45 protein-coding genes (2 of these 45 cut by a window edge) are annotated in these 57,671 nt (G+C 63.6%); 24 read left to right on the top strand and 21 right to left on the bottom strand.

The window, feature by feature from the left end:
• Positions 1-1,308: the 3' portion of an RNB domain-containing ribonuclease gene (locus OYT95_RS39665; protein ID WP_442972600.1), read on the top strand. It extends 531 nt beyond the left edge of the window; 1,308 of the gene's 1,839 nt are visible here — the last part of the coding sequence; the start codon falls outside the window, past its left edge; its stop codon occupies positions 1,306-1,308.
• A 166-nt stretch (positions 1,309-1,474) separates the two neighbouring features.
• Here OYT95_RS39665 and OYT95_RS39670 read toward each other — a convergent pair whose 3' ends face one another.
• From OYT95_RS39670 to OYT95_RS39680, 3 genes are read right to left on the bottom strand one after another with little or no spacing between them, the layout of a single operon-like run.
• Positions 1,475-2,272 (bottom strand): hypothetical protein, encoded by a 798-nt coding sequence (locus OYT95_RS39670; RefSeq protein ID WP_268793040.1) that lies wholly within the window; start codon positions 2,270-2,272, stop codon positions 1,475-1,477.
• Positions 2,272-4,086 (bottom strand): hypothetical protein, encoded by a 1,815-nt coding sequence (locus OYT95_RS39675; RefSeq protein WP_268793041.1) that lies wholly within the window; start codon positions 4,084-4,086, stop codon positions 2,272-2,274. Before OYT95_RS39675 ends, OYT95_RS39670 begins: the two co-directional genes overlap by 1 nt.
• A 4-nt stretch (positions 4,087-4,090) precedes the next feature.
• Positions 4,091-4,423, bottom strand: coding sequence for a hypothetical protein (locus tag OYT95_RS39680; RefSeq protein WP_328286587.1), 333 nt, complete (start codon positions 4,421-4,423; stop codon positions 4,091-4,093).
• Between the two features lie 3,944 nt (positions 4,424-8,367).
• Between OYT95_RS39680 and OYT95_RS39685 the strand changes: the two genes are divergently transcribed.
• From OYT95_RS39685 to OYT95_RS39695, 3 genes are all read left to right on the top strand, one after another.
• On the top strand, positions 8,368-8,595 hold the full coding sequence (locus tag OYT95_RS39685) for a hypothetical protein (RefSeq protein ID WP_005262432.1): 228 nt from the start codon (positions 8,368-8,370) through the stop codon (positions 8,593-8,595).
• Between the two features lie 4,873 nt (positions 8,596-13,468).
• Positions 13,469-15,181, top strand: coding sequence for a ParB/RepB/Spo0J family partition protein (locus OYT95_RS39690; RefSeq protein WP_268793043.1), 1,713 nt, complete (start codon positions 13,469-13,471; stop codon positions 15,179-15,181).
• A 116-nt stretch (positions 15,182-15,297) separates the two neighbouring features.
• Positions 15,298-16,155 (top strand): ParA family protein, encoded by an 858-nt coding sequence (locus tag OYT95_RS39695; RefSeq protein ID WP_268793044.1) that lies wholly within the window; start codon positions 15,298-15,300, stop codon positions 16,153-16,155.
• A gap of 501 nt (positions 16,156-16,656) precedes the next feature.
• On the opposite strand, the gene OYT95_RS39700 is transcribed toward OYT95_RS39695, so the two are convergent.
• From OYT95_RS39700 to OYT95_RS39710, 3 genes are all read right to left on the bottom strand, one after another.
• Complete coding sequence (locus OYT95_RS39700) at positions 16,657-16,839, bottom strand: hypothetical protein (RefSeq protein ID WP_268793045.1); 183 nt, start codon at positions 16,837-16,839, stop codon at positions 16,657-16,659.
• A 274-nt stretch (positions 16,840-17,113) separates the two neighbouring features.
• Positions 17,114-17,443: a hypothetical protein gene (locus OYT95_RS39705; protein ID WP_268793046.1), complete on the bottom strand. Its 330-nt coding sequence runs from the start codon at positions 17,441-17,443 to the stop codon at positions 17,114-17,116.
• Between the two features lie 411 nt (positions 17,444-17,854).
• Positions 17,855-18,775: a ParA family protein gene (locus OYT95_RS39710; RefSeq protein ID WP_268793047.1), complete on the bottom strand. Its 921-nt coding sequence runs from the start codon at positions 18,773-18,775 to the stop codon at positions 17,855-17,857.
• Positions 18,776-20,797: 2,022 nt separating this feature from the next.
• Between OYT95_RS39710 and OYT95_RS39715 the strand changes: the two genes are divergently transcribed.
• Together OYT95_RS39715 and OYT95_RS39720 are read left to right on the top strand one after the other, a co-directional pair.
• Entirely contained in the window at positions 20,798-21,571 is a 774-nt protein-coding gene (locus OYT95_RS39715; protein ID WP_268793048.1) for an integrase, read from the top strand.
• A 240-nt stretch (positions 21,572-21,811) separates the two neighbouring features.
• The gene (locus OYT95_RS39720) at positions 21,812-22,921 is read left to right on the top strand and encodes a hypothetical protein (RefSeq protein WP_268793275.1); all 1,110 of its coding nucleotides are present in this window, start codon (positions 21,812-21,814) and stop codon (positions 22,919-22,921) included.
• Between the two features lie 282 nt (positions 22,922-23,203).
• Here the strand turns inward: OYT95_RS39720 and OYT95_RS39725 are convergent, their stop codons facing one another.
• Entirely contained in the window at positions 23,204-23,710 is a 507-nt protein-coding gene (locus OYT95_RS39725; protein ID WP_081792449.1) for a helicase associated domain-containing protein, read from the bottom strand.
• 689 nt (positions 23,711-24,399) lie between these two features.
• Between OYT95_RS39725 and OYT95_RS39730 the strand changes: the two genes are divergently transcribed.
• Positions 24,400-24,741 carry a histone-like nucleoid-structuring protein Lsr2 gene (locus OYT95_RS39730; RefSeq protein ID WP_268793049.1) on the top strand — a complete coding sequence of 114 codons (342 nt, stop codon included), beginning with the start codon at positions 24,400-24,402 and terminating at the stop codon, positions 24,739-24,741.
• Positions 24,742-24,821: 80 nt separating this feature from the next.
• On the opposite strand, the gene mihF is transcribed toward OYT95_RS39730, so the two are convergent.
• Positions 24,822-25,139, bottom strand: coding sequence for an integration host factor, actinobacterial type (gene mihF, locus OYT95_RS39735; RefSeq protein WP_005564740.1), 318 nt, complete (start codon positions 25,137-25,139; stop codon positions 24,822-24,824).
• A gap of 548 nt (positions 25,140-25,687) precedes the next feature.
• Between mihF and OYT95_RS44890 the strand changes: the two genes are divergently transcribed.
• Together OYT95_RS44890 and OYT95_RS39740 are read left to right on the top strand one after the other, a co-directional pair.
• Complete coding sequence (locus OYT95_RS44890) at positions 25,688-25,900, top strand: zinc finger domain-containing protein (RefSeq protein ID WP_442972601.1); 213 nt, start codon at positions 25,688-25,690, stop codon at positions 25,898-25,900.
• A gap of 1,515 nt (positions 25,901-27,415) precedes the next feature.
• Positions 27,416-28,063: a ScbR family autoregulator-binding transcription factor gene (locus OYT95_RS39740; RefSeq protein ID WP_268793050.1), complete on the top strand. Its 648-nt coding sequence runs from the start codon at positions 27,416-27,418 to the stop codon at positions 28,061-28,063.
• A gap of 31 nt (positions 28,064-28,094) precedes the next feature.
• Here the strand turns inward: OYT95_RS39740 and OYT95_RS39745 are convergent, their stop codons facing one another.
• The gene (locus OYT95_RS39745; RefSeq protein WP_268793051.1) at positions 28,095-29,021 is read right to left on the bottom strand and encodes a ScbA/BarX family gamma-butyrolactone biosynthesis protein; all 927 of its coding nucleotides are present in this window, start codon (positions 29,019-29,021) and stop codon (positions 28,095-28,097) included.
• Between the two features lie 672 nt (positions 29,022-29,693).
• Entirely contained in the window at positions 29,694-30,338 is a 645-nt protein-coding gene (locus tag OYT95_RS39750) for a ScbR family autoregulator-binding transcription factor (protein ID WP_268793052.1), read from the bottom strand.
• Between the two features lie 2,270 nt (positions 30,339-32,608).
• Between OYT95_RS39750 and OYT95_RS39755 the strand changes: the two genes are divergently transcribed.
• On the top strand, positions 32,609-34,456 hold the full coding sequence (locus OYT95_RS39755) for an RNB domain-containing ribonuclease (RefSeq protein WP_268793276.1): 1,848 nt from the start codon (positions 32,609-32,611) through the stop codon (positions 34,454-34,456).
• Between the two features lie 460 nt (positions 34,457-34,916).
• On the opposite strand, the gene tnpA is transcribed toward OYT95_RS39755, so the two are convergent.
• Positions 34,917-35,363, bottom strand: a complete 447-nt coding sequence (tnpA, locus tag OYT95_RS39760; protein ID WP_268793053.1) for an IS200/IS605 family transposase — start codon at positions 35,361-35,363, stop codon at positions 34,917-34,919.
• 22 nt (positions 35,364-35,385) lie between these two features.
• Between tnpA and OYT95_RS39765 the strand changes: the two genes are divergently transcribed.
• Both OYT95_RS39765 and OYT95_RS39770 read left to right on the top strand, forming a co-directional pair.
• The gene (locus OYT95_RS39765) at positions 35,386-36,534 is read left to right on the top strand and encodes an RNA-guided endonuclease InsQ/TnpB family protein (protein ID WP_268793054.1); all 1,149 of its coding nucleotides are present in this window, start codon (positions 35,386-35,388) and stop codon (positions 36,532-36,534) included.
• A gap of 131 nt (positions 36,535-36,665) precedes the next feature.
• Positions 36,666-36,878, top strand: a complete 213-nt coding sequence (locus tag OYT95_RS39770) for a hypothetical protein (RefSeq protein WP_268793055.1) — start codon at positions 36,666-36,668, stop codon at positions 36,876-36,878.
• Between the two features lie 244 nt (positions 36,879-37,122).
• On the opposite strand, the gene OYT95_RS39775 is transcribed toward OYT95_RS39770, so the two are convergent.
• From OYT95_RS39775 to OYT95_RS39790, 4 genes are all read right to left on the bottom strand, one after another.
• Complete coding sequence (locus tag OYT95_RS39775; RefSeq protein WP_206016702.1) at positions 37,123-37,770, bottom strand: NUDIX hydrolase; 648 nt, start codon at positions 37,768-37,770, stop codon at positions 37,123-37,125.
• A gap of 7 nt (positions 37,771-37,777) precedes the next feature.
• Positions 37,778-39,070: an adenylosuccinate synthetase gene (locus tag OYT95_RS39780; protein WP_268793056.1), complete on the bottom strand. Its 1,293-nt coding sequence runs from the start codon at positions 39,068-39,070 to the stop codon at positions 37,778-37,780.
• Between the two features lie 85 nt (positions 39,071-39,155).
• Positions 39,156-40,142, bottom strand: a complete 987-nt coding sequence (locus tag OYT95_RS39785) for a hypothetical protein (RefSeq protein ID WP_268793057.1) — start codon at positions 40,140-40,142, stop codon at positions 39,156-39,158.
• 6 nt (positions 40,143-40,148) lie between these two features.
• Complete coding sequence (locus tag OYT95_RS39790) at positions 40,149-41,213, bottom strand: hypothetical protein (protein WP_268793277.1); 1,065 nt, start codon at positions 41,211-41,213, stop codon at positions 40,149-40,151.
• 357 nt (positions 41,214-41,570) lie between these two features.
• Between OYT95_RS39790 and OYT95_RS39795 the strand changes: the two genes are divergently transcribed.
• Positions 41,571-41,774, top strand: a complete 204-nt coding sequence (locus OYT95_RS39795) for a cold-shock protein (RefSeq protein ID WP_037227806.1) — start codon at positions 41,571-41,573, stop codon at positions 41,772-41,774.
• A 288-nt stretch (positions 41,775-42,062) separates the two neighbouring features.
• On the opposite strand, the gene OYT95_RS39800 is transcribed toward OYT95_RS39795, so the two are convergent.
• A complete protein-coding gene (locus OYT95_RS39800) occupies positions 42,063-43,379 on the bottom strand; it encodes an aspartate aminotransferase family protein (RefSeq protein ID WP_268793058.1) in 1,317 nt (438 codons plus the stop codon).
• 331 nt (positions 43,380-43,710) lie between these two features.
• Between OYT95_RS39800 and OYT95_RS39805 the strand changes: the two genes are divergently transcribed.
• From OYT95_RS39805 to OYT95_RS39855, 11 genes are all read left to right on the top strand, one after another.
• Entirely contained in the window at positions 43,711-44,985 is a 1,275-nt protein-coding gene (locus OYT95_RS39805) for a M20 family metallopeptidase (protein ID WP_268793059.1), read from the top strand.
• Complete coding sequence (locus OYT95_RS39810) at positions 44,982-45,800, top strand: IclR family transcriptional regulator (RefSeq protein ID WP_268793060.1); 819 nt, start codon at positions 44,982-44,984, stop codon at positions 45,798-45,800. Before OYT95_RS39805 ends, OYT95_RS39810 begins: the two co-directional genes overlap by 4 nt.
• Before the next feature lie 80 nt (positions 45,801-45,880).
• Entirely contained in the window at positions 45,881-46,834 is a 954-nt protein-coding gene (locus OYT95_RS39815; RefSeq protein WP_268793061.1) for a thiamine pyrophosphate-dependent dehydrogenase E1 component subunit alpha, read from the top strand.
• Positions 46,827-47,831: an alpha-ketoacid dehydrogenase subunit beta gene (locus tag OYT95_RS39820; protein ID WP_268793062.1), complete on the top strand. Its 1,005-nt coding sequence runs from the start codon at positions 46,827-46,829 to the stop codon at positions 47,829-47,831. Before OYT95_RS39815 ends, OYT95_RS39820 begins: the two co-directional genes overlap by 8 nt.
• Positions 47,828-48,640, top strand: coding sequence for an acetoacetate decarboxylase family protein (locus OYT95_RS39825; protein WP_268793063.1), 813 nt, complete (start codon positions 47,828-47,830; stop codon positions 48,638-48,640). Before OYT95_RS39820 ends, OYT95_RS39825 begins: the two co-directional genes overlap by 4 nt.
• A gap of 28 nt (positions 48,641-48,668) precedes the next feature.
• Complete coding sequence (locus OYT95_RS39830) at positions 48,669-50,018, top strand: MFS transporter (RefSeq protein ID WP_128642737.1); 1,350 nt, start codon at positions 48,669-48,671, stop codon at positions 50,016-50,018.
• Entirely contained in the window at positions 50,015-51,022 is a 1,008-nt protein-coding gene (locus tag OYT95_RS39835) for a quinone oxidoreductase family protein (RefSeq protein ID WP_268793064.1), read from the top strand. Before OYT95_RS39830 ends, OYT95_RS39835 begins: the two co-directional genes overlap by 4 nt.
• Complete coding sequence (locus tag OYT95_RS39840; RefSeq protein ID WP_268793065.1) at positions 51,019-51,423, top strand: RidA family protein; 405 nt, start codon at positions 51,019-51,021, stop codon at positions 51,421-51,423. The genes OYT95_RS39835 and OYT95_RS39840 overlap by 4 nt, the downstream gene beginning before the upstream one ends.
• On the top strand, positions 51,420-52,544 hold the full coding sequence (locus OYT95_RS39845; RefSeq protein WP_268793066.1) for an aminotransferase class V-fold PLP-dependent enzyme: 1,125 nt from the start codon (positions 51,420-51,422) through the stop codon (positions 52,542-52,544). Before OYT95_RS39840 ends, OYT95_RS39845 begins: the two co-directional genes overlap by 4 nt.
• Before the next feature lie 29 nt (positions 52,545-52,573).
• The gene (locus OYT95_RS39850) at positions 52,574-53,278 is read left to right on the top strand and encodes an SDR family NAD(P)-dependent oxidoreductase (protein WP_268793067.1); all 705 of its coding nucleotides are present in this window, start codon (positions 52,574-52,576) and stop codon (positions 53,276-53,278) included.
• On the top strand, positions 53,275-54,051 hold the full coding sequence (locus tag OYT95_RS39855) for an SDR family NAD(P)-dependent oxidoreductase (protein WP_268793068.1): 777 nt from the start codon (positions 53,275-53,277) through the stop codon (positions 54,049-54,051). Before OYT95_RS39850 ends, OYT95_RS39855 begins: the two co-directional genes overlap by 4 nt.
• Positions 54,052-54,481: 430 nt before the next feature.
• On the opposite strand, the gene OYT95_RS39860 is transcribed toward OYT95_RS39855, so the two are convergent.
• From OYT95_RS39860 to OYT95_RS39880, 5 genes are all read right to left on the bottom strand, one after another.
• Positions 54,482-55,324: a mycofactocin-coupled SDR family oxidoreductase gene (locus tag OYT95_RS39860; protein ID WP_268793069.1), complete on the bottom strand. Its 843-nt coding sequence runs from the start codon at positions 55,322-55,324 to the stop codon at positions 54,482-54,484.
• A 10-nt stretch (positions 55,325-55,334) separates the two neighbouring features.
• Positions 55,335-55,715 carry a putative quinol monooxygenase gene (locus tag OYT95_RS39865; RefSeq protein ID WP_268793070.1) on the bottom strand — a complete coding sequence of 127 codons (381 nt, stop codon included), beginning with the start codon at positions 55,713-55,715 and terminating at the stop codon, positions 55,335-55,337.
• A gap of 84 nt (positions 55,716-55,799) precedes the next feature.
• Positions 55,800-56,312, bottom strand: a complete 513-nt coding sequence (locus tag OYT95_RS39870; protein WP_235214835.1) for an Lrp/AsnC family transcriptional regulator — start codon at positions 56,310-56,312, stop codon at positions 55,800-55,802.
• Between the two features lie 59 nt (positions 56,313-56,371).
• Entirely contained in the window at positions 56,372-57,427 is a 1,056-nt protein-coding gene (locus OYT95_RS39875; protein ID WP_268793071.1) for an NAD(P)-dependent alcohol dehydrogenase, read from the bottom strand.
• Between the two features lie 38 nt (positions 57,428-57,465).
• A protein-coding gene (locus OYT95_RS39880) for an APC family permease (protein ID WP_235214834.1) crosses the window boundary here: on the bottom strand, positions 57,466-57,671 show its 3' portion. The gene runs 1,327 nt beyond the window's last position; the window shows 206 of its 1,533 coding nt (coding positions 1,328-1,533); its start codon lies off the right edge, out of view; its stop codon occupies positions 57,466-57,468.

A 57,671-nucleotide genomic window follows, 5' to 3' on the forward strand; every position in this document is an offset into this window, starting at 1 on the left:
CTGCGGACCGTCGCGTACGTCATCGTGCAGGAGTTGATGATCGCGACCAATGAGGCGGTGGCGTTGTGGTGTGTGGAGCGGGGGTTGCCGATCCTGTTCCGCAATCACCGGCCCAACCCTGTGGCCGGCAGCACTGAGGAGCTGATGCATGAGATCGCCGCCGCGGCCGGGGACCCGGATCTGTTCGCGAAACTGCGCGGGCGGCTGCTGTCGACGCTGCGGGTCGCGACCTACGACCGAACCGTGCACGGCCACTACGGATTACGGTTGAGCGCCTACTCCCATGTCACCTCACCGCTGCGGCGGGTGGCCGACCTGATCAACCAGCGGATCATCTTCGCCCACCTCGGCCACTCCCCCGCCCCCTACACACCAGACCAACTCGCCGCCCTCGGCGCCGATCTGAACCGGCGCACCCGCGCCGCCCGGGAGGCGAAGAAGAATCACTTCAAGCACGCCGACCAACGCATCGTCGCCGAACAGGCCACCGCCGATCTCGCCGCCCTGGACAGTCGTCGATTCCATAAGGTCCTCAAAGCCGAAGCCTGCGGACCGCTTCGGGCCGAACTCGCCTCTGAGCTCGCGCGCCGTGTCGACGCCGACCTGATGACCGCCCCGGACGTCGCGGTCCTGATCGACGCCGCCGACCCCAGCTGGCTTCCGATCCAACTCCGCGTCCTGGACACCCTCGCCGACACCCATCCGGAGATGGGACCCAGCGTGGTGTCGGTGTGGCGGCAAGCCCATCCCGATCAACCGCCCACCGATCTCGAGATCCGGCGCAACGGTGCCGACCACCACCCACTGTTCGCTGCCCGCGCCACCCATCTGGGCATTCGCGGGCCGTGGGCCACCGTGGCCGCGAAGAAGCCGGCCGAACAGGCCGCCCTCTGGGCGGCAGTGCGCGCGCAGCTGACCGGCACCGACCATCCCGACACGGAACCGGACTGGCCGACCACCGAGCCATCCCCGGAGCCGGCGACTCCCCCACCGGCGCCGCATCATCCCGGTTCCGCCATATCCGGCGAACCGCACTGCATGACCGTTCCAGCCGCACTGAACCTGGACGGGGCCAAGAAGTCCAAGGCACTCTCCAACCCCACTGCCTGGCTGATGAGTCTCGCTCAGAACAACAATCAGGCCCCGCCCGAGTGGGAGTTCCACACCGACGGGCCTGCGCACGCACGCCGATTCACCGCCACCGTGCACCTCGCCGGCCACACTGCCACCGCCGACGCGACCACGAAAACGGCGGCGAAGACCGCATCCGCGGCCGCGCTCATCGAGACACTCTTCGGACAGCGCTGAAGTCGACAGATGTCTGAGGGGAGGGGTTCCTGCTATCCGATCCCACCGAGTACTTCCGCATTGCGAGGAGCGCTAGACGAGATAGAAGCACTCTGTAATGGCACCGATTCCGCGATGCTGACTTGTGGAAACGACTTGTCCGCTCGTGGTTCGGTCCGTCCGGTGATCAGATCCAGTCGATGTGGACGGAGTCGATGTGGTCGAAGTGGAATCCGAACTGGTCGCTGTACTTGTCGAAGCCCTTGTTCTCGGGGTAGTCGAGGGTGGCGTGCCGCTCGAGTAAGGCGACGACTCGGGCGTGATCGTCATTCGCCAGCGCGGCGGCCAGCTCGCGGGACTCATCGTTGCTGAACGGGGTGTCGGAGTTCGCGAAATCCAGGGTCCGGACCCGGTAGTCGTAGCCCTCGTCGGCGCCGTTGCGGACCATGACACCACCCTTGACCCGGATGACCGCTCTTTTCGGGGTTCCGTCCGGCCGCAACACCCCGGCGCGTTTCATGATGTCCTGCGCCTTCACGGTTTTGAGTTTCTTGCTGGCGTCGGCACGCAACTCGTTCGTTTCCCCGGACCGGTACCGGGAGACGGCGGAGCGGGACCGCCCGATCTTCGCGGCCACCGCGTCGATACCGCCGAGGCGTTCGATCGCCGCACGCCGTTGCGCACGCTCGAGAACATCCGAGTGCGGGATGCGGCCCTGTTGGGCCCACCGGCGCAGTGTGCGAGCCGACGGCGGTGTGCGGCCGGCATCGATCGCCGCCTGACGCAGACCCTCGTTGCCGAGTTCCTTGCGCAGCTGTTTGACCGAGACCTTGCTGGTCAGCCCTGCCAGCCCCCCGCTCTTGACCTGCTTCGACTTTTCGACACCACTGGTCGCGGCATTGGCGACCGAGACCTTGAGGCCGTCGAGACCGACCGCCTGCTGCGCCGGCTTCGTGGTACGGGGTTTGGGAAGATGCAGGGCCATCAGAGTGCCCCCTCCCCTTCGTCGTCGGCGGCGAACTCGTCGTCGGCGAAGGCCGCCCTGATCGCCAGATTCACCTCGTGCACATCCTCCGCCGACGCCAACGCGGATAGCAGCGGGCCGGTGAGGAGAGTGTCCTTCTCCACCGACATCTTCCCCAACGCCTCACTCGGGTCGGCAATGTCCTCGCTGTCAGCGAGCAGGTACACCCAGGAGTCGGTGACGGTGCGGACCGGCCAGCGGCCGTGTTCACGGGCAATCCGCATCGCCACCCGGCGGCCGCGCCACCGGCAGTGCGCAATGATCGCCGCCCGCCAGAGCGGCTGGTGGTGATGGTGCATCTGCTTGGCAGTCCACATGTCCGGGTTCACCATTCGCCCGATGTAGCCCTTGTAGCAGGACCCGATGAACCGTTTCGTCGCCACGTCCTCGGTGTCCACCGAGACCTTGCGGGCCTCGCGCAGGATCTTCGCCCACTTGTCCAGCACGCGGCCCTGCTGCGGGTAGACCCAGGCCTCGGTGATGTCCAGGTCGTCGAGGTCGGCGCCGATCCCCCCATCCGCGACCGGTGAGCACAACCCGTCGAGACTCACGGAGGTGACCCAGGTCTGCACCGGCTGGTCGGCGAGCATGTGCGGGTGCGGCAACGGGAGCTTCTCGGGCAGCGACAAAGTTTGCCCCGCGGGGAGGGTGATCCGCCACAGCCCGAACGGGGCACCCTTGTCCCCCACCGCCGCAGCGGCCGCGGCGTCTCCGGTCAGATGTGTGGGTTGTCCGTATCCGAATTCGAGCATCCCGGCCGAGGCCAGGTAGGCGGCGCGTTGGTCGATTGATACCAACCGGCTCGTGCTCTCGAGGTCCTGTTCGTCGGGCATCCGGGTCCAGCCGACCGCGGGTTCGAGGTCCCCGCGTGGGGCGCCGTCGAGCGGTGGTACCGGGCCGGCGGTCGCCACCACAATGCCCTTGCCTGATCGGGTGCGTTCGCGCTTGATCTTGTCGACGATCGCGGCGCCGGTGCGGGCGGGTGTCGGTCCGGGGAGTACGCCGAGGTGTTTCGCGGACCACGCCAGCCGGCGACCCAACTCGCGAGCGGCCGGCAGGTCGTCGTCGGGGAGATACGTTCCGGCGGTGGGTGAGCCAAGGATGCCCATCTCGCCGACCCGGTTGTTCCAGCCGAAGTCCTTGTTCCAGTACGTCCACACGTACGGCTCGATCACCACATCGACCATGGAGGTGAACTTGCCGATGCTGCGGGACAGGTGCACTACGTGCCCTGGATCGCCGCGCAGCTCCCACCCCGCGCTCAGCATTGGCGTCAGCGTGGCCTGCAGGACCGCGGTCAGCTCGGCGGCGGCGCGGGTGCGCAGCGCCTCCATGTCGTCGAAGTCGTCTTCGCTGCCCGGGTCGATCACCCACCCCAGCAGTTCGCACGCGTCCTGGCCCACGATCCACACCTGCGGAGGTGCCCCCAGCGGCTTCAAGGCGGCCCAGCGAACCAGTTTGTCGAGCTTCTCCACCGAATCGACCGGACCGGTCAACTCCCGCCCGGACGGGGTGTACGTTCCGTCGGCGGTCACGATCAGCGCGTGCTCATCCGCCTCGGCACCGACCGGTAGCGACTCCCACACCGGTCGGCTCGGTGTTGTTGTCGGTTCGGTTGCCGGTGCAGTCGGTGGTTCCGTGGCGGTGGTGAGCGTCGGCGGTTCCACCTCGGCGCTCTCCTCCGCGCCGATCTCGGTGGCATCGTCGATGCCAGGATCCGAGGCGGAGGACTCGTGCAGGTCGAACAGCGCAATCTGCTCCCACGGACGGCTCATCGGTCTACTGCTCCCTGATCCGACCATCTGAATCTGCCGGTGGTACGTCGTAGCGGTCGAGCAACTCCTGCAGGGCAACGTCAACGACGCTGGTGACCGTGAACTGTCGGTTCGCCACCAGCCACTTCAACCGGGCCTCCGTCGAGGCCAGCACCCACGTATTCAGCTGCACCTTCACCGGACCCTTGCGGGATTCAAGCTTCGACGTAAACCCCTCGGTGGACGCCGCGGCGACGGGACCGCCTCCCGACACGGGGGCATCGGTGCGCGGCCGCGAGGTTCGACTTCCCTCGCTCGGCCGCGAAGAGTGGCCTCCACGCCTTCCGACCTGTGCCATAGCCACTCCTCTGCCCGCTCCCCTTGGCCGCCGTGCATGTTCCCGCAGCCGCTGCAGCTCATACTAATCGATACGCGCAACATCACGCGTTAAGCTACGCGTGATGTTGCACGTAAATTTGCGAGCTTCCACCGTGCGCCCACATAGGGACCGACGGGCACTACAGCTTTCACCTTCCTGACCTCGGCGGCAGCCACCGCCGGCTAAGCGACGCCGATGCCGGCGGTGGGTACCGCGGCAACACCCGGTGGGTCATGCTGATCTTCGTGGCGCGACCGAGGGGCATCCTGGGCCGAAGAACGTGAGGATGCCGTTGCTGCAACCACCGCGCGTTCCTTCTGCATGTAGCGGAGAGCGATCGAGGTTGCGTATGCACGAAAGTTATTGTTCTGTAGAAATATTCGTGGCTGCTGCCTTGAACTGCAGAAGCCACTCGGCCTACAGCGGTCAGCTGTCGGCTGGTTCACCATGCTGGGCTGGGTTCCCGATACGCGACGAACCGTCTGTGAGCGCCCAAGAAATCGTGTGTGGTGTACGACACACTCTTGGGATCGGCGGTTTCGGCATCATACGATCTGGATTGCACCGGCTGACCCGATGTGCAGGCCGCTGGTGTCGCAACACCGTGAGTTGAATCCTGTTCAGCCAGTACGGTTCGCGCTGCTTGACCGATCCTCGACTGCCGGTGTCGCGGCCCCGCCGTCCGCCAGCTCCGGCGGGGTTCCGCGTGGTTCGACCTCGAAGCGGCTCGATTCGGCCACGATGCGACGCGGTGACGCCAACGAGCCCACCCGCATCCGATGCGCGAACTCTGGCAACCTCCACCGACTTGCGAAACTACAGCCTCACGGTGATCGGCGAGTGCGGGTCATGGGTTCTCCATCGTCGAATTTCATTGCAATAGAAGTGTTTTAAATCGTCCTCAACGCGACTAACTCAGCGCACACTTGGTCGATCATATATGATCGGCGACCAGGTGGACACGTGAATCTTCATTCGCGCGACCCCTGACCTGCCCGACCTCCGTCTGCAAGGGCTAGGGTCGTCGCCCCGGCTGCAATTTGCTCACGAAGACCCGGCAATTGCCTCAGTCCCCGACAGTCTCTTGCTTTGGTCGCACACGTGGTCCATCCATTTGCACGGTTCATGACGAAACGGGAAGTGTCGGATCCGTATTGAACATCTCTCAACCAGATTGGCATACTCACGACGTTGCGCTCCACCCGCACCTTCGGGTGATGCACGGTGCATCACCCGAAGGCAGTTCTGAGGAAGTCGCGAAATTCCCCGTGCAGTAGGCGTAGACCTCTGCATCGAGCCGTTCCCCGTACAGCGCCGAGAAACTCGAAACGTTCGTGGAATACATGCCGACGCTACGTGCCTCCACAAGATCGTTTGGCGTTCGCTCGACACCCGGTCAATCCTGCGATCTGGCGAGGAAGGCGGGGCTGCCTTTCCTGCCCGACACCATTCTCCAAAACCTCGGTTGCTTACCCGGATCCGGTTCACCTCACACCGAAGCTGTTCTGCACCCAGCATCGAGTGTCCCGGATGGCGCAGGCCGGTCGGGCACCGCCCCCGACCGCCCCAATTTCCGATGGCGGCGGGCCGCACAGATAGTGGATCACTGACGGCCGCTCAACAGGACTCGGGCATTTCCCCACTAATTCCACACCTGCAGCCAACTTCCGCACCCGGCCGGCTCGCTCGGAGCACCATAACGATGACACGGGCCGCCTCCGGTTCTGGGGACGTCGGTGAGTATCCTTCGCCGCCCATTACGGCGAGGCATGAGCGACGTTGACTGAAACTAATCCAGCTGCCGAGCATCCGGCCTCGCAGTCCTGATTGAGCCGAAAGTCGATCACCCCGTGGATCAATGGAATGTCCGGGCTTGGAACACAAGGAAGGCGAGACAGCACGCTGAGTCGTATCCAACCGACTACGTGTGTTCAGTGACCTCATGGCCCCTGCTCCGTCAAATCGGTCGTCACCCCCTCGCGAAATTGACGGCAACTCACCAATCCATCGCATCGGACTCACAACACCACGACGCCCTGAGGATGGACTCACCTTAGGTGATGCACCGTGCATCACCTAAGGTGTGCACCACCCCGGCCCGGGCCACGTTGATCTCGCCCGATCGACGCGAGGCCCACACCCACCCGTGATGCACGGTGCATCATCGCAGCGGAGTCGCGATCAGGCCAGCTCATCGTCCGCTTGACCGACACCCGCGTCAGTTTGTTATCGATGCCCTCAGTGATGCGCGGTGCATCACCAGGAGTGACACAACCGGTTCCAAGCCTCAAATGACCATGACGGCGAAAGGTCTCGGCACCGGGCGCGGTGGACACGGCACCCCACCGATGATGCACGGTGCATCACCGCGGCGGAGTCGCGGTCACGCTGGCTCGCCGCTTACCCGACCGACGCGCGCCGATCCGTTCGTTGTCGGGGCTTCGGTGATGCACGGTGCATCACCTGACCTCCGGGTGATGCACCGTGCATCATCATCTTTTCCGACTGAGGCCAAGACCGGTGCACCAACATTCGCTGCGGCGCGCAATACGTCTCCGAGAAGGGGTCAACGTCACTATCTTCGGCCTCCAGCAAGCGGAAATGCTGAATTGACCAAAAGATGCAACCCTTCGAGATCTGGATGTTGACGAAGTTTCGGGGGTAGTGGCGCGGGGAACGAATCCAGGACTACCCAACCGGCTTTGACGACGCGATCACGTCTTCGTATCGCCTCTAACCGCACCGCCCCAGCCACTGTTGCGCATCGTTCCGTCAGGTAGCGGCGCTCCTGCTTGCAGCGACAGTCGGCCGGTCACCGACAATCACGACAACTTCCTGTGCCGCCAGATTTGCCGTCGGTCGGGGGGTGAATGCATTCTTGTCCGCGTAAGCTCCCAGCTCTTGACTGGACAATTCGACGGACGACTGAACCGTGAGGTATCGAACTCGTGTCGTGCACATATGACTGGGTCGCCGCCACTGATCATTTCGCAAATACTCGTCGGCCGACCCAGGCCAACAAGGACCTGACGGGCCCAACCACCTTGACGACATTGCTTGCTCTGCGTAAGTGCAATCCGTGTCTCTGGCGTTGGGGGCTCAATAGTATCGGGCACGAGATCGCGCATTGTTCGCTCGTCCAACTAGTAGCCGTCCCGGTACAAGCCACGATTGCGTAGACCTGAAGGTCGGGATGGTCGAGAAACGAACCCGCGCCGATCATGATGACCATGAGATGGCCGCCGCTGACATGGTTGGAAAGGCCGGCGAAGATTCTCCGTGAGTTGCGGCGTTCATCGTGCGCATTTCCACTACTTCGTCCCAAGTGGGTCTATGTAGCGCGTCGGCAGAAGGCCAATTGGGATGTCAGTGTCACCCACCTAATTGAAGATCGTCGAGGAGAGGTGACTCTTTTCGATGGCGCCACAGATTTCAAGTCGTGCGAAGAACCCTTGGCAGTCGGGCTGTGATACGTGTCGGCGATTCCACGTCTCGCTCAAATTGCTTTGTCCCTATTTCGCTGGCACGCCGATACCGGTGGGCCGGGAGTCCTGCAAAGAGGTCGGATCTGCGGATATGGCGAGGTCAGAGATTCGTCTATGGGGAGGGTCGGTGACATCCGTGGTGGGAAGTGTTGTGAGCGGCTCTCGATCTCTTGTTGTCGCGAAGCGGTGTAATTGTACGTAAATCTCTGTATCACACAGATTTTGATTCATCACGTGACGTTTCTTGGGTGGTGTGATTACCTACGGCCGCATCGCAAGATTTGATCAGATATTTCTTGAGTAGGCAGGGTGGCGATCGCATACGATTCGGAGCCAGATTCACGCCTGGAGGAGGGTCCGACGCGTCATTTTCGAGTTTTATTTAACTCGGCGTGTCGCTGCGCGGTTTAGTTAAACCCAAAGAGCAGGATTTAAGGCATGACAACTCGGAAAAGTCGGGGCGGGCGCCCAGCCCGCGACGTCGCCGTTCGCCATATCGGGGTTGAGTTCCCCGCGGAGATCGCCGACCGGATTCTCGCACCGGTTGACGATGGTCGTGTGAAGACGATCACCGATCGAATGATCGCGCTTGTTCAGCTGGCACTCGAGAACGAGCCAGCGATTCCGGCGCAAGCCAGACAGGAAGAGTTGCCAATGACGGGCTGATCAGAGCCCAGAAAAGGCGAAACCCCCCTTCGCTCGCCAGCTCCGGGGGTTCCGCTCGTCGTACAAACCGCCACGCAAGGGAGGAGGTCTGCCTTCTATGAGTATAGGACGCGCGATTCGTCGTGCGCACGCGACACGACGTGATATCGGTGTCCGCAACGTCTCATCTCAGCGCCAACGTGACAATTCCGTGAGCGCAGACCTAATGTCGCCGGCTCTTCCGGCGTTTACGCATGCCGTGAGGGGGTGTCGATTCCACTAGCGAAAACGTCGGTGGGTCCCACCGTTTCCGGATGAGACCCACCGCCCATATTTGGCCGTTCCAACACGACCGCTCCTGTGATTGGCAGTCCCGCGAGCAGTCGTGTCGATACCGTGCGCTCTTGTCAGGGTAAGCCATGTCCTGCTGGTGATGCCAGCGACTCACGGCAACAACCTGGTTAAGGGCGCGTGAAAGGCGCGTCATGCACCCCAATTCTGCGGCTCATGCGGCCGCATTTTCCGTCGACCCTGCTCAGATCACCCCCGTCGGCGAGATTTCTACGACCAACGACACCGAATGGGACGCTCTCGTCTCGGCCGCTGTCGAACGGGTCACTCAAGTCGAGCAACTCAACGCGGAGAGCGAGCAGCGGGGCCGGTCCTGGTCGTTACCCGTCGATCCCGGCCGACAAGCCTCAACACCAGCATGGACCGGGCGTACTGCCTGGCAACTCCAGGTCCGCAATGTGTTGAACTCCCCTACCGGGCGTGACGTTTGCCGACGATGCAAGGTCAGCACAGAGTTCGTCTTCGCCGTGGCCGTGACTATGGCCTCGTTCGCAGAACGGTCAACGGGCCGGCGTGTATGCGCCGCGCGGGATACGATCGCCCACCGCAGCGGGGTCAGCGTGTCAGTTGTGAAACGCGCCAGAAGGGCACTTCAGTCACTTTCTGTCGCCCGAGAGATGGTACGAGGGAGGTACCTGAGAGCTGACGAGTCGTTTGCTGCTGAATCTCATCACGGGCGGATTCAACGTCGTGCGGCGTCAGTTTGGGCGCTGACGTCGCCGAAATCCCTGGTCATCGCCGCTGGGCGCGCCGTGAAAAAGCTCTCCAAGAAAGTCCGCCGTTCCAAGAAGGCGACTCACTCGAGTTATCCCCAGCTGCGCGCTCGTGGCCCCCTATCCCCTTCTAGGGGATTTAAGTTGTTATCTCTTGTTAGAGATCTATCACCAAAACGCGCGCGAGCGCGCGCGGGCGAGCAATCGAAGAGTCCACAGACCTCGACACGACAACCTCGGCCGATCGACCTGCAGCGCACCGCCGCTGAGCTGCTCGTTCATGCCCCGGTATTCGAATCGGCTGGGCACATTGGAGCAGTGTGCGAGGTCCTTGCAAGTGCCGGCGTTGACGTGAATCGCTGGTGCGGGCGCGACATTGCCGCTGAGCTCACGCGCGACACCCAACAGCGGGGTTGGGTTTGGCCGCAACACATCGAACGGCCTCGGGGATACCTCCGGTGGCGGTTGACTCAGATCGATTGGACCCGCCCCTCGCCGTCTGAGATGGCCCAAAAAGCGGCCCAGGAAGCCCGTCAGCGCATTGCGGACCGCGACGCGCGTCTCAGTCGCCGCGATGGGAGCGTGGCGGCTCCTGGACACCGTGAGCGGTGCAAGAATACCTTTGCGTCGAAGCTGCTTGAGCGTCGGAAAGCAGTTGCACATATCTGAACACTGACAATGGACTTTGGCGGAGGGCCATAGCCTGCTCCAGAGCAGCACATTCACGTGGCGATCAAGTACGCAGGACAACGCGGGTCGAAGTGGACTTAGGGGTCAGGGCACTCCTCGAATAGCTATAGCTATCGCCGAGCCTTGACCTGCATTGCAGGTGCAGTGGCGCATGCTTCTGCACTGCGCGTTTGGGCATGACGCGAAGGAGTCACCAGTCGCCGAGTCGGCGGCCGTTCTCTACCGTGTTTGTCGCGTCCTCAGTCCAGCGTTTCGTCTCACAGGTCCGCGTGGTGCCCACTCCGCGACGGGGAAGACGTTGAGTGTTTCTTCTCTTCGCCGCCTCCCTTCGTGTTCCTCCCTCGCCCGGCCCGACTAGGTCGCGGGCAAGAATGAAAGTGGGCGATCGCGACGAGTCACTCGCTGATTACACCCACTCCCCGGGAGCGAGAAACGTTGTCGCCATGTGATCGGTTGTGGGACTAGTGGTCTGTGCGATCCGGCAAGAGCAACACGCATAGGTCCCTCGAATTCGTTTCGGAGATAAGGGAAAGCGGACCATTCGCATCGAGGACGAACTGGAATGAGTTGAAGCAGCAACTTGAGTAGGAATCGAACGCCGCTGCTGCGCACTGACTTGTCAGGCGGTCTGCTGGTATGGCTGTGGAGGGTTGGCTTGCGAGCCACCAGTTTGGGGCTGGGGTGCAGCGAGCGATCAGTGAGGGATCTCTATGGCAATGACATCAGGCAGTCAGAACTCACGCAATCGTTCGAGCGCGTTGGTGAGATGAGACGGTCTCCTCCCCGCAAAGATGCTGGACGGCTTATGGCGATTTCATCGGTCGCTGGATTCAGACCGTATTCGGCCGCGACGACCTGCTACATCACGCCCCGGGACGTGACCACCAGGACCCGGCCGAATCACTACGAAAGACAGCTGCCTCAGTCAGGTTCGATTGTCACCCGGCGAGCCTGGACTAGCGGTTGACGGCGCTGGATGTGCTGCGATTGGGCGTGTCGACGGGACCTCGCGTAAGCAGTCGGATTTGTGTTCTCAAGTTGAGGAGCAGCCCGCATCGGGGTGATGCACGGTGCATCACCCCGATGGATTAACGAGACGAGGCCGGGGTGATCAAGTCGGAGATGGACGGAACATCGGCGGAACGGATCATCCAACTTCCCGTCGGGTTGGTCTGGCGGGAAGCTGGCCCGTGCGCCAGAGTGCTCACCGCTCGACAGATCACGGGACGTTTGCATGCAGTGTTAGTGATTCTGCCTCGCCTGTTGGATTTCGACAGGAAGGTTGAGTCGCTGCGTCACGACGGTGGGCGCCTAGTCCGAGCATTCGGGCAGACCGCGATCCGTAACCTGATCGCCGAGATCTTGCCCAGGACCGGTAGGGGCGGCGCACCGAGCACTCCAGAAGGCCCCGGTGAGATTTGGCTAGTCTGCGACATATTTGACAAGGGCAGTCGTGGGTGATGCACGGTGCATCACCCACGACTTGATCGAGCGACGCTCCCGTGGGCGCTCGCTGGTCAACATCGAGTTCCATCTCTCCTGTTTCCTTAGGTAAGTCGCCACCCGCTCACTCCCCCGGCGCCGTCCAGGCCCGGTTGCGCTGCCTCTGTAAGAACGGCTTCACCCAAGAGAGCCAAGGCAGTGGGCTCGGAGGAACGTCAATACGCCAGAGCAACCGATGCAGCGCGGCGCGGAATGACCGGGGAATGACCGTTGATCGCAAGAGTGAACTTACATACGCGTGGAGCCACCCCACTCTCAGGCAGGACCCAGTCAGCCAGCCACTGATGCTTTTCAACTCTTCAATGGCCCCAGGCCTCAGCGGAAGTGCCGCGCGGCTCACCGAAGTGCAATGGCCCCGATGCTGACACCGGCGCCGACAAGCAAGAGTGCGAGCGTTCACCACCTCGACGTGACTTGCAACCCTTCAGAGCGAGATCCTGGAGCGGTCGGCAACGGAACGCCTTGCCTGAGCGGCTGACTCCTCGTTGTCACTGCCTCCCGCGGCCTGCAACCTCATCCGGACTGCCTGTGTGGTGATGCACGGTGCATCACCGACGAATTGCACCCGCCTTGCTCCTGCCTCTTTGGTTTGGCCAGATTTGGATGGGTTATGCCGCCGTGATGCACGGTGCATCACTTTCGGATCCGTGAGGTGGCGTACGAAATGTCGCGCAACTCCTCTGGGCACACGTCTGCGCTGCGGGCGTCGCTTGTGTCAAGTCCTGCAGTGACGGTGCTGACTTTGATCCGGTTCGGGGTGGTGTCTTCGATGATGCACGGTGCATCACCGAAGACGTCCACACTGAACCGGATCGGCGCGCTTATCTGCCAAGCAGAGGAGGACCACTCCGTCGACGATCTGGGTTCGCTAGGGACCATCGCGCCTCTATGGCCACACGCCACCTGAACGCGATACCCCTCCGGTGATGCACGGTGCATCACCGGTCGGCAGCGGAACGCCCACACGGGCACCGAGACTCTTCGCTGCCGAAGCCGCCCGCGCTTCTAACCCCACCAAATGCACTGGGGTGATGCACCGTGCATCACCGAAGGCGAGCGGCGCTGAGCGATCCCCTCCGGTGATGCAGGGTGCATCACCGGTCGGCAGCGGAACGCCCACACGGGCACCGAGGGCTTTCGCTGACATAGCCGTCCGTAGCTTCCAACCTTTGCGCCATCTCTGTGGTGATGCACCGTGCATCACGTAGAGGTCAGATGGCGATGCACGGTGCATCACGGTCAGATTCCGAGGTGGTGTACGAAATATGGCGTGACACCTCGGGGGTGCACGCTCCGCGCCTCACGGGTCTCCCCCGTTCGGGTTGTGCGGTGGCAGCGTTGCCGCAAAAAGGGGGCAGGCAAGAACGTCGAGGCCCATCACTGGCGCGGGCGGGCGTTCCACAGTCCGTGGTCCCGCCCCGTCGGCGGCGCCGTCGCACGGTGTTGACTTGGCCCGGTTCGGAAGGGGGTAAACCTTCGGTGATGCACCGTGCATCACCGAAGACGTCGGCAGCGAAGTTACTCGGCCGCGCTTCCGGTCAAGTAGACGACGAGTCAGGCTGATCGCGAGTTCTCTTCGGTGATGCACGGTGCATCACCCGGTGTTTAGGTCGCGGTGATGCACGGTGCATCACCGCATGGGCGACACGCCGCCGGAGATCACAAAGGAGGTAGATCGATCCCAGTACGCTCCATCTAAATACATGCAAAGCATGCGCAGAGAGTGGAGGATGATGAACGCCGGAGTGACATCCGAAATGGTGGCCGCCAGTCCATCGACCGGTCCGGCCGCGACCAATCGAAAGCCGGTCGCTCGCAAACCGGCAGGCAGGAAGACTGCGAGTCGGTTCCGAAAGTTCGCTGGCGGCGAAGAGAGTGAGGAAGTCGCGGCCGCCGCCTCCGGTGATGTATCGCCTACACAGGCGAACGGTGATGCAAACTCGGGCGGCATCACCGCCGCGCTAGCCGGCCTGGCCGCGGCCGACGGTCAGACCGTTGTGCAGGTTCCAGTTCTCCAGACCGCCCCTCACCCGTTCAATGACCCGGACAGGTCTAAGCCTCAGACTGGCGACCCGAAGTGGGATGAGCTGGTTAATGGGGCCAGGGCAAATGGCATCAAGGTTCCTGCGCTCCTGGTAACGCGCGAGGGATTCCTCGCGCAGCGGCCTGATCTCGCTCACGCTATAGGCGACGATGCCGAGTACGTGGTCATTTATGGGCACCGTCGTCGTGCGGCCGCCATCGCAGCCGGTTTGGCAACGATTCCTGCAGTAATTGATGACGCCGTGATGGATGATCACGGCGACCTCGATGCCATGACGCTGGAGAATCTAGGGCGTCAAGACCTTTCGGAGCTCGCTGAGGCTCAGATGTTCGCTCGGTATTCCGAGTTGGGGTTGTCTCAGCGTGCGATCGCAGAGAAGCTCGGTGTCGACCAGGCAACGGTGTCAAGGCGGCTGTCATTGCTACTTCTTGCCCCCGAGGTTCAGGCCGCGATTGCGGAGGACGCGATTCGTGGCGCCGAGGGTGCGGCGTTGGCTGGAGCGCTCCCCTACGGTCCCGCTCGAAGCTGGCAGAAGAAGGCGGACCCGACTCAGGGCACGGATGCTCGTCGTGCTGAGCAGCTCGCGGCGTTCGCGCTGATTTCTGATCGTGGAATGAGCCCGACGCGTGCCGCTGAACGTGTATTGACCGAGCGAAAGTCGCGGGAGCAGGCGCTGGCTGCGGGTCTTGAGATTGTGGATCCCCGCGAGCGGTTCGGCGATAGTTTCCACGAGCATCGACTGTTCGAGGTCTCCGATGTCGATCTTGCGAGTGCAAACGTTGTCGGCGCGATCGATTCCGGTCAGGGGACGCTTGTCTTCTATGCGGTCGACAAGCCGGCAGACGAAAACGAGGATGCCGGCGAATCGACCGCGAGATTGGAGGCGGAAGCGCGGACGGCGGCTCAGAAGGCTCGTCGTGAGGCGGGCAAGAAGCTTGTGGCCTCCGTTCCTCCGAGGGAGAAGTTGGTGAGCTACTTCATCGACCAGTACGCCTACGGTGTTTCCGCGTTGGCGACGAGCGCGGAAGGGTGGCGCCTGGCGCAGGAGTATATGCGGCTGGAAGGCCTGGACGTGACCGAGTTCAGGATGAGCGCAGAGAACGGCGACGAGAAGCGCCGAAGTGAGATTGCCTGGGCCTGTGCGGTGGCTGGTTACGAGCTTGCGGCAGCGAATGACTCTCGGGAGTGGGGGGCCTCGGACCTCACGTACTTGGGCTTGCTGTCCGAGCGTGCTGAGTACCGGCCGACCGCGTGGGAGGAAGCTCGCATCGATGCTGCGCGCCGCGAGTTGCGTGACGTCGGTTGATCGGTGATGCACGGTGCATCACCGACTTCATATCTCGCTCCGCCGGGTGATGCACGGTGCATCACCCAAAAGTAGGCATCAATCCAATTCATGACATTCAACCGCAAGGAGTTCCCGTGGCTACCTACGCAGTAGCAACCCTGTCCGGCAGTGCCGGCAAAACCACAACGGTCACCTCGACTGCCACATTGCTCGCTCAGGACGGATACCGCGTCCGGGTGCTCGACATGGACAGTCAGGCAAACGCGAGCACGTGGCTCGGGTATCCGGAAGCGTCCGGTAAAACCGCCGCCGACGTGCTGCGGCGCAACGCATCTATCAAAGAAGTCGAGCGTCCTGCACGGGTGTTGCGGGGATACGACGAAGGCGACCAGCCCGTATATGAGGAGATCCCCAACCTGACAATCGTGCCCGCCGCACGCGACACACTCGACAAGTTGATCGTGGAGTTGCCTGCGGTGACGGGTGGTGTACTTCACCTGCGTGACGCCCTGGAGGAGGCGGATCCGGTCGACGTTACCTTGATCGATTCCCCCGGCTCCCTGAATGTTCTGGTTATCGCCGGCATTCTCGCGACAACCGTCGATGAGGAGGGGCCTTACGGTTCGTGGGGTTTGATCACGTGCACGAAGCCCTCCGGCAAGGAGAACGAAGGCATCCCGGCGTTGGAGCAGGAATTGCGGAAGATCAAGCGGACTTACCGCGTCGACGTTCCGCTGCTGTCTATCGTCCCCTGCGCGGTGCCGCCGATCGGTGACGTCTACCGTGAGCAGATGGATGATCTGCTGAGTGAGTATGCGGACAGGGTTACGCCGCCGATCCGTCGTGCGAGCATCGTGGATGAGGCTTACACGAATTATGTTCCGGTGCCGATTTACGGTTATAGGGCAAAGACGGTCACCAGCGACTACCGGGCTGCGCTGACTCATATGCAGAAGCTGGGGCTGTTCGGACAACGGGCAGTGGTCGCGTAGGGGCTGGAGGCCACCTGTGGTGAACGATGTTGGGCGGCATATGCGGCCTTCGCGTGGGACGAGCACAGTCAATGTGCCTCATGATCTGCACGCGCTCGCCCGGGCCGCCGTACGCCTGGTGCGTCGCAAGACCGGGCGGCCGTACTCGCTTATGCAGTTCACACAGGAGGCGTTCGCTGCGCAGCTGAGAGTGATTGCGGAGACCTACAACGATGGTCGCGCGATCGAGCCGGACGCTGAGCCGCTGGAGCCAGGTAAGGCGGTGTGACGCGGGGCGGCGGCATGTAGAGCTCGAGGGCAGGCTGAAGGGTGTTTCAGGGGTCGGTGTAATTGCCGCGGAGGTGAGTTCTCTGCTGGATCGTTATGGGCCATGGGGGCTAGCGGGCGAGTCGCGCGGTGGGTAGGGAGCCAGGTCGGTGTGGTCGGCGTGCGGTTCCGTCGTCACGTCGATGCAGCTGGGCTGTCCGTTTCGGGTTGATCGAGTCGTCGCAGACGGTGCGATCAATTGTGTGATGGACGACGGAAGCGGTTCCACAGTCCACGGCAGGCGTAGGTGGTTGCAGCACTGCCGCCGAACATCAGAATGATCAGAGAAGAGATCGCCGTAGCCGTCGTGGTGCCGTGGCCGGTGACCCAATTCCAGCCCATCGAGAGGCCGGGCACCAGCGCTGCGAGTCCGAACATGAGTAGCACAACGAGTCCTACGATCGTGTCTCGGGAGTACCTTGTTTCGGCCACTGCGTCACCATATCGGGGCAGGGGTGCGCAGCGCCGACCTTCTCACGGGGAGTCCTGTCGGCTGTGTGGTCCGATGGGCTTGGGATACCACCGCCGCTACGTTGAGAGCGAGGCTCAGGGGCGCCGTGCACAGGTCCGCTCTCCATGGTCTTCACGACTGGACTCCTCCTCCCCTCCCCCGGTTCCCCTCGCCCCGTTCCGGTCATCGACTCGCGCGTGTTCAGGCGCTGTTGTCGGTCTCAGTCTGGTCTGACATCCAGATACAGGCGGAGCGCGTGTTCGACCAGCGCGCTTCGGCTGCCCGCGGACCACTCTTCAACGAGAGCGTCGAGTGTTGCCGTATCGGAGGCGATGATCCCGGCAAGAGGAACGCGAGCCTGAATCTCGCTGTGTCGTCGGCGGCGCGGTTGCGCACCGGCTTCACGCCGCTTGAATAGTCCAGCGCTTGAGTGAGGTTCTGAGGTGCTCCAGTGGTGTTGAAGTTCGCCTGCATGCGTCTCAACGGCATCGAGAACCACTTGCCCGTATGGACGCGCCGTTGCGCGGTCACGTTGTCTTTCCTCGAGCGTGAGTTGGCGTAGTGCTGTGTACACCGCCGGGGGAAGATAGACCTCAGGAGGGGCGGTCCGGGCCGGCGCAAGGCTGCTGTCGCTGCGTGGTTTGGGCTTCCGGCGGGGCGCGACGACCGCCTTCGAAGCCTCAGACTGCGGTTGGGGGGCTTCAGGTTCAGCGTTCCCCAATTCCGGTGACGCGTCGTCCGACTCGGGAGGATCGGGCGACGCTACGGGTGACGGTTCCGGTACCGTCTGAACTGCCTCATCTTCTGGGTCGTCCGGTGAGGGCGCGGATTGCGGGGCAGGCGTCTCGTCGACCGTTTCGGCGACAATGCTCAGGGTGGGGAGCAAGTCGTCGAGATCGCCAAGAGCTCCGGGATCGAATGCGGCCTTCCGGCGTCGTGCACTCACGCCACTCCCCCGGAAACTTCGTTCTTCTCCGCCGACGCCAACCGGCTGAGAACTTCTCGGGTAAGCGATTGGTAGTCACTCGCAAGACCGGATGGGTCTCGGGACCACAATCGCTCACCGAGGCGCTTCTTGTCGCGCAGCCGCTGGATCCGATTCTTCAGCTGATCCTCCGCGGCGGTGACCAGTTCTGCGGGGGTCAGGTGACGGATCCGGAGATCAACGGCGGCTGCACGATCGGACCGAATAAAGGTCTCGAACGGCGCAGCGCCGCTACCTTCGAGCAGGTCCTCAACCTGCTCGAACACCTCACGGTTCCGCGCTGTCGCGCGTGGGTTCGCATCAAAGAGAACGACGCCGAGAAGTTGGATGAGGGAACCGTTCTCACGTGCTCGAAGGTAGCGGGCTGCGAGGAGCTCCACTCCCGACAGGCTTGCGTCGTCGTCCTTTGTCGGTACGAGGAGGTACCGCGCTGTACCCAGCAGCGCATCAAGTAGCGGGGCGTCTCCGGGGCCCGAGTCGATCAGAATCAGGTCGTAGTGTTCGACTGACTGCAATTCGGTGAGGGTGGATACGAGATTGCCGCGCAGATCCATACCTGATTGGGCTGCGGTGGCCGCGATCGCGCCGATGACCGCGAGTGCTGGTCCCCCGGGGATGAGATCGAGGTTGGGTCGGACCTCTCGGGTGGGTTCGAGGGGATGCGCGTACTGAAGGGCCATGCTGAGGCCCTTCCCGCGGTCTCCCTCGACTCCAAGATCCGAGGATGTGACATTTGCCTGCTGGTCAGCGTCTACGACGAGTACCCGGCGTCCGGCCGCTGAGACCATGCCGGCCACAGCTGCGACGATCGAGCTCTTGCCGACACCGCCCTTTTGATTGGCGATGAGCACACTGCGCGGGGGCTGCGTTGGTGACATGCCTAGCAGGGTACGGCTGGCTGGTCAGCTAGATGGCCAACGACACGCCCTTGCCTATGGGCGTGCAAGAAGTCATGGGTGTCGCCGTTAATAGGGCCTTTAACCAGGTCTGATTAGGAGTCGTGGGAAAGGTTGTGCAACAGGTCTTGTTCATGGCCGTATGCACTGTTGTTTTAACGGGTCTTAGAGACCGTCGTGTAAGAGACCGGCACGATGATCGTGCACAAGGCCTGTTCGAAGGTGGTTTGTCAGGGCGTGGCCAAGGTGGTTGAGATGGTGATTACACAGGTCGTTAACTAGGGCACTGAGATGATCCGGTTACCGGTGATGTTTACGGTGATGGATAAGGACGTAGCTAAGGCCATATTTACTGCCGTAGACATACAAGCAGGTCAGACCGCAATTTGGACATCCAACGTGGCGCCGTGAACGTAGCAGGTGTTCCAGTTCTGCGTCCTCTACTGGGTGAGTCTGCGCGGTGGGGGAGTGGACTCTGCCCGCTCTGCAGAGTGTGTTCTTGTTTACGTTGAGTCGCTCGGTGTCATGTAGTGGCGTAGTGGGTATCTGGTCTTCCGGACGGCAGGCAATGGTGGCCTGACGCGTCTGGACAGTGTGGAGCCGTCAAACTCCCTGTTCAGATGGGTGAAATTGCGTGCGTCTGCTGCAGACTCGGGTCTGGGGGAGGGGTTGTGTGCCGGCCGGGACGTTTCTCGGTGCGCCACCGTGCGCGCGAGCGGCGCGCGATTGGCATCCATACTCGACTCCTGGAATAGCTTCCACGATCACCTTGCGTAAGGCCATATCTAAGGCCATATGCCTGGTCGTATTGATGACCTATTCTGTTCTGCTGTTGATGGACGACGGACGATGCATGCCGACCAGAGAAAAGGGGATGGAATCCGCTCTCATGTTTGGAGTGACGCTTAGAACCGACCAGCATCATGTCCGCCTACACCGCCCCCTTCCCGTGTTCCGTCACTTGACGTAACACGGGAAGGGGGCGGTTCTGCAGCATTCGAGAACACTGACCTTCCAGTCGAGGCCGAACGGGCGACTTCTAGCGGTCTCGATGCACCGAGCCAAAAGATCGTCTCAGGGAACTCGCCACGTCATAATCGACGTGGGCAAGGCATCGGTGCAGTAGCGCATCCAGCCGGTGACCACGTGATGCCGGCAAATCGGGAACCCTCGCACAAGTCGTGCTGACCGCAGCCACTACCTCTGATGGCAACAAACCGCCTGGTCAAAACGTTTCGGTGTGTGGTGTGCTGCAGCGGGTTCTACGCCCGTCAGGCCCTCAGTGAGCGACAAGTACCGTGCGAGAACGGCGGAGAAAAGGAACCACCGCGAGTCACTTCCGCAATCTGTTATTCGACCCACGCTAAAAGACGCTCAGATCTTCAGGTGAGGAAGAGTCGGCAGGTCAGGGCCCATCATCAGAGTATAGGCACCACGGCAGCAATGGAAGTTGCGATCGACTCCTTGCGAGGAGTGACCCACGGTTGTCTCCATTGTCGGAGTGAGAATCGGGGGCGGTCGGGTGTCGGTGGGGGAGCGGTGTCCGACTCAGTCACGATCGCGGTGATGCACCGTGCATCACCGCGCATCTGGCAACGGCGATCTCCGTGACCGCGGCAGTGCCATCGCGACGCAGGATAGCGGATCCACGAAATCGACGCATACGCCTGGAATGATGTGCACGTGAGCAATCACGAAGTGTGGTGCCCTACAATCCCGAGGTCCGTGGGGGCAATGCCTACCGCTCCGTCGGGCGGCGACGCGACGGGTTCGTTGCCGGGTGTTGACGGTCTACTCGGCGCCGAACTCGACCGACTGCAATCTGCCAGCACCGCGCGAAACTACCGGCAGGACTGGGTTAGGTTCGCGAGTTGGTGTGCGCCCCGTGAAGTTTCATTGATGCCCGCCGATCCTCGTGCTGTCGCTGACTATGTGCGTGAGAGCGCGGAGACGCGGTCAGAGGTCGGCGATCGGATGTACTCCATTGCGACATTGAGTCGGTGGGTGGCGTCCATCAACTATTGGCACCGCGCATCTGGATTGCCCCTGCCCGGTCGGTCGGCGTGTGTCAAAGATGCGCTCGCGAACGCGCGAAGAGCGTACAAGCAGAACGGTGACCGCCCGACAAAGCGGGCACACCCGCTCCGTATCGGCGAGCTCGAAGGAATTGTCGGCGCGAGTCGTCGCGACGCGACGACGTGGGCCAAGCGTGCGCGGGAGCGCCGCGACAGCGCACTATTGTTAGTGGGGTTCGCCGGGGCACTTCGGCGCTGCGAGCTGTCAGTGCTCACCATTGCCGATGTGGCCCAGTGCCGCGACGGCGATCTACTCCTCCAGCGTCCAGGGCCGCATGAGGGTCCGGTCGAGGGCTCGATCGCGCATGTCCAGTCATCGCGGGATCACACGATGTGCGCTCCATGCGCCTACCGGCGCTGGCTCGAGGTGGTTTCGGCTGTCGACGGCTTCGGTCGTCCCGGTGTGATTCGGCTGCTCCACCAGCACGAGGAGTTCGAAGGCCACGTCTGCCTTTCCGAAGCACCGGCCTTCGATGACCCGGCGTTGCCGGTATTCCGTGCCATCCGCGCGAACGGCAACATCAACTCGGTCGCGCTCTCGGGCGCCGCAATCCACGCCGCGATTCGGCGGCGCGCAGCCCTTGCAGGCCATACCCACGAGTTTGTCGAACGGGTCGGGGGAGAGTCGTTGCGCGCCGGTGCCGCTGCAGACCGCCTGGACAACGACTCGCAGCGTGACCGATGTTTGCGCGGTACGGGCTAGTGTCGCGAGAGTGTAAGAACAGTTGGGCGCCGGGCCCGATCACGCTATTGGGAGTGACGGTGACAGAGGGCGGGGCTTTGGTGAACTCCGGTTGCAGTTAGTCGTTCGTTGCGCGGCTGGCCCGGGGACGATGCCGAACGTGCGGAGGGGGCGCTTCGCCGGCTCGGAAGAGAACTCTCTGGGCGACACATGGCGCGGGTACGTGATCGGCGGCATCGTATTGCATAGCCTCGTACTGTGATGGTCGCGCAGACGGAAATCAAAGGCGTGCAGGATGTTTCCACGCTGTTCCCCCGGCGGGGTCAGGGCGCACAGTACCGACACGACTGGGCTCTCTTCGCTGATTGGTGTACAGCGCTCGCGGCGTCGGCGCTCCCCGCTGATCCCCTTGCCCTCGCGAGCTTCCTTGACGAGCACCCGGCGGCTCAGTCCACCCAACGACGGCGTGTCGCAGCGATCAATTGGGTGCACAACGCCAGCGGGTACCCCGCGCCTGGGTCTGCTCGAGTGATCCGCCAAGTTGTGTCAGCACGTGCAGGCAAACGCGACGATCTCTCTCGCACCGCACACGGGGCGCTGTTGACGCTGCCAACTGTCGGTTGGCCACAAGGACTGTTTGGCCGACGAGATGCGCTCATCCTGGTTCTCAACTGCATTGTCGGGATATCCGCAACCGCGGTGGGGAACCTTCAACGGAGCGACGTCACATATGACGGGAGTGTCGTGACCGTCGGCGCCGGACACGCTGTGGAGTTGCACCCACTAGCGGACAACCCTCAGTGCTGCCCCGTCGCGATCTACCTGAGATGGGCACGCCTTCAGGCGTTCTTCGATCGCTACCCCTCGAACCGAGTGCTCGCACGAAGTCTTGCCAGTGCTCACGAGGTTGCCGATAGCGCGGTGGAGACCTACGGGAAGCTGCCGGGTCTGCGTGATGGCCAAGACGGGCCCCTGCTGCCGAGCTTCGATCAGTGGGGACATTTCGCCGCACTCCGACGCGATCGACGAGGGGTGTCCGGCAAGTCGGTCACGGCGATCGTTACTGCCCATCTGACGGGAGCAGCCTCGGCGAGTCATACCCGCTCGAATCCGACGGATAGGCGATCTGCCGACGTCGAGGTGGAAGAGGAGGTGTCCTCACCTTGGGTCGACGGCTCCGAGAGCGGGGTGGACTGCACATCGCTCGGCCAGGAAACGCTCACCGAGCAGTATGAGGCGGCTATCGCTCGGAAGTATGCGGATGTCCGGGCATTGGGAGATCTCGCCGAGGCGTTCGAGGATATCGATCGGAAGGCTGACGCGATCCTAAGTCGCACTGAGGAACTGCTCGCTCAGATGGGCATGGCGTAGTCACAGCCGGTGTGACCACCGGGAATGAACAAGACCCTGTCCCAGTGAGAGAACGAGGAACTGTGTCCTCCGCCGAGAGGAATGAGTGTGGGTGAGGACTTACGCCGTGTAATACGGTCGTACGTATTGCGAGCGTGGGTACGTCCCACCGACTGCGCCGACGGATGGCTACGACGATTCCGACCCCGGACTTCCGAAGACCTCCGCAATGGGCCATTCATCAAAGACGCGGAGGCCACTCTCCATCGCTCAGGCGGAGGGTCTGTTGGTCGGGATCGGTTTTCACGCTGCGGTTCTTGGTCCGCGTGGACGGGGACCAGGAGAAACTCCAAGTGCTGCGAGTGGGCCACGCTCTTCGTCTGGTAGCGCGTCTGCTCTCCACTTCTTCACTGCCCGGTAGAGCCACTGACCTACCTGCTCACCTTCAGAGTTGACATAGTTCGCGGGAACGAGTGCATTGCCGTGCTGCTCCCGGTAAGCAGCGATCTCGGCCAGCATCCGACGTCGCTTGCTGTCGGTGCGGGTGACCGCGGGTAGTGGGGAATTGTCTTCGCTCCATACGAAGCCGATTGAATCGAGTTGGTGAATGCGCTCTGCCGGAAGGGTGCCGAGCATTCGCGCGACGCGCTGCCGGTACTGCCAGCGACCGAGTTGGAAGCCACATTCAGTTACGTAGTTCTCGGGTATTGCTGTGTGAGGATGTTGTTGCCGGAATTCTGAGTACAGCTCCATCGCCGAGGCTGCGGACCGGTGAGTACGCATCGAGATCAGTCCTTCTGTGGAATCCATATATTTTTAAAGTACATAGCTTCTTCTTCAACGATGTCAACCACATTGGCCGCGTGTCATGGAAATCACCCGGATCGAGGTGAAGCGACCGCCGACTGGCGCCGGGTATCTGTCCACCTCGGACTGCTCGATCGTGTCCTATTCGCAATCGTCTTCGGCGAGGGGCGTCGACATTTTCTTCATTCACTTCAGCACAAACTGGAATTGTCTCGATCCCCTTGTTCGGGCTCCTGGTGACTGTGTGGAGATCCGAGGGACCTGCGCGATGGCCGCACGGTGGTACTCCTCGTAGATTCCGAAGCTCCGAGTCCGCCAACAGAATGATTTCTGGCCAATGGGGATTGATTGTCGCGCTGGGTGTTCAGGCCGCGAAGGTCCAGGGGTACCAGCTAGCGGTGAGTCGTTGTGTTGCAGATGTAACGGAATGCCCGTGAACCTCCACCCAGGAGAGGCCTGGCAGTCGACGGGACGCGGGTTAGATTTCTAGTGGTTCCAGTGAGACGAGTGTTCGTCGTGAGCCGGGATCTACGCCGGAGGGCCGCGCCCGGGTGGGACGAGTCAGCACTGATCGGTCCCTACTCAACGCTGGAATCAGCACTGTCCTGTTCGAAAACCTGTCACGGAGTGGCAGGCGAACATTACTTCGCAGTAGTGTTCCCCAGGTTATCGACGACGAAGGAGTGGGAACAGTGGCGCGCAAAATTGTTGTCGAACGTATCGACGACATCGACGGAACTCCGATCAAGAACGGTAAAGGGGAGACGATCGCGTTCTCTATCGACGGTGTCGACTACGAGATCGACCTTAAGGATAAGAACGCCAAGGAATTCCACAGCACCCTCACCTACTACATCGAGCACGCAACTCGAGTCGGCGGTCGGAAGCGTCGGTCGACTCCTGCGACGGGGCCGTCGCAGGTGCGCACGCGAGCAAAGGAAATCCGGGAATGGGCGACCACCGAGGGCTATGAGCTGTCCCCGCGCGGACGTATCCCCGCCCAGATCGAGCAAGCGTACAGCGCAGCTCACTGAGTCCACGCTTTCGCGCGAGTCGAAAAACAGCCTCCAGCCAGCTCATTTCGAGTTGGCCGGAGGCTGTGGCAGTTCGAAGGTCAGGAAGCGGACGACGCTTCGATCAGTGCCTGGCGCTGGTTGGCTCCGAGTCCGCCGATACGACGGGTCTCGGCGATCGACAGTTCCTCGAGGAGTTTCGCGGCCTTCACTGATCCGACGCCGGGGAGCGCCTTGAGCAGTGCCGAGACCTTCGTCTTCTTCACGATCTCGTCCGTTTCGGCCTTGGTGAGCACCGCTTCGACGCTGAGGTCTCCAGCCTTCACTGCGGAGAGGAGTTCGCTACGCGCTTTGCGGGCTTCCGCGGCCTTCGCCAGTGCCTCGGCGCGTTGTTCCGGTGTTAAGACAGGCAGTGCCATGATGGTGCTCCTTGTTGCGTTGTTCGGACAGATCGTCTGGCTGTCCCTCGCCATCGTGCCAGGTGGAACGGACATGTCCGCATGCTGATCGGTTGGGACCGACCTCCGGATGGCTGTTCTTACGACTGAGGATGTGTCCGACAGTGTGCCTGAATAATACGTCGTCTGGGTGTCTCGCTAGCGATGAGCGTTGTCGATTCAGAGCAAGCCATCCTTTCATCTGGGTGATCAATGATCGCCGATCGTGTCCCTGCTTCGGGTGGGAGCTGTTGCGGTGGAGATGAACGCTGCGGATTTGGGAGGCGCTTCCATGAGGATCATCGTCATGAAGCCGCTGACTCAATAATTCGAGGAGCGTGAGCCGGGGTGGCGTGCTTCCCCTTTGCGTGCCGGCGAAGTAGGGGTCGGCGAAAGGTTCCTCAGTTTCGAGGTGCGCGCCGGATCGATTGCGCAAATGGTGTTCGGTGGTGGCGTACGCGTCGGTGCGGCATGATTCGCCATGGTCAGTCATAGTCGTATCACGAGGTCACAGTCGGTGGAGGTGAGTGATGGATCCGTTCGAGTTCGTTGCTCATATTCCCTGTCCGCACTGTCGTGTAGGGATTGGTGAACGGTGTGTCACCAAGGATGGGTACGTGCGGAAAATCCCATGCTTACATCGCGTTAAACTCGCTAAATGGCCTGACACGGAGAAACTTCCAGATCACCGATCGGATTTCGAGCGCGATGACGACGCGCAGGGGAGCCCCCGCGACGAGTAAAGGTGCGCCATCGACTCCCACGCGGAGATTGTCGGGGACGAACCTCAGAAGTGTCTAATCCCTGCTGGTGCAGAGGATCCTTCGCCACTTGCCGCGGCAGGCCTACAACGCTGCTTCGCCTTACGGTTGGCCTAGTGCGGACCTCCCACCTTGATGAGGCGGTCGGAAGTGGCCACAAATTCGTGATGCCTCGGTATAGGTGCACTGCACGCAGGCCGTGGCGTGAAGTTGATCATGGCCTGCGGTGTGGACCGACCGTCACTCCCTGCCTGGCGAGGACCGAATGTGGCACGGGGGATTGTCGCTGGTGAGCGCGGTGGGGGAGTGCGAAAAGGATGTCCGGGGAGGCAGAGGGGTCAGCCGGAAGGCATCGATTAGTGCTGCCGACCGGTGGGGCATGATTCGGCGGAGACGAAAGGTGTCGGACCTGAGTGAACGCAACGGAATCATCTGTTGGTCGGTCCGGCCACGCGCGGCGATACGGCGGTGGCGGGGCACCGCTGGGTCACCTCCAGAGCGCCGAGATTGTGGCCGTGGGAATGGTGAAGGTGCGGGCGGCGGAGCCAGGAACCGCGGGAGGTGCGCACCCACGCGTGCAGGACGCCGGGAACACTCTGCCCGCGCCGGTCCGCGAGCTTTTTCCGACCGACGATGAACTCGCGTCCGCCGTGGGCGAGACCCTCACCGACTTGAAGGAAAGTCGCTCATTACGCGACGATGCCACGTAACTCAGGGTGCAGAACTGTGATGAAATGCTGGTGTGTCTGGCCCGACGTATTTGTCCAACACGCTGTTGGACAAATACGGAACGGTCGGCGTGTAAGTCGATCGGAGCTATCCGGAGATGGTGATGCGCTCTTCCTTAATGTTCTGAATCGCGAGGACGTCGAGGGCTGGGGAACGACGGAAGATAGGTATCCGTTTGACCTCTGTATCGAGCCCAGTCCCGGCCAGGCTGCTGCACATGGTGCGCGCACGGTCGGATCAACTTGGTGTTCTACCCGGGCGGGATCGTCGCGGTGCGGAATCGCCGTCGATCGGAGTGGTATCACAACTGCCGAGAACAACTACTGAAATGCCGAATGGCCAACTCCGTTTCCGGAGTTGGCCGTCGGCGTCTGAGGGGACGTGTGTGGGGGAGGGAGTCACGCCCCCGGTGGTCTGACGTGGACGACTGTGGCTGGGCGCAGTGGCTCCTCCCACCCCTCATGAGAGTGACTTCTGCGCCCAGCCCGCCGGTCTCCCCGGTTTCCCTTGCCGCGTGGCCAACGCGACGATCGAACTGTAACAGCAAAACCGTCCGATTGGTTTTCTTTGTGGAGTTCTCCACGGTCTGTCGTAAGTCTGCGGCGACGATGGATGTAGCAGCGAGAACACATGGGGACAGCGCAAGGGGGCGTCCGGTCGTACGACGGTCAACTACCTCGCGGTGCACGGGTAGCGTTCGTGCTGCTAAATGCGGCATGTACTTTCGTCTATCGGGTTTCTCGCTTCACGGAGCAGGAGAGGGTGTCAGTGGCACAACAAGCGCGGGCTGTAGCGACAAGGGCACAAATCGTTCTCGGAGCGGCCGAGCTGTTCGAAAAGCAAGGCTTTGTCGGAGCCAGCCTCGGAACCATCCTCGAGAACACCGGCCTCACCAAGGGGGCGCTGTACTTTCATTTCAAGTCGAAGGAAGAACTGGCGCGCTGCATTATCGCCGAGCAGCACGCGACCTCAATCGCTTCGGTGGAGGCGATCGGCCGCGAACAGGCGTCAGCGATCGAGCAAATTGTCATGCTCTGCCACGAGATGGCCCGGCAAATCGTGCACGACCCGATCGTGCGGGCCGGCATTCGGATCACCCTCGAACTCAGTGCCGACGACCAAGGTCCCGCCGACCCCTACCTTGACTGGATCAACACCTGCGAGCACCTGGCGCGGCGCGCCGTGGAGGAGGGTGACCTCGAGCCGGACATCGATCCGCCCCGCTTCGCCCGGTTCGTGATCGGTGCCTTCACCGGTGTCCAGACCGTCTCCCAGGTGTTGACGCAGCGCACGGACCTCGAACACCGCGTCGACGACATGTGGATGTTTCTGCTACCCGGAATCATGCCCGCACATCGACACCCTAACATCGGCCGAATCCGCAAGGCCCGCAGCGAAGGTGCCCAGCGAAACTAGCTCCAACACCGGCGTTAGTGGATCGGGACGCTCAGCGACGAGCCAGTCTTATGGTTCCCGTGGTGACGTCGACACCACCCTGCCTGATCACCGCGCGGGCCGCCAATGGACCTTCGTCGAGCGTCCCGACCCGGACGGTGGTGCGCTGGTCAAGCTCGGCGAATCGATGGAACACCGCGTCGATCGACTCCAGATGCGCGTCTGGAACATCGAACGTAGCGAACGTGCTCTGGCGCAGCACCTCGAGGAGCAGCATCCCGGGGAGATGGTCGAGCGGATGGTCGAACAACACCGGATGTGTCACATCGGCGCGCACCTCCCACTCGTCGCGCGCAGTCTGTCGGCCGATCACCACGTGCTGGTCTTCGACGTGGCCCACCAAAGATGGTGCAATGGCCCGGCCGAACCTCGCCGGGCCGGGGGTACGCGGGCCTGCGGCGCCCCACCGGGCCCTCGTGTAGGCGGACGGCGGGAGTACTACCGCGACACCGGATGCCGACCCGATCTCCCGACCTGCCAGCCAGAACCGCAGGTCGATGCGGAGGCTCGACAGTACGTCACCGCGGTGCACCAGATCAGAGAGCGTGACGATCGCTGTCACGTCTGCGGCCGCCGGCCCGACCTCCAAAGCATCGAGTTGCGCACGAACGTGAATGTCCTGCATCACGAATCGTCCGCTCAGCGGTACCCTGTATCGCACGTGGGCAAGGTAGATCGCTGCTTGGCGCAGTGTTTCCGTCATCAACATCGGGTCGTACAGGCCGCCCCTCGTGCGGTAGAAGCCGTGCAGGCGCGGCCACTGCGCCGCGATGACGAAGTGATTCGGCTGAGACAGTTCGGCGCAATCGGTGAGGAAGACCTCGGCGATCGCCTGCCGATGCACGTATCGGCGGGCAATCGACCGTTCGAAGGACAGGGCAGGAATTGCCTCGAGTAGCGGTTGGCCTGCTCGCGTCACGAATCCCTCCACAGAAAACCGACCGGTCGTATGTGCCGGTTGCCGAACTATAGAACTGGGACCCGGACAAGTGACCAGTCGGGTGCCTTGGCGAGGCGGGTGCGACGGAAAGCTGGCGCCCGGGGCGTGGGGCGCACACAGCGGACAATTGGGGCGGCGAAGGGTGCGTGTCGCTCGCACGCGAACAGGGCGTCGTGCTGCGGTGTTCATTGAGAGCTATGTCGCTCATCGTGGCCAGAGTGCTGGACGGCGGGGATTGCGCCGCGGCCCTTGTTTCACAGCTGATGGGGCCCGGCCGAGGGGGACCTGAGGTCGGGTCGCTTCTACTTCCTGTACTCGAGTCCGGCTCGGTGCCAGGGCGTTGGTAGGAAATGTGGCGTCGGGCATGCACAGGCGTGGACGTTAGGTGGGCTCTCGATGTGCTGCACCACTTCGAACGCTCAAACGTCCGGTGACCGGATGCGACGCGGCGTGGTGTTCATGTGTCTCGATCGAGGTGATGCTAATTGCCGCCAGCGCTGGCGGGCCTCAGTGGGCCGCTTCATCCCCACTCGAAAAGTAGACGCTCGCAGCGACGATTTTAATGTGGCATCCGTGGGTATGTCCGGCACTGTCGATTCGTTCAACGGAGTCGGAGGTAAGGTTCCGGTCCGCGCCGGGAGAGGCGACACGCTAGGAGGGTACGAGGTACGAGGACAGTCGGCGAGCGGCGAACTGGGAGAAGTAGTCGACTTTCGCGTCGTCGACTAGCCCGGGCAGGAAGACCTTCCATGCGGTGGTCATACGCTCAGGCAGTTCCCTCAGCGTGTCGGTTGCGACCGCCAGTAGGCGCGTACCGAACGTTATCTCGAGCAGCAGGCGGCCGGCCTCGTCCGGATTTGTGTCAGCGCGGAAGTCGCCTTCTTCGACTGCCCTTGCCGCCAGTGCCTGGTAGGTCGAGGTCCATTGATCGAAGACCACGTGCCCTGTGCCCCGGAAGTCGCCCATCTCATTGAGCAGGCGGAATGCGGCCAGCATCAGGTTGTCATTGTTGGACGGATCGATCATCACGTACGAGATTCCGATCAACGCTTCCAGTGCTGGTGTGCGGGAGTCGAATTGTTGAGAGCATGCCGCATCGAGGCGTGCGCAGCCTTCGTCGATGACCGCCCGTGCCAACTGGTCTTTCGAGCTGAAGTGGAAGTACAGCGAACCCTTCGTCACCCCGGATTCGGAGATGATCTCTTGTAGGCCTGCGTTCACGTAACCCATTCGGTTGAACGCCTCAGCCGCGGCGACCAGCACAGCCTGCCGCGTAGCGATAGCGCGCTTCTGCAAGGCGCCCCCTTCTGCTGCCGATGCTGGGTCGTATCAAAACCTACAGGTCGGTATTAGTTTTGAGAACTTGGACGAATGTCCTGTTTTGCTGCGCATGGAGTCCCTGGAAAAGCCGGAGTCTCCTACGGTCGCCGCGGACGTTCCTTGGGGAGGATGTCTGTGTCGCGGACTGGCGACCAAATTGACGGCCATCGACTGCGTCACACTTTCTGACTACTGGTGACCGCTGTCATACGATTAACCGGCACATGCCTACTGTCCACGCGACGTGGGCGGGTGTATTTGACCCCGCCAGCCAAACCCCCAGTGGCTGGCGGGGTTCTCCAATTCTTGGTAGTCCGACTGCCCTGAATCGATGCCATCACTGGGAAGCTACTGTCCGCGCCGGCGGATGGGCGAACTTGCATCAGTGCACCGGCATTTGTAATGAACATCCTCGACGTAGCGGAACAGTCCGCACGGGTGATGCCCGTCGCCCGAAATGGGGTGGCGGGTGATCCAGAGGCTTTCACTCTCGACGCGACTAGAGGAATTGATATGCCGAAGTCCGACCACCGGGTTGCCCAGCTGAACCGCTCGATTGAGTCGCGGCTGACCAACTACGAGAGCACGAGGCGTCACCTGCCCGAGGTTGCAGCGTACGTAAGGGTGCAGAGGACGCTCATGGCCGATCACCAACCCGAGGGCGGACGGTGGGGCGCCTTATGCCTTGCCGACCATGACCCGATGACGCCGTGGCCCTGCGACGGCGTACGGAAGTTCGACAGTCCTACCGCCTACTTCGACTGAATGCAGGTCGGATAGACCCAGGCGCGTCGCGGCAAGCCGACCGGCGATCAGGTCGGAAATGGCTGCAGGAGCCGCCTGTGTGCGGTGTCTGGCCGTGTCCATGGATTCCTTTGAGATTCGCTATCATCGGATAAGGAATTGACGACTGGTACGGGTCCTTGTGGCATCGGTTACCGAGGGGCTGGGCTGGCCTTCGTCGTCCTCGAGCAGAACCTTCGCGAAGCTGCTGGTCTTGGATTCTCAGCGCCGGTGGCTCTTTCGTTTCGTTGTTCGCCAACGGGTGGTGGACAGCGAGATTGTCGGGTCCGCGCTCGGGGCCTCTCCAAATTTCGGCGTCTTTGGTCGCAGCGGATGGCTCATACTGGGCAGAAGAGCGACTCGAAACTCGACCCGCACACCGGGGCCAGAGTCAAGCCGCCGACGGTACGGAATCGGAGGCCAACCGGTGATTACACTTCAGAACACTTTCGAGCTTGCCCGCACGGAGCAGGGTTTGGCTGTCGTTGCGACACTGCGTACCGACGCGACGCCGCATCGTGCGGCGGGGCACCCATCTCGATCATCCGGCAGTACATCGAGCAGCAGCGGCGACCGCCCCGCGCTCCCGGCAGGCCGAAGTCGATGCGCTAACCCGGCCCTGAAGGACCGGGCTTGCGCGCTATGCACCGCGGTCAGCTGGACTTGGTTGTGGAGGCTGGCCACACCGGGACCAGCGTTCCGACCTTGTCGTAGCGGTCGATCTGGGCGATGCCGCGCCGGGGTGGATGGGGCCGGTGCGTCTCGTTAATCGCGTGAAAGTCTGATTCGAATGTCTTCTCGCTCGATGTTCCATCATCGAGCGTTACCAGGTACCTGGGCATACTCAGAAATATGCCACTGCGGCTCTCGGTTCGGGCACAATCGTAGGATCCGTCCATAAACCAGTCATGACCGACTTCGATTCAGCGACAGCATTTTCCATCCGTGGGGGCCAGCGGCAGGGCGGGCGGAGGAGTTGGTGACGGGGTGGCGTATTGGTGTACCCAAGCCGCGCAGGTCCACTGGCAGGTAGGGCAAATGTGAACTCTCACCGAATACACGGCGCGCCTCGCGTTAGGTTGTCGGCCCGGGTGTTAGACCAGATCTACGCTTTGAGCGAGGTGGTCGTCTTGTTCGTGCTGGTCGGGCGTGTTCGTGCACGCTGGAGACGCTCCCGTACAGCGCGGCCCCCGTTTCGGTGGTCGTCAGATTCGGAAGTAACGGGTGCTCAGGGGCAAGAGACCGGCACCAGGGGCGTGGGGGACACCAGGGTGGGCAGGGACGAAGCTGCCTCAACAGGGCGTTGGCGGCGTAGCCGCAAGTCCGCCGGATCGGTGGGCGTGTCGAAGGGAAGAAGTGATCGACACTGATGTCCGTCGCTGGTACTGATGGTTTCTGGTGCAGTGTCGCTGCCGATTTCTGGTTGAGGAGGCGCAGTGTCCAATAGTGGTGTGCCGTTGTTGATGGTGGATCGGTCCGAGGCCCTCGATCGCGATGATGCGTTCGCGGTGACCGAGCTCGCCGACGGTTCAGGTTGGAAGCTGGAGGTGCACATCGCCGGGGTCGCGGACGTCGTGGCCCTAGGTTCCGACGCCGATGCGACGGCATTCCTGCGCCGTGAATCGAAGTATCTGTCCCGTCGGACGGTGCCGATGCTTGGCCGCGACACCGAGCAGGCGGCGACATTGACCGAGACAGCGGAGAGGTCCACGCTGCGGGTACTAGCAGATCTGTCCGCGGACGGGGTGGTGTCCGGGGTGAGCGTCGATCGCGGGCGGGTGCCGGCCGGTAGGTGCGTCGCGGTCGATCATGCGCAGATCACCGAAATCCTCGGGTCCGTCGACGACCCGCTACACGAGGGCGTGCGAGCCGCGAATGACGCCGCGCAGGTGCTGCTCCAGGGACGTCGCAGGTCCGGTGTCTTCGCCCTCTACGATCTCGCGCACGGCTGGGGCTCCACCGAGGAAGGGGGGATCGCGCCGATCCCCCTGGACGTGCGCACGGTGGGATATGTCATCGTGCAGGAGTTGATGATCGCAGCCAACGAGGCGATCGCCATGTGGTGTGTGCAAGAGGACCTTCCGGTCCTGTTCCGCAATCACCGCAGCGCGGTGACCGCGGGCAGCACCGAGGACCTCGCGGCGGAGGTCGCGGTGGCGATGACCGATCCAGTGCTGTTCGAGAAGCTGCGTTCGCGCCTGCAATCGTCGTATCGTGCTGCCACCTACGCCCCGACGGTGCACGGCCATCACGGACTCCGGCTGGCGGCGTACACGCACGCAACGTCGCCGCTGCGCAGGGTGTCCGACCTGATCACCCAGCGGGTGATCTTCGCCCACCTCGACTCCGCGCCTGCCCCGTACACGACAGAGCAACTCGGCAACCTCGCCGCCGATATCAACCGGCGTATCGCCGCGGACCGGGAAGAGAAGGCAGCGCACTTCAAGGCACGCGATCGAAAGGTGACCGCGCAGGTCGTCGCCGCCGGAGAACTCGAAGGTCTCGACTCGAAGCGGTGGGCGAAGGTGCTCACGGCCGCAACAGCACGTGACCCGATCGGTGACGTGGTCAACGAGCTGCGCCGCCGCGTGCAGACCGACGACGTGACGGTGACCACGATCGTGACGTTGCTCGAAGCCGGGGAGAATTGGGCGCCGATCCGACGCGAGGTCTTCGACTGGGCATCGCGGGCGCATCCGGAGTTCGGGCCGAGTGTGGTGTCGATGTGGCTGCAGGCGCATCCCGACCTGCACCGGCCCGAGATCGACGGCGATCACCGCGGGCCCTCGCACACACCGGTGTTCGCGGCCCGATTCCGGGTGGGTCAGGTCTGTGGGCCGTGGGCCACCGCGGGCAGTAAGAAGCGAGCCGAGCAGGACGCAGCGTGGGGCCTGACGAAGGCCGTCGCGGCAGGGGAGAGCCATCCGGAGGTCGACTCCCCGCTGCGGGACGACCCGCAGCCGGTGCCCCCGAGCACCACGCATGCAGGGGTACGGGCGCGGCCGGCATCAGCGCGCAGCGGACCCATGGATTCGGACTCGGGCCAGGCATCGAGACGGCGGGAGCGAGCGCAGAAGAACCCGATCGCCTGGGTGATCAGCCATGCCGAACACCACGGCCATCCCTCCCCACAGTGGGCCGTGAGAATGGAGGGCGCCGCCCACGCGCCGGTTTTCACCTGCGAAGTCCGCTACCTCGACCACACAGCAACCGGCAGCGGGACAACAAAGAACCTCGCAAGAACCGCCGCGGCAGCGGACCTTGTCGATTCGCTACTTGACGAGACGTCCCCAGCCCGATCACACCGGTAAACCGAAGCTCACCCACCCGGTCAGTGTCCGTTTCGATAACGACTTTATGGGCGCCGCCGTGGCCACGGGCGGGGGCGAGCTCTTGATCCCTCGGCGGCGAGCGGCCCTCCGGCCAGCGAAAGGGGAGCGCTGGTCGTTGGGCCTGGCCGCCACCGGGACCATCGAACCCGCTGTGCAGCGTAGATCGGGAGTACCCGCGGAACATCGAATTACCCCGCGCTTCGCCCCGGAGAAATCCGACCGCAACGCGGTCCATGGGCGAGCCGCATTCCACCTCGCCACATACGCGGCCGGCGCACTTGTGAACCCACATAGCCTGAGCACAGATCGGCCGGTGGTTGTGAGTTCGCCTGGTGGGCGCGGATAGGTCACGCTTATGCTCCGAAGGGCAGCCGAAGAAAGGTGCAGTCCATGAGTGACCGCGGAGCGTAGCGCGCTAACCCGGTCCTTCAGGGCCGGGTTAGCGCATCGACTTCGGCCTACCGGGAGCACGGGGCGGTCGCCGCTGCTGCTCGATGTACTGCCGGATGATCGAGATAGGTGCCCCGCCACACGATGCGGCGAAGTAGCTCGGGGACCAGAGGTGTCCGTTCGTGGAGTGCCGGTTCACCCATTCTCGGTACTGGTCGCGCAGGCGGCGTGCGGAGACGCCTTTGAGGCTGTTCACCAGCTTCGAGATTTGGATGGTCGGAGGGTATTCGATCAGCAGGTGCACGTGGTCGCCCTCCCCGTTGAACTCGACCAGCCGAGAACCGAAGTCGTCGCACACGCTGCGCATCACCTGTTCGCAGGTGGTCAGCATCTCGTCGGTGAGGACTCCGCGCCGATACTTGGTAACAAAGACCAAGTGGACGTGCAGGGCAGAAACAACGGAGCGGCCACGTCTGTATTCAGGCTCAGAAACCATAGACCAATGTTATTCTGTGGGTGTGCAGTTGCGATACCAGTACCGCGTCTATCCGACGCCCGGTCAGCAGGACATGCTGGCCCGGTCGTTCGGGTGTGCGCGGGTGGTGTTCAACGACTGCCTGCGCATCCACCAGGACGCGTATGCGTCCGGGGTGAAGCTGTCGGATACCGCCGTGCAGAAGCAGGCAGTCACCGCAGCGAAGAAGACTCCGGAGCGCGCCTGGTTGGGCGAGGTCGCATCGGTGGTGCTGGTGCAGGCGTGTCAGGACGCGCGGCGGGCGTACCGAAACTGGTTCGACTCGCTCTCCGGGAAACGGAAGGGCCGCAAGGTCGGCGCGCCACGGTTCCGGTCCCGCAGGGACAATCGGCAGACGATCCGGCTGACCCGCAACGGGTTCTCGATTCGCCCGAACGGGAAGCTGTACGTGGCGAAGGTCGGCGAGTTGGAGGTCGCCTGGTCCCGCGATCTGCCCTCGGAACCGTCCTCGGTGACGATCATCAAGGATGCAGCGGGCCGGTACTTCGCGTCGTTCGTGGTCGAGACCACCGACGAACCTCTGCCGCCGGTCGATGCGGAGGTCGGTATCGACCTCGGGTTGGCAACGTTCGCGGTCCTGTCGAACGGCAAGACGATCAGCTCGCCGACGTTCCTGCGCCGTGCAGAACGCAAGCTCCGCAAGGCGCAGCAAGTTCTGTCGCGCAAGGAGAAAGGCAGCAACAACCGGGTCAAGGCACGTATTCGCGTCGCGAAGGCCCACGTCAGAGTGTCCGACGCTCGCAAGGACTGGGCGCACAAGCACTCCACGGCGATCATCCGCGAGAACCAAGCGGTGTTCGTCGAGGATCTGTGCGTCCGGGGGCTGGCGCGGACACGGTTGGCGAAATCGGTCCACGACGCCGGGTGGGGAATGTTCACCCGCATGGTGGAGGAGAAAGCCGCCCGCTACGGGCGCACCTGCGTCAAGGTGGACCGGTTCTATCCGTCGTCGCAGATCTGCTCCCAATGTGGGGTCCAGGGCGGCCCGAAACCGCTCTCGATCCGGGAGTGGGCATGCAAGGCGTGCGGCGCGGTTCACGACCGCGACGTCAACGCCGCGAAGAACATCCACGCCGCAGGACGTGCGGAGTGGCTAAACGCCTGCGGAGGGGCCGTCAGCCTTCCCTCCTAGAGGGAAGCGGGCCCCAATGAAACAGGAACCCACCCAAGCGGCGCGCAGCGGCGCAGAAGGAATCCCGGTCGTTCACGGCCGGGAGGACGTCAAGAGAGCGAGAAGAAGTCGGCTCGGCGTCACCTGATGCGATGCGCGTGGGCACCCAGGTGCTGGTGCGTAGGCAGCCGGAGGCAGCGACAGGCGTAATCGTCGAGGACTACGCCGAACTGACCGACACCGCTGGACGCGGCCACGATTGGGCACCTGTCCATAGGTGGGCGGTCGCCCTTGACGACGGGCGTCTGGTCTTCGCCGACACGAGGGACCTCACGGTCGATATCGGCGCAGCAGACTCCGAATAGGCGGCAGCACCACTGACGAGTGGTCGATAACATTCGCATCGGGGAGCCGGCGCTGCTTCCCCAAGATCATCCCGAACAGCACCGAGCAGTACCTGGTGACATTTGATGAGGTGTCGACGGAGCCGTGACCCCGAACAGCGGCGACCAGGCGTCGCTACGTCCATTCTCGCATCAGCGACCGAGGTCAGCAGGGACGGTAGCGCCGCTCGGTGCGCTAGTGGCACGGTGTCCACGAGGATGTCACTTATGTTGTGGTCCAACGCCATACGACTGCCGGTCGGCCGGTGGCCTGCACGCGGACGCGCTCGTCAGTACGTTCGAGTCCAGGTATCGCCTTGAGCGTGCGATTGAGATTGCCTTGATCGGGCCGGCTGCCGGTGAGGGCAGAGGTGACCGTGACGGCGTGGGTGGCGGGAAATTCTGCGCCGAGGAGGGCCCGGGTGAATGTTGCGTCCCGCCAGAGGAGACTGGTGGCGAGGATGCGGCGTCCTGCCGCGACGATGCGGTCGTGGTCGAAGGCGAGGTTGCCGTGTTCGTCGAAGCCGCGCCACTGCGTCGCGGCGGCCGGGTCCGTGGTGATGTTGTCGGCGGTGATCACGGCCCACATGGCGATGGACAGGGTCGGCCCTCGCGGGTCGCGACTGGGTTCGTCGAACACCTCGAGTTGTCCCACGGCCAGGATCGCGTCGTCCGGGATACCGAGCTTAGTGGTGACGGCGCGACGGGCTGCCATCTCGAGGCGTTCACCGGCGCCGAGAAGGACACCGGGCAGGGCCGTCTGCCCGGTGTACGGCTCCCAGCGGCGGGGCGCGACGCCGTAGCGCAGCGAGCCGGGTTCGGGATTGCCGAACCGGAGAGCGACCACGTCGACGGAGACGGATGACTGTTCCATACGGTGATCATGCGACAGCAGGCTCTCGGACGCGACGAGCGGCCCGACTGGGACCGTCGGAGGTGAGCGCCACCGGTGCGCCGACCAGCGATCCGAGGTGCGCCGCGACGTCTGCTGGATTTGTCGGCAACTCGACTGTGTCGGGCGTGAGTGCGGACAGGACGTCGGTGAGGTGTTGTTGATGCGTGAGGTCCTTCCACGGCCCGAGGGGTAGTAGGGCGCCGACGCTGGGGTACCGGCGTGCGCTACGGATGGGGATGCCGGCCGCTGCGGCACGGGTGACGGCGTCGAGGTGGGTGACGGCGAGAGTGTCCACACCGCCGCATACGGTTGCGGCGTACCGCATCAGTACCTCGTCGAGGTCCCCGATCCGGAAGGTGCCCTGGTAGCTGCCCGTGTCGTTGTGCAGTTCGGGAAGGACCGCACCGAGTGTCGGGTTCTCGGTGGGCATCGGGCCTGTACCGTGCCGGGTGGTGTAGGTGCGGGTGACGCCGAGTATGTGGCTGTCGCGGCCGTGCTCGGCGGAGAGTGTTCGCGCGTTGCTCGGTTCCACGGTGGACCAGGTGGTGTGTGGGTGGAACCCGCGCCACTCGTCGAGTAGCACTCCTTGTGCGCCCTCGTAAACCAGGCGCCCTCCGTCTGCGAGGGCGGCGAGATCACCGTCGTCGGTGATCCGGACCGCGGCGGCGAATTCGGAGTACATCGTGACCATGTCGTCGAGGTCGGGCCATCGGTGCATGCTGGGGGAGACCAGGTGACGGTAGTGGTTGGCCGTCGCGGCGAGTTTGGCGCGCAGAACCGTTGGGTGGTGGCAGTCCCCGACGGTGGGTGCGTCCGGGTGGTCGAGGGCGTAGGCGGCGGTCTCGCCGATGCCCTTGCCGCAGGAGCCGTGCCTGCCGTCGCCGCGGGCGTCCTCGCGGGCGCGGTTGGCGGCGACGTGGATCGGGGTGGTCAGTAGCGCGTGGGCGTCGATGTGCAGTAACTGGAGCGGATTCGGTACACCCAGCGCGGCCAGGGCGCGGGCCTCGGCGGCGAGGGCGATCGGTTCGACGAGGACATGCTTCGACAGCACCGTGGGAACGCCGGAGAAGGTCCCGGACCCGAACTGGGAAAAGGTGTGGTGGCGACCGTCGACGACGACGTTGTGCGCGGCCTGTGCGCCGCCGTTGAACCGGACGACGGCTGCGACGTCGAGGCCGGCGTCCGGTGCGCAGAGCCAGTCGACGGTGGCGCCTTTGCCGGCGTCGCCGAAGCCCAGGTCGACGACGATGATGTCGTGGTCACTGAACACCGTGGTCATGGGATCTCCTGTCGTAGAAGGGGGCGGTCGGGAGGCGGGGCTCGCACCCGAAGCGGGATCGAATGCCTCGCCTCCCGAACGGGTGTCAGGTGAAGGACACGTCGTCGCTGCCGGCCGGATCGATCGGCAGTGGACTCACCGCGACGGGGCCCCGCGCCGCACTGAGGACGGCGAGCGCGTGACCGACGGTGTCCGCTTCGGCGGCGGATCCGACGTCACGCAGGTCCGCCAGACCCTCACCGAGGTCGATACGATCCTCGCCCATGCCGACCGTCAGAGCGATCAGCTCGCACACCGCGCCCGGGTCGTCCAGCTTGAGGAACCGCTCCCCGAGCAGATTCTGCCAGTGCTCCGCGATCTCGGGATCGTGGTAGTACGCCGATTGATTCGGCAGTACGAAGTAGACGTTCCACCGCCGTTCGAGTTCCCGGTACACCGACTCGACGGTGACATCGCGGTCGAGGTCGTCGCCGATCACCGCGCGCACGTGCCGGGCCGACAGTCGGGCCTTGTTCAGCTCGTCGCCGATGATGAACAGGTACCCCTTGTGGCCGCGTTTGTCCCACGCGTCCGTGGCGGTGTGCCGCGCCATGAAATATGCGGCCAGCTCGTAGCTTTCGGACTTCTGCCCGCCGCCGTTGCCTTCGAGGAAGATGGTGCGCAGTTGCTCGTCCATGGCGTTGCCGGACTCGAATTGACCGACCTGCAGGGGCACTCGGTCGGAGTCGGCGTCCCCGATGCCGCCGAAAAGGATCTGCGGGTCGTCGGCATACCCCTTGCGCTGCAGCAGTCCGTGCAGTTTGCCGAGCTTGTCCTGCATGATCCGCGGTACCGCGCCCATCGAACCGGTGACGTCGAAGAGCACGGCGATCGGTAGCGACTCGGGATGCCCGGCCGAATCCCGGCATTCCCGCACGGTCACACCCAGCGGGTCCAGGGTCGGATCGGCCTTCCACTGGTCTCTCGGCCGTGCGTACATCGCGCTGGTGTAGCCGAAGTCGTCGACGCCGCGGGCGGCGCGGAACGTCTTGGCCGCGGTGTAGGTGTCGTCATCCCACTTGCCGTATCCCATGGTGGATCACTGTCCTTTCGTGGTGGGCATGGTGAACGGGCGGAAGCGTCGCCGCCCGTAGAGCGTGTCGAGCAGGTCGTCGAACTCGTCGAGCAGATCGACGGCGTCGGGTCGCAGACCAGGTTGTGGTTGCATGCAGCCGCATGCGAACGCGCGCAGGCGGTCCGGGGCCGTGTCGGCGAGCATGGTCAGCATCAACTGATGGGCCATGTACACATCCCAGGCCGGGGTTACGGGGGCGCCGGTGGAACTTTCCGGTGGATAGTGCTCCCGCAGAGAGGGGATCGTCGCCAGCGGAACCGTGCCTGGGCGGGTGGCGAACGACCATCCGGCCAGTACCACTCCATGCCGCTCAGGGTGAATGAGCACGTTGTCCGCGGTCACCGCGGTGTGCACCCACCCGGCGCGATGCGCGGCGGCAAGAGCCCGCAGCAGACGCCGGTGCATCCACACCCAATCCCGCGGATCGAGCCCGTCCGGGTAGACGGCCCGGACCTCGGCGAGGGTGACGAATCCGGTGGTCAGCGCATCCAGCACGTTCACCTGCCGCCTGGCGCCGGTCACAGGGTCGGCGTGGGTGAGGTGGTCGATCAGTTGCGGGAAGTACATGCGCAGCCAATCATTCCCGCCCTCGGCGGACGCTGCGATCTCAGTGAGTGCGGCCCGTTCCGCGTCGATCAGAGTGTTTGAGGAGACATTGCGGGGAACCTTGATCACCACGCCGGCGCCGCCGGCATCGGTGGCATGGTGCAGGTCGGCGATCGAACCGCGAGCATGCCGCATCTTGAGTCGATAGGAGCCGCGACTGCCGTCCAACACGATCGCCGCGGCCGCGTCCGCGTCCGTGGTAGTCGCAGCCTGCTGCCAGCGGCGGTACAGGTCGGACGCACGTGTGAATGACGCTGCCGCGCGGGCGGCGTACGCGGGGCCAACCCGATCCGGGTGGATCAGAACCGACAGGCGGTGGAACCGCCGACGGGCAGCGCGCTGAGCCGCCGTGTCGTGGGTGATTGGGCCGAACAGGTCGCTCGGCACGATTGCCGCGCCGACGACGTCGAGTGCCTCCGTCATCGTTTCCATGGTTTTAGTCTAGAAGACTAAAACGAGGATTTGCAATCCCCCGCTGCGATCGGTGCAAAGCAATGTCGATCGGCGCCACCTATGTCGGCGGAACCCACGAGTGCGTCGCCGCGATCCCCGCCCACTCCTGGAGACAGACGTTCCTGGTCGGTGTGAACGACCGGTCACCTGTGACAGCGACATCATCAGTGCGCTACCGCAGGTCATTGATGGTGCATTGACGACCGGTCGTAGGTCGATGCGAATACGGTGCGCGGTCTTCGCGACTACATCGAGGATGGCAGGATCAGGTCATCGAGATCGGAACCTCGATGTGAGGGTCCGGATCGAGATCTAGGGAGTATCGGCATGGCTCAGGGCATTGTGAAGTGGTTCAACGGTGAAAAGGGCTTCGGTTTCATCGCACCCGACGACGGAACTCCGGACGTCTTCGTGCACTACTCGGAAATCTCGGGCAGCGGTTTCAAGTCGCTCGACGAGAACCAGCGCGTCGAGTTCGAGGTCGGCCAGGGCCAGAAGGGCCCGCAGGCCACGAACGTACGCACTGTCTAACCAGTGCAACCCGGGGACCGCATCCACTGGGTGCGGTCCCCATTTTCTTATCGCCGGATCTGTCCCGCGGGTAGACCCTCAACAAGGGGGTCCGCGACCCCCCCTGCGCCGGCAGATTGAAGGTATGGGTCAGGATCACCAGGGGCGACGGACTTAGGTGGAGAGTTGAGCCATCGGTACTTCTGCCACGCCGATGAGAGCTGAGTAGGGCAGTGCCCCGCCCGACGGTTCGTTCGTTGGCGGTCATGGTGTCGTCGGTACGGACTATGGGCCCGTGTCCGGCATCGGTCAGTGGATTGGTTGCGGCTCAGCTCGCGATGTTACGTATGCGAGGACGTCGTCGAGGATTCCGAGAGCCTGTTTGGCTTCCTCGATTGTGACGGTCATCGGTGGTGTCACGCGGAGGACGTTGCCGGACAATCCGCCCTTGCCGATGAGCAGTCCCCGTTCGCGGCATTGCGTGAGAATGGTGTTCGTTGCGGCGACTGCGGGTTTCTTGGTTCCGTTTTCGACGAGTTCGACTCCGAGCATGAGTCCGGCGCCTCTCACGTCTCCTATCAGTGGGTGGCGGGTTGCCAGTTCCTGCAGCCCGGTTGACAGTAGGTGGCCGACGTCGGCGGCATTGGCTTGCAGGTCGTGCGACTCGATGAAGTCAAGTACGGCGTTTCCCGCCGCCATGGCGATCGGGTTGCCGCCGGCGGTCGAGATCGAGTTCGCGGTCAGGCAGTTCATCAGTTCGTTTTCGGCGACGACACCGCCGATGCTGAGCCCGTTCGCGAGCCCCTTGGCGAAGGTGATCGCTTGGGGGCGAACTCCGTAGTGTTCGATTCCGAAGTAGGAGCGTCCGGTTCGGCCCCACCCGGATTGGACCTCGTCCGAGACGAAGGGGATGTCGTAGGCGTCGAGAACCTCTTTCATCGCGAGGAAGAACCCGTCGGGTGGGGTCGCGAATCCGCCCGCGCCTTGGATAGGTTCGGCGAGATAGCAGGCGATATTGCCGGAGGTGGAGGTCTCGATCATGGTCTGCAGTTCGTCGCGGCATGCGGTGTTGAAGGCGTCGTCGTCGAGGTGCCCGAATGGGCTGCGGTATTTGTATCCGCTGTGAGCGTAGGTGACTTGCAGGGGGCTCAGTGAGGTTGCGGACCAGCCGCGGATTCCCGTGGTGGCAACGGTTCCGAAGGATCTGCCGTGGTAGCTGCCTCTGAGAGCGATCACCTGATTCGACTGCCGGGCAGTGGTTGTCAGGAGTAGTGCCGTTTCCACTGCTTCCGAGCCTGAGTTGACGAAGAAGACGCGGGGATTGTCGACGGGGGCGCGGGCCGCGATTTTCTCGGCGAGCTCGACTTGTGAGCGGATCAGGTACAGGGTGCTCGAGTGCAGTAGCTGGCCTGCCTGGCGGCGCAGGGCTTCGGTGATTTCGGGTATGTCGTGCCCAATCATTGTTGCAAGGAGTCCGCCGAAGAAGTCGAGGTACGTTCTGCCGTCTCCTCCTGTGACGTGGCGACCGGATCCCGAGACCAGCTCGAGGGGGTTGTCCTCGTAGTAGGTCGCCAGCCAGTCGGGCATCACGGCGCGGTGTCGCTGGTGGAGTGATACGTCGTTCACGGAACTCTCTTCTCTCCTCGGAGTCGGCGGATCGGCTGGACGCTACGCGGTGATTGGCAGCACGGGCAGTGTTCGTACCGGAACTTTCTACTATTTGAAAATCGAGTCTGGTCGGGCGTGGTTTGGAGTCGGCCGGCGAAACCGGATTTGGCGGGAATGGGCGCTCTACCTGCCGGTAGCTGAGCGGGTCGGGGTGCAATTCCCTTTCGCTCGGCGTGAAATTTCATATAGTGACACGGCGGCAGCTGAACTGTTGCCCTCCACTACCGCGGCGTTCATCGTGTGTTCACCGACCGCACAGGGACGTGGTCCGGAAACTGAGGAGGTGCCGATGAGCGCGACGATCGAGACAGATTCTCGACGCGAGCAGGTGCAGGACCGCATCACGCGTGGTCGTGAGCAGATGCTCGAGTTCGTGTCGGAGGCGGTCCAGCACGCCAGTGTCAGCGGCGAGGAAGATCGCATCCACGACTTCCTCATCGCCTGGCTCGATCGTCACGGGTGGACCCACGAGTCGCAGCCACTGAGCGAGCTCGCCGCCTACCACCGGGCGAATGAGCCCAACGTCGATCGAAGGGCCAATATCATCGCGTGGCCACGGCCTCCTCGCGAAGGGATGCCCTCGGTGGTCCTGAACGGGCACATCGATGTGGTGCCGGCTGGAGATCACGCGGCGTGGACCGATGCACCTTTCTCCGGTGTGCGCAGAGACGGCCGCATCTACGGCAGAGGTGCGGTGGATACGAAGGGGCCAATCGCCGCGGCTCTGTACGCGGTGGACGCACTCAGCGAACTTGCGGATTCCCTGCCATTCGACCTCGCCGTCCAACTGGTGTGCGCGGAGGAAACCACCGGGGTGGGGACTCGCGCAGTGTTCTCCCGGGTCCCGGAACCGCTCGCCGCTATCGTGCTCGAGCCGACGAATGGAGCTGTTGCACCGATCGGGACCGGGCTGTTGTTCTTCGAGCTCGAGGTGGAGGGTCGTTCGGCGCACACCTCGGCGCCGTGGCGCGGTGCCGATGCCTTCCTGCACCTCATGCGCGTCCATGAGGCGATGACCGGGCTCGCTGACGAGCGCGGTGCCCGGTTCGGTGAGCAGTACCGCACGTACTTCGGTGACATCCCCACCCCGGTGCCGTTCGTCGTCGGCACCGTGTCCGCGGGAACTTGGCGGGCGGCGGTTCCGGATTCGGCGCGGATGGCAGGCCGGTGGGGTACCGCACCGGGGGAGGACCTCGGTGCGCTCCGAGATGATCTGGAGGCGCTGATCGCGCGGGTTGATGGCGATGCGAGCTGGGGTCAGCACCCCACCCGCATTCACTGGCAGCATGCGCTTCCGGGATGGGAGACCACGGCGGGCCATCCTCTCGTGGCTGCCGCCGAACGCGCGATCGCCCGGGCGACGGGATCACCGAAGGTCACCGGTCTGACGGCCGGTACTGACGCTGCCCAGTACGGGCCCAAAGGGATACCGACAATCATCTACGGGCCGGGGGACACAGCGCTTGCGCACAGTCCCGACGAGTTCATTGACGAGGACGCGGTCGAACTCGGATCCCGGGTGATCGCCGATATGCTCCTCGATTTCGCCGGGAGTATGCAATGACCGAGCCCCAGTCCGGTGGCACCACCCTCCGGACGCTGACCCGCGGCCTCGAGGTGCTCGAGACGATCGCCGCTGCCGATGGCACAATGACCGCTAAGGCGATCGCGCGAACCCTGGATCTGAACCTGGGCACCTGCTACCACATCCTCAAGACGCTGCAGCAGGACGAATTCGTCATCCGTCTACGCAATGGCGCGTACGTCGTGGGCGCTCGCGCCGCCCGACTGAGCAAGACCGTCAACCTGCACACCCGGCCCGAGCCTGCGCTGTCGGCGCTACTTGTCGGGCTCAATCAAAAGACCCGGGAGACGGTCTACATTTCCGGCTGGTACCACGGGGTTGTCACGCTCCAGGAATGGATCGCGGGAAGTCATATCCTCAGTGTCGGTAATCTCGACGTCGGTTACTCCGGGAACCTGCACACCCGGGCGTCGTGCAAGGCGATCCTTGCGCATCTGCCCTCCGCACGCGTCGAAGCGATGCTCCCGCCGGAGTCATTCGTCCCGGTGACCCCGAACAGCATCACCGACTTCGACGCCTTCGCCCAAGAACTGGTGACGGTGAAGAAGAACGGATTCGCCGTCGACAACGAAGAATTCGAGATCGGCGTCTCCTGCATCGCCGCACCATTCTTCGACGAGGATCGCAACCCGGTCGGGGCCTTCGCCGTCTCGGCACCCACGTCGCGGTTCGCGAAGGAAATGCACGTTCTCGCCATCCACGTCCGCGACGCGGCAGACCGCGCAACCGCGTACCTGCGCACCGAAGCTACCGGCGCGACCGTCACACCGCTCGACAACCACCGACTCGCCTGACCCCAGTAACAGCCCTTCACCCGACCCGTCGACGACGCGTCGGTACCGAGGCCTACCTGTATGAACACACGGAGGATCCCATGACTGAACCGCTACTCGCGCACTACCGCGAGATGTACCGAATCCGGGTGCTGGAAAACGAGATTCTCCGGCTCCGCAAGATCGAAGAGGTCGTCGGTTCGGTGCACCTGTGCAACGGCCAGGAAGCGATCTACGTCGGCGCCGCGGCAGGGTTGGACCTCTCTCGCGACGCGGTATTTCCCACCTACCGCGGCCACGGTTGGGCACTGGCGCTCGGCGCCACCATGCACTCGATCCTCGCGGAGCTTCTCGGCCGCAGCACGGGCACCAATGGCGGACGGGGTGGGTCGGCCTACTTCTCGACCCCCGACACCGCGATGTATGGGGAGAATTCCATCGTCGGCGCGGGAGCCCCGATCGCCGCGGGTGCGGCGCTCGCCGCCACGTTCGACGGATCCGGCCGAGTGGCCGTCGCGGCCTTCGGCGACGGTGCCCTCAACCAAGGAGCGGTGCATGAGGCAATGAATTTCGCTGCGGTCCAGCAACTTCCCATCATTTTCCTCGTCGAGAACAACCACTATTCGGAGATGACACCGATTGTTGACATGGTGAAGAACCCGGTGCTGTTCAAGCGGGCCGCGGCGTACGGAATTACGGGTGCGCGGATCGACGGCAACGACCCAATCGTGATGCGGGACGCCGTGTCGAAAGCCACCGAGCATGCCCGTGCAGGGAAAGGGCCCGTCCTGCTCGAGGCCATGACACACCGCATCGTCGGCCATTACATCGGTGACGCCCAGCAATACCGGCCGGCCGGGGAGATCGACGACATCGAGTCGGACGAACCACTCGCGCGGGCCTCCCGAACCCTCCTCCAGGAGAGCGGTGTCACCCAAACCGAGCTCGACGCACTCGTTGCGGATGTCAACGACGAAGTCCGCGCGGCTTCCCTCGCCGCGCTCGCGGACCCGGTCGCAGATCCCACTACCGTATTGGAGCACCTCTATGCCTGACACCAAGAACCTCAGCTACGCCGGCGCCGTGAACGAAGCCCTTCGCCGCATCCTCGACGACGACCCAAAGGCACTGGTCTTCGGAGAAGATGTCGCCGCTCCCGGCGGCGTCTTCGGAGTCACGAAAGGCCTGCAGAAGACTTTCGGTAGGCGCGTATTCGACACTCCGATCTCCGAATCGGCCATTCTCGGCGGCGCGGTCGGATCCGCACTATTCGGAATGCGCCCCATCGTCGAAATCATGTGGGCAGACTTCACCCTCGTCGCCTTCGATCAACTCGTGAACCAGGCCGCCAACGTCCGCTACGTGTCACAGGGAGCGCTCACCGCCCCGATCACGGTCCGCATGCAGCAGGGGAGCGCGCCCGGCGCCTGCGCGCAGCACTCCCAGAGCCTCGAAGCCCTGTTCGCCCACATTCCCGGACTGCAGGTGTGTATGCCCGCAACCCACCAGGATGCGTACGACCTGCTGCTCACCGCGGCCGCATCGCCGGACCCGACCATCGTCATCGAAAACCGCACCCTCTACCACCGGGACAAGCAACCGGTAACCCTTGGCGGACCCGTAGCACCTCTCGGTGACGCGGTCGTCCGCAGAGCGGGCACCGCTCTGACCGCCGTGACCTGGGGCGCCATGCAATTCCAGGTGCTCGAAGCTGCCGACGCCCTCGCATCCCGCGGAATCGACATCGAGGTGATCGACGCCCGCTGGCTTCGCCCCCTGGATATGGGGCACATCCTGTCCTCGGTTGCGCGCACCCGACGGCTCGCTGTCATCCACGAGGCGCACACCATCGGAGGAGTCGGCGCCGAAATCGTCGCGGCGGTCGCGGCCGCCGGAATCGAGCTCGACCAGCCGCCACTGCGGATCGGCACACCCGATGCCCGCATCCCCGCCGCACCCAGTCTCGCGCAGGCGCTGATCCCCAACGCAGACCGCATCATCCGCGAGATCGACAGCGCATTCGCAGCACATGCCGCGAAGGTATCGCTATGAACGCGAACCGACCCCGCGGCGCAATGGCTATGCCGGTGTTCGCGCCCCTGTTCTCACCCGGAACGGAATCGGTCACCGTCCGCTGGCTGACCGCCGTCTACCCGACCACCGAGGACATCGCCGCCGCGGTTCTGCCACGGCCATTGAGCCCGGCCGCCTCGCCCGAGGTGCTGATCTGGGTCGCCGAATTCATCGGCGCTTCCTTCACCGCCGGCGACGGCACCGTCGAGACCAGACCCGCCTACATGCAGGCCGGAATCAACCTCCGCTGCCGACACGGCGATACCGAGGGCGCCTACGCCATCGGAACCTACGTCGAGGGACTCAACCACGGCATTCTCGGGCGCGAGCTCTTCGGCCTGCCCAAGAAGCAATCCCGCAACGTCCACCTGCACGACCACGGTAGGCAGCTCGACTTCGCCGTCAGCAATGCCGCCGGCGCCACCTTGATCAACGGTACGGTCGACCACGCCGCGACACCTCCGGCAGAAGAGCGCACCCCTGCGATCGTGCCGGACTGGTTCACCACCCAGTTCACCGCAAAGATCATTCCCAGCGCGGACGGCGCCGGCTTCGATATCAGCCGACTGGTCCGCATCCCGTTCGCCTTCACCGTCACCGGCCCCCTTCGCCAGGGCGAAGCGTCCCTCGAATTCACAGAATCCGGCAGCGACCCGCTGCACATCCTCGCCGTCAAAGGCTCCGTGCGCACCACGTACGGGCACGCGCGACTCGACATCGACTACGGCACCTACCTCGACCACCTCGACCCTGCCGACCTTCCCACCTTCGGTGCACCGCACTGGTGAACCCCGCCCTCACCGTCAAGGAAAACTCATGTCTGAGAACACCCTCAGTTCGGCTCCCCCCACCGAACACACCGAAGGCCTGACACCCGAACGCCGCAAGGCCGTCATCGCCGCGTGTATCGGCAACTTCTTGGAATGGTACGAATTCGTCCTCTACGGCTACTTCGCCTCCATTTTCGCGGTGCTCTTCTTCGAGGACAGCGACCCGGCAGTGGCGATGATGATGACCTTCCTGGTCTTCGGAATCAGCTTCGTCGTACGCCCACTCGGCGGAGTGCTCTTCGGCTACATCGGCGACCGCTACGGCCGCAAGATCACCCTCTCGACCATCATCTTGACGATCTCGTGCGCGACCGCACTGATGGCGGTCGTCCCGTCCTACGCCAGCATCGGCATCGCCGCACCGCTGCTCATTCTCCTGCTCCGCTGCCTGCAAGGCCTCTCCGCAGGAGGCGAATGGATGGGCGCCGCAGCCTATGTCGTCGAATCCGCACCACCGAATCGGCGAGCATTCTATGGCAGCTGGCAAACGATCACCATCACGCTGGGCATGTTCACCGCCGCCGCATCATCGCTGATCCTCACCGCTGTTCTCAGTGCCGACGATCTGCAATCCTGGGGCTGGCGGATCCCATTCCTGCTGGCATTCCCCCTGGGCATGATCGGTCTCTACATGCGACTCAAGCTGGAAGAGACCGAGGAATTCACCGCGGTCGCCGCGTCCGGCGAGCGCGAGAAGTCCCCACTGATCAGTGCGATTAAGGAAAACTGGAGGTCGATCCTGCTCGTGTGCGGGCTGGTGTGCTCCCCGACGATGTGCACGTACGTCCTGCTGGTCTTCGGACCGACCTTTTTCACCACGGATCTGGGCATGAGCACCGCCTCCGCCCGTGCGGCCGGACTCACCGCCATGTTGATCCTCGTCGTCCTTGTGGTGTTCTTCGCCCGCCTCTGCGACCGCATCGGCCGCCGGCCGTTCGTGCTCTGGGGCGCAGTATGGGTCGTCGTCGCCGCGCCCATCGGATTCCTGCTCATCCACCAGCGCAGCTACCTCGCCGTCGTCGCCGGCATCGCATTGATCCTCGTCGGGGACGCGATGATGCTCGCCCCGCAACCGGCACTGTTCTCGGAACTGTTCCCCACCTCCCGCCGCTACAGCGGCCTCGCCATCGGCTACAACCTCGGCGTCGTCCTGTTCGGTGGCCTCGGCCCGCTCGCCGCGACCGCCCTCATCACCTACTCCGGGTCGACCTATGCGCCCGCCTGGTATGTGAGTTTCGGGGCAGCGATCAGCCTAATCGCAGCCCTGCTCACCCGGGAGACGCTCGGTGTGTCGCTGCGCACGGGACTCCGCGACACCCCGGTGGTACCCGCATGATCGCCGTGATCCACACGAAGAGCCCGGGCCCGGCAGGTGTCGCGGTCGTCGACGACGCCCCCGAACCGGAATCGCCCGGCGAGAACGATGCCGTCCTCACCCTGAGCGCCGCAGGCCTCAACCGGCACGAATTGTTCCTGGTGAACAACCGCACCGGTGCCGAACCCCCACTGATCCTGGGCGCCGACGGCGTCGGCACCGTGACCCAGGTCGGGTCACCCGCCCACGCAGCACTCGTCGGAACCGCCGTCCTCATCGACCCCTGCATCGGCTGGCCCGACGACGCGCAGCTGCCGGAGGTGCCCGAGATCCTCGGCGGTCCCAGGCCCGGCACCTTTGCTCAACGAATCACAGTACCGCTGAATAACATTCACCGAGTTCCTCCGCACCTCACGTGCCGCGAGGCCGCCGCCCTCGGCCTGTCCGCATCGACCGCCTACCGGGCCTTGTTCACGCGCGGCGGACTCCAACCGGGCGAGCACGTGGTGATCACTGGGATCAGCGGTGGCGTCGGACCACTGGCATTGGCGTTCGCCGTGGCCGCCGGCGCCGAAGTCACCGTCATCACCCGGCGGCACGACAGCGCCGACCGCGCCCGTCAGCTCGGCGCCGCACACGCGATCGTCGGCGCCGACGACTTCGAGGCGGCACTCACTCGCCGGGCGGATCTTGTCGTGGATAGCGTGGGAGGATCCGTCTTCGGGTCAGCCGTACGCGCCCTCCGGCCCGGCGGACGAGTCGTCACGTTCGGGGCAACGACCGGCGCCGACGTTCCGATCTCCCTCCGGGACCTGTTCTTCCGCCAGATCGACATCCGTGGAACCTCGATGGGAAACGCACACGACTTCCGGGCGATGCTCGAGTTCGTCGAACACCACAAGATTCGCCCCGTCATCGACACTGTCTACCCGCTCGCCGCGGCACCGGAGGTGTTCGCCGCCATGGACACAGCCCCCGGCTTCGGCAAGACCGTCTTCGACATCGAAGGAACATCGCGATCATGACATACCTCAATCCAGCGGCACTTGCACCGCCCATGGGCAAGTTCAGCCACGCCACCATCGTCCCCGCCGGCCACAGCATTGCATTCGTATCCGGTCAGATCGGTGTCGACCACGACGGAGCACTCGTCGGCGACAACGCGTTCGATCAGGCCCGCCAGGCGTTCTCGAACCTCGATGTCATCATCCGGGAGCTGGGCGCCACACCGTCCGACATCGTCAAGATGCTCACCCTCGTTGTCGGAGCGGATGGATTCGGTGAATTCGCTCGGGCCCGCGACGACGTCTTCGCGCATTGGTTCCCCGACGGCGTCTACCCGGCGCATTCGGCGGCGACCGTGTCGGCACTGGCCGCCCCGGGGCTGCTGGTGGAAATCGAAGCCGTCGTCGCGGTCCCGCAATGACCCCCGAACAGTTCCGCGGCCTCTTCCCCGCGCTCGGTCGGTGGGCGTGGCTCGACACCCCCGGCGCACCGCCCGGTGCCGCACCCGTCACGGAGGTACTTCGCTCCACCCTCGACGACTGGGCGACCGGACTGTTCGCCTGGTCGGACTGGGACCACGCCGCAGACCTTGCCCGCACCGAGTTCGCGGCCTACGCAGCGGTACCACCGTCGCACGTCAGTAGCCTCGGATCGTTGTCCGAGGCGTTCACCACCGTGCTGTCCGGTGTCCACCAGGGCAACATCGTCGTCGCTGCCGACGAATTCCGCAGCGTCCTCTTCCCCGCGATGGCACGGGGACGTGCAGACGGCGTCGAAGTTCGGGTGGTCGAACGGACACCCGGGCGATCTCGCACCGAAGACCTGCTCGCGGCAATCGACCGATCCACGGCGCTCGTCGCGGCCAGCGAGGTCATCACCCTCGACGGCGAACGCGTGGACATCGAGCAGCTTGCTGATGCCGCACACGCCATCGGTGCGCAGTTCTTCGCGAATCTCACCCAGACGATGGGTGTCCTCCGGACGGACCTCTCGAAGCTGGGCGCCGACTTCACCGCCGTTCACGGCTACAAGTGGATGCTCTGCCCACGGGGAACAACATGGCTCGTCGGCGACCCCACCGGCAACTGGAACCCCGAGCCGTTAGCGCCGAGCTGGAAAACCACGGGGCCACCCGAGCACTACTTCGGCGGCCGCTACCAGGAAGCGCAGGACGCCACCCGCTGGAACACCTCACCCGCTTGGTTCTCCTGGATCGGGGCCCGCGCTGCCCTGGAACTCCTGACCCAGCTGCCGGCCCGCGATGTCGCAGACCACTGTCTGCACCTCGCCGATCGCTTCACCGCGGAAGCCACCGATCTGGGCTTTCGCTCACGCAACAACGGACACCGATCGCACATTGTCACCATCGATCCGCCCGCGGGCATCACACTTCAACCGGCGTCGCTCACCGCGCAGCATGTGAAAGCCACACTCAGCGACGGCGGATTCCGTGCCGGATTCCACTACTTCAACAACATCGACGACGTCGATGCGGCTCTACAGGTACTGCGCAGCAGCATTGCCGGCCAAGGACAGGGGTAGGAGAGGTGAATACGTACACCGTCGCGTTGGTGACCGGTGCCGGCTCGGGGATCGGAGCGGCAGCGACCCGGCGGCTTCTCGACGATGGCTGCCAGGTGGTGGCCCTCGATCGCGATGAAGAAGCCCTCCGTGCCCTCTGGAACGACGAACCCGCGGTGCTTCTCACCCCTCTGGATATCACCGACGAGGCACAGGTAGAGAAATGCTTCGAGGGCCTTGCATCCCGTGGTGCGAGCCCCTCCAAGGTGGTTAACGCCGCAGGCATCTATCGAAGTGGGTCCGTCGAGACGACCGGTACCGATGACGTCGATTTACTGTGGCAAGTCAACGTTCGTGGAACCTACCTCGTCACCGCCCACGCAACCAGATACATGACGAGCGGAGCCATAGTGAATATATCCTCCACCGCAGCGTTCCTTGCCACCGAAACGAACTGGGCCTACGGGACCACCAAAGGCGCGGTCAACTCCCTCACCTCGGGACTGGCCGTCTCCCTCGCACCGCGCAACATCCGGGTCAACGCTGTCGCGCCAGGACCGATCTCCACCCCCATGGCCGACGTCGCCACCCGCGACCCCGCATACGCCGAGCGGATGCACGATCGGGTCGCCCTGCCTACGAGGGGGACACCTGAGGACGTCGCCGAGGCTGCCGCGTTCCTCCTGTCCGACCGGGCGCGCTGGATCACGGGACAGACGCTGGTCGTCGACGGCGGTCTGACGGTAGTGCGATGACGACGAGAGTTGCGCTCGTCACCGGGGCGGCCCGAGGGATCGGCCGGCACATCGCGTGCACCCTCGCCCGCGACGGATACGCGGTAGCCGTGGTCGACATCAACTTCGACGGATACCGGGAGTTCCGCGACGAGAACGAACACGGATCGGTCCTCGACGAACTGCACGACCTGAATGCCGACGTCCTGGCTGTCGAAGCGGACACCACCGATGCCGCAGCACTGCAAGAGTGCACCTCGGCCATCATCGACCGATGGGGCGAACTGAATGCCCTCGTGTGCAACGCCGGGGGCGGGACCGGGCCCCTAGACGGGAATCGCGCCTCCGCAATAGATCTCGATGACCTCGACATCGTTCTGCGGAGAAATCTGATCGGAACAATCGCTACCGTCACCGCCGCACTGCCCGCGCTTACCCTTGGCAGCGACGGATCCATCATCACCATGTCCTCGCTGAACGGTGTCGAACCCACATCCGACGGCAGCTATGCTCACTACGGAATTGCGAAAGCGGCCGTAGCGCACTACACCCGATATCTCGCAAAGGACCTGGCACCCCGCGGCATACGCGCGAACTGTGTGGCCCCGGGAATCATTGCAACCGGCCGGCTGACGCAGCGGATGCGCGAAGCCCCCCAGGCGAATGCCGACCTGAAATCGCAGCTGACCCGCGTCGGGTCACCCAACGACATTGCAGGACTGGTCTGCTACCTCGCCTCACCTGAGTCCGTCTACATGACCGGTCAGGTACTCCGAATCGACGGGGGAGTGTGAACCAGACTTCGACGACCGAAGCGAAGCGGTGTGGATCAGACCCGTCGAGTAACTGGGATACAGGGACCGGATTCGCGTAGGTGCGTGCGTTACGGAACGGGCGGATGCCCACGCTGCCGCACTGGCTATCCGCGGTGAAGATCTGGCCAGCTGGGGCCCGTATCGCGACGCGACGAGGCATGGGATGCCACCGCACGGCGGCTTTACCAGAGGGGTCGGAACGCTGGGTCTCTCGACTGCTCGAAGTCGACAACATCCGGTACGCCACACTCCTCCCCCGGGATATGTGTCGGATTCGTCCCTGAGAGCCGACCGTGGCCGACTCCTCGCGACCACATTGCACGCGGACCGGGCCAGTGGCTCATTGTCCAGCGCTGGTGGCCTCCGCTGATTGGCGGAGGCCACCACCGCACGATCGGTTCGGTGAGATTCAGATCGCGGCGGACCCACCGTCCACCGGTAGCGTCACGCCCGTGATGAACCGGGCCTCGTCCGAGGCGAGGAACAGCAGTGCGTTGGAGACGTCGGCAGGCTCGACCCAAGGCTCGGGTAGCGCCAGCAGGGTCGACGATGCCTCAGCGAATTCCTCGAAGGTCGGGTTCTCGCGGTCGGGGCGGAAGAGCTTCCAAACGGCGTCGTTCTGGATCATGGCGGTGTTGCAGTTCGTGGGTGCAACGACATTCACGCGGATGGAATGCGGTGCAAGTTCCATGGTGAGTGTGCGCATGAGACCGATGACGCCGTGTTTGGACGCCACATAGTGGCCGAATCGGGCGAACCCCTTGACGCCGGCGTCCGACGAGGTGATGACGACCGAGCCGCCGCGGCCACCGTCGACGAGGTGAGGGACGGCTGCCTTGCAGGTGTTGAAGACACCGGTGAGGTTGACGTCGATCACGTCGCGCCAGTCGTCGACGGGGATGTCGGGGACCTCGTCACCGAATTGGAAGATCCCTGCGTTCGCTGCAACGATGTCGAGTCGGCCGAGTTCGGCGACGGCGGAGGAGAGCCCGGCCTCGAGGGCAGTGAAATCACGAACGTCTGCTGTATAGGCGATGATTCGGCGTCCGTGCTTTTCGACGAGCCGGACTGTCTCGGCGAGGTCCTCTTCGGTGGCGGCGGGGTAGAAGTTTGTGGTTCGGCCGACCTCTCCGCAGATATCGACGGCGATGATGTCTGCGCCTTCTTCGGCCAGGCGTTCTGCGTGACTGCGGCCTTGGCCGCGGGCGGCACCGGTAATGAAGGCAACCTTGTCTGCTAATCGTCCGGTCATGGTGCTCCAATCATGCTGTGGTGCTGAACAATCCGATATCGGATTTCAGATGTGAGTGGGTGGGTTCGTGGTTGACGGCCAGTTCAGTCATGTGTGACCACTGCGAGCCGGCGACCTCGGTGTGAATGATGAGTGGTGTTTCGGCGAGTGTCGGTCGTATCGATTCCAGGCCTTGCCGGAAGTGGTCGGATGCGACGTGGGTCTCGCCGGCGTGCGTATCGCGGAAGGCTTCGACGAGGACGTACTCATTGTCGCGGTCGATGCTGCGCGACCACTCGAACCAGAGGTTGCCCTCTTCGTTGCGGGTGTCGGCGGTGAACGCACGGGTGATCGATGGCCAGCTGTCTTGAAATTGTGGGAGAACGTTGAATTTGACAACGATGAGGATCATCGCCGTTCCTCGTTTCGATTCGTAGGAACCTGAAGACGGCGCGCCGCGTACCTCGCTGCGGAGATGAACCTCGAGGGAGGCGCGTCAGGAAGGGGAGTATTCGTAGGAGACCTTGTGCATCTTCAGCTCCATGAAGGTCTCGTACTCTCGGACGCCCCCGATGTCGGGGAGACGTCGGTGCAGCAGTTCGTTGAGGTGGTCGTTGTCCCGGCACACCAGCTGGACGTAGATGTCGGCGCGGCCAATGCACGAGGACACGTAGGTTGCTTCCTGCCAGGTGGTGAGTGTGTCGACGACATGGTCCTGTTTGCCAGGTTCGACCCGGAGCAGCAGGAATGCGAGGACCCGGTAGCCCAGGCGGAAGGGATCCGCGATGGCGACAACGTTCAACACCCCGGACTCTTGCATGCGGCCAAGACGGATGCGGACCGTGCCCTCGGAGACGCCAAGTTCGCGTGCGATCTGGCGGTACGGCATCCGTCCGTCCTCCTGCAGTAGCCGGAGGATCCCGCGGTCCACGTCGTCGAGGCCTTCCGGCGGAAGTGCCTGCGAGGCTGCGGACGGTTCGTGGTTGCCGTTCAACGTCACTTTGCGCACCCTGTCAGTCTATTCGTTACGCATACCGGAATGGTGCTCCTCGTACGACTGATTTCGCGTCAACCTCGGATTGTGGTCGCGAACTCATCGTCGGGAACCAGCACTGCCCGGCCCCGGATGACACCGTGGTGCAGATCGTCGAGTGCCTGCTGGAAGTCGGAGAAGCGGTACTTCACCGTGTGCAGGTGTACTCGTCCCTGCGCGGCGAGGGCCATCAGTTCGACCAGGTCGTTGTAGGTGCCGACGAGATTGCCGATGAAGTTGATCTCGGTGCTGATGATGTCGATGGTCGGGATCTCGAGTGTGCCGCCGTAGCCGATGACATAGTAGTTGCCCGCTCGGCGGAGCATCGCGATACCCGATGCCAGGGCCGAGCCCTCGCCGACGAAATCGAGCACAGCCTCGGCGCCGGCGCCGTCGGTCAGGGCGAGCACCTGCTCCGCTTCGGTTCCGTCTGCGACGACGGTGACGTCCGCGCCGACTTCCTTGGCGAGTTCGAGCGCCGCTGCCGACTGGTCGACGACGATGATCCGGGCAGAGGTGAGGGCTTCGAGCACCTGGATGCCGATGTGCCCGAGGCCGCCGGCTCCGATCACGACGACGCTGTGGCCGGGGCGGAGGTGCTCCGCCGCCTTGCGTGCCGCGTGGTACGCGGTGAGGCCCGCGTCCGCGAGGGCCGCGACATCCGCCGGCTCGAGTGACGGGGCGAGCTTGACGACGCTTCGGGCGGACGTACGGAGATATTCGGCCATGCCGCCCTCGACGTCGATACCCGGAAACTCGGAGTCGGTGCAGTGCACGTCGTCCCCGCGACGGCATGCCAGACACAGTCCGCAGGTGGCGAGGGGATGCAGGATCACCGAGTCGCCGACTGCCACATTCGTGACGGCGGAACCGATCTCGGTGATGGTGCCCGCGTTCTCGTGCCCGATCGTGTAGGGCAGGGCGACGCCGCTCTTGGATTGCCATTGGCCCTCGATGATGTGCAGGTCGGTGCGGCACACTCCGGCGCCGCGCACCTTGACGATGACGTCGAAGGGGCCTTTCGCGACGGGCTCGGGAACGTCGTCGAGGGACGGTGTGCGGTCGTACTCGTGTACGCGGATCGCTTTCATGGTGGTGTGACTCCTCGTATTTTGGGGTTGGAGTGAGTTCAGATATGTTCGGAATTCCTAGTTTCCGATTCGGCGTTTGCCGACTTCGATGAGGGTTCGGGTGCTGGTGGGTGTTCGTCCTTGACGCGCCACTCGATGCGTTGTCGTTCCTGCACCCGCTGGCGGTAATACCAGAGCACACAGGCGAAGAGCAGGATCCCGACACCGGCGATTGTTTCGCTGACCCCGCCGTAGCCGGTCAGGC

The organism is Rhodococcus sp. JS3073, assembly GCF_026810085.1.
Lineage (GTDB): Bacteria > Actinomycetota > Actinomycetes > Mycobacteriales > Mycobacteriaceae > Rhodococcus_F > Rhodococcus_F wratislaviensis.

What these genes read in the sequence shown, in the direction of transcription:
- OYT95_RS39670 (WP_268793040.1), bottom strand. Translation starts at nt 2,272, where the DNA reads ATGGCCCTGCATCTTCCCAAACCCCGTACCACGAAGCCGGCGCAGCAG.
- OYT95_RS39675 (WP_268793041.1), bottom strand. Translation starts at nt 4,086, where the DNA reads ATGAGCCGTCCGTGGGAGCAGATTGCGCTGTTCGACCTGCACGAGTCC.
- OYT95_RS39680 (WP_328286587.1), bottom strand. Translation starts at nt 4,423, where the DNA reads ATGGCACAGGTCGGAAGGCGTGGAGGCCACTCTTCGCGGCCGAGCGAG.
- OYT95_RS39685 (WP_005262432.1), top strand. Translation starts at nt 8,368, where the DNA reads ATGACAACTCGGAAAAGTCGGGGCGGGCGCCCAGCCCGCGACGTCGCC.
- OYT95_RS39690 (WP_268793043.1), top strand. Translation starts at nt 13,469, where the DNA reads ATGGGCGACACGCCGCCGGAGATCACAAAGGAGGTAGATCGATCCCAG.
- OYT95_RS39700 (WP_268793045.1), bottom strand. Translation starts at nt 16,839, where the DNA reads ATGTTCGGACTCGCAGCGCTGGTGCCCGGCCTCTCGATGGGCTGGAAT.
- OYT95_RS39710 (WP_268793047.1), bottom strand. Translation starts at nt 18,775, where the DNA reads ATGTCACCAACGCAGCCCCCGCGCAGTGTGCTCATCGCCAATCAAAAG.
- OYT95_RS39720 (WP_268793275.1), top strand. Translation starts at nt 21,812, where the DNA reads ATGGTCGCGCAGACGGAAATCAAAGGCGTGCAGGATGTTTCCACGCTG.
- OYT95_RS39725 (WP_081792449.1), bottom strand. Translation starts at nt 23,710, where the DNA reads ATGGATTCCACAGAAGGACTGATCTCGATGCGTACTCACCGGTCCGCA.
- mihF (WP_005564740.1), bottom strand. Translation starts at nt 25,139, where the DNA reads ATGGCACTGCCTGTCTTAACACCGGAACAACGCGCCGAGGCACTGGCG.
- OYT95_RS44890 (WP_442972601.1), top strand. Translation starts at nt 25,688, where the DNA reads ATGGATCCGTTCGAGTTCGTTGCTCATATTCCCTGTCCGCACTGTCGT.
- OYT95_RS39755 (WP_268793276.1), top strand. Translation starts at nt 32,609, where the DNA reads ATGGTGGATCGGTCCGAGGCCCTCGATCGCGATGATGCGTTCGCGGTG.
- tnpA (WP_268793053.1), bottom strand. Translation starts at nt 35,363, where the DNA reads ATGGTTTCTGAGCCTGAATACAGACGTGGCCGCTCCGTTGTTTCTGCC.
- OYT95_RS39770 (WP_268793055.1), top strand. Translation starts at nt 36,666, where the DNA reads ATGCGCGTGGGCACCCAGGTGCTGGTGCGTAGGCAGCCGGAGGCAGCG.
- OYT95_RS39775 (WP_206016702.1), bottom strand. Translation starts at nt 37,770, where the DNA reads ATGGAACAGTCATCCGTCTCCGTCGACGTGGTCGCTCTCCGGTTCGGC.
- OYT95_RS39780 (WP_268793056.1), bottom strand. Translation starts at nt 39,070, where the DNA reads ATGACCACGGTGTTCAGTGACCACGACATCATCGTCGTCGACCTGGGC.
- OYT95_RS39785 (WP_268793057.1), bottom strand. Translation starts at nt 40,142, where the DNA reads ATGGGATACGGCAAGTGGGATGACGACACCTACACCGCGGCCAAGACG.
- OYT95_RS39790 (WP_268793277.1), bottom strand. Translation starts at nt 41,213, where the DNA reads ATGACGGAGGCACTCGACGTCGTCGGCGCGGCAATCGTGCCGAGCGAC.
- OYT95_RS39795 (WP_037227806.1), top strand. Translation starts at nt 41,571, where the DNA reads ATGGCTCAGGGCATTGTGAAGTGGTTCAACGGTGAAAAGGGCTTCGGT.
- OYT95_RS39805 (WP_268793059.1), top strand. Translation starts at nt 43,711, where the DNA reads ATGAGCGCGACGATCGAGACAGATTCTCGACGCGAGCAGGTGCAGGAC.
- OYT95_RS39810 (WP_268793060.1), top strand. Translation starts at nt 44,982, where the DNA reads ATGACCGAGCCCCAGTCCGGTGGCACCACCCTCCGGACGCTGACCCGC.
- OYT95_RS39815 (WP_268793061.1), top strand. Translation starts at nt 45,881, where the DNA reads ATGACTGAACCGCTACTCGCGCACTACCGCGAGATGTACCGAATCCGG.
- OYT95_RS39820 (WP_268793062.1), top strand. Translation starts at nt 46,827, where the DNA reads ATGCCTGACACCAAGAACCTCAGCTACGCCGGCGCCGTGAACGAAGCC.
- OYT95_RS39825 (WP_268793063.1), top strand. Translation starts at nt 47,828, where the DNA reads ATGAACGCGAACCGACCCCGCGGCGCAATGGCTATGCCGGTGTTCGCG.
- OYT95_RS39830 (WP_128642737.1), top strand. Translation starts at nt 48,669, where the DNA reads ATGTCTGAGAACACCCTCAGTTCGGCTCCCCCCACCGAACACACCGAA.
- OYT95_RS39835 (WP_268793064.1), top strand. Translation starts at nt 50,015, where the DNA reads ATGATCGCCGTGATCCACACGAAGAGCCCGGGCCCGGCAGGTGTCGCG.
- OYT95_RS39840 (WP_268793065.1), top strand. Translation starts at nt 51,019, where the DNA reads ATGACATACCTCAATCCAGCGGCACTTGCACCGCCCATGGGCAAGTTC.
- OYT95_RS39845 (WP_268793066.1), top strand. Translation starts at nt 51,420, where the DNA reads ATGACCCCCGAACAGTTCCGCGGCCTCTTCCCCGCGCTCGGTCGGTGG.
- OYT95_RS39855 (WP_268793068.1), top strand. Translation starts at nt 53,275, where the DNA reads ATGACGACGAGAGTTGCGCTCGTCACCGGGGCGGCCCGAGGGATCGGC.
- OYT95_RS39860 (WP_268793069.1), bottom strand. Translation starts at nt 55,324, where the DNA reads ATGACCGGACGATTAGCAGACAAGGTTGCCTTCATTACCGGTGCCGCC.
- OYT95_RS39865 (WP_268793070.1), bottom strand. Translation starts at nt 55,715, where the DNA reads ATGATCCTCATCGTTGTCAAATTCAACGTTCTCCCACAATTTCAAGAC.
- OYT95_RS39875 (WP_268793071.1), bottom strand. Translation starts at nt 57,427, where the DNA reads ATGAAAGCGATCCGCGTACACGAGTACGACCGCACACCGTCCCTCGAC.